We start from the raw sequence: 57,252 nt of genomic DNA, 5'->3' as shown, positions 1-57,252 counted from the left end.
TCCTGTTCAATTATGACGGTAAAGTCTACGGTAGTGATGAAAGTCGTATGCTTCAGAAAGTAAACCCGGAAGCAGATTTCAGTGCAGGAGAGTTTGCCTCACTCTCATTCAGTAGCAACGAATACTACCGTTCCGCCCTCTCATCTTCATTTAACTTCGCCATGCCAGGTTGTGACACCTGTGCATACCAGCCTTTCTGTGGAGCAGATCCTTGCCAGAACATTAGTGTTCATGGCGAACCTGTTGGTGACAAGAGTCGTTCTACTTTCTGCCAGTATCACAAAGGCATGTTCCGCTTCCTTCTGAATGAAATCTCTCAGGATGGACCGATGGCAAAGATGCTTAAAGGGTGGGCTTATGTCTGAGGTGCTGAGAAACGACATTTTCAGATTTACGGCAGTTCTGCCAGTTCAGCAAGGTTTCTATCGCTTGTGCAAATCTAAGCCCGAAAATCCTCAATTCTATCTGCCAAATTTACTGGTCAGTGAAACTCAACTTGATTCCAGACTTCCTGCATATTTTGCAGACTTCGTTGTGAGCACTGATCTTTTCAATTCCATAGAAGATGGTGATATAGGGATTGTTAACAATGGCAACATGATTAGGGTGATTTTGTCACGGAGAGCAAACCATAACACTGTTCTGGTAACTGAAAGGTGCAACAACCGTTGCCTTTTTTGTTCTCAGCCTCCTAAGACAGGAAACGATGACTGGCTTCTTAACCAGTCAGCACTTGCCATCGCCTCTTTCTCCCTGAATGGTGTAGTAGGAGTGAGTGGGGGAGAACCTCTACTGTATGGCGAAGATTTCTTGCAATTTCTGGACTTCATAATCGAAAACTCACCTGAGACAGCTTTGCATGTTTTGACCAATGGACGAAAGTTTGCAGATGTCAGTTTTATTCAACAGATGAAAGAGCGAAGCGAAAAGCTCAAAATAACTTTCGGTATTCCGCTTTATTCTTCAAGGTCGTCAGTTCATGACTATCTGGTTGGAAGCGAAGGGGCATTTGATGAGACAGTTATGGGGCTTATCAATGCCGGTAACTCAGGGATCAACATTGAGTTAAGAATCATTCCGACACTGGCTAACTATATGGAACTGGACAAAATCATAGAGTTCGCTGGTCGCGTGTTTTCCAATATCAACCAGATTTCTCTTATGGGGTTAGAATCTATCGGCTGGGCACGTAAAAACTGGTCATCAATCTTCATTGAGCATGATAGCTATAGTGAGAAAATTCTCTCTGCCATAGGAACAGCACAAAGGTCAGGCATCACCCTAACAATCTTCAATTACCCATTGTGCCATCTTCCTGAAAGAGCTTGGGGATTTGCTACTCAGTCAATTTCTGACTGGAAAAATTACTACCCCAAAGAATGTGATGAATGTACTCAGAAGTCTTCCTGTGCTGGTTATTTCAGTTCATCAAAAGGCCGTTTTCATCAACCACCGAGACCAATTTTATGAAAAAATTTAATTTCGCTGCTCTGCTTCCGGGATTTTTAGCACTCAATAATTCTGTATGGGCAAGTGATTCCTCCACTGGTGCAAGTGATTTGCCTGGAATGACTCTTAATGAGCATGATTTAGTTATAGCTCCACTTAACACGGAAGTACCTTTCTACATTGCAGGGCATCGTAGTCATAGCTCCCATCGAAGCCATAGTTCTCATAGATCTTCGTCTGGTGGTGGGTACTATGGTGGAAGCACTCCTTATTATCCTAAAACATACAGTTCACCAAGCTCATCAGGCTCATCCACTTCAGGTACAAATTCGCCATCGTCTTCTTCATCTGTTCGTTCGCTTCGCTCTAATGACACCGATGCCTCTACGACCACAAACTCTGCTGGAATGAATGGAACTACTCGTGCAAGTAGTGGGCTGGCTTCTGATACTGAAAAGCGTAAGCGTTTGATCATGCGAGTGCAGTTCGCATTACTGGATAAAGGGTTTTATAACGGCAATATAGACGGAAGTATGGGGCCTGCGACACGAACTGCTATCAAAAATTACAGAGTTGCATATGGGCTTCCTACTCCAGTAAGAGAAACATTAGATGCTCAGTTATTGAACTCTTTGAATATACTGGCTCGTTAAAATATTAGGTAAAATAGAATGAAGATAAAACTCTCTATTTATAAAACAAAAAGGTTTAGCGATGATATTGATCAGGTTTTGAATTTGGAAAGGGTCAAAAGACCTGTTGAATTCGAGATGGAGGATGCACGAGCATATCTATATGTAAAGGAGTACATGGACCCAAAACCTCCTGAATGGACCACCTTTTTTATGGACCAAAATCCTGGCATAGAACCTGATTTCTTCGGTATGAATAGTAGCACAGGAGCAGTATTAGTTATTGAAGCTAACAATTCCAGATATCTTATTCCCTTTGGAACCGGTCATCACTTAATCAATGATGGCAGCATTGTCAAAGGATTTGGGCTTAAAACAACTCTTAATAGTATAGAACATAAAAAAATTCGCAGTTTAGATAAAGGCAGTCACAACGAAACGAACCTGTTAACTCGCAGTCAGAGCAGTAAAGAAGTCGATATATACAACCTAAAAATAGATTCTGAGATGGATATTCTCACAACTCTCACAGGCACTTCGACAGAAGATATTTTAGGAAGTAAAATTACTGGCAAAGATGCTTTTGTGATCATGCCGGATATTGAATTGAAGGCTATTCCAGCACTATTGACCAAAATAGACTCTATTTACTTATTACCTCTTCCTGAAGAATTCGAATGGGTTAACAATATCAAGGAGGCTGATGAACAAGAAGTTGAGATATTGGATTCGCTTTTGATTGATCGGATAAAGGAAAAAGACTTCAATGATTTATGGCTTGGAGAGCCAGAAATAGTAGACTGGGAAAATCAAATAGGCTATTGCTTTGATAAGAGACAAAGATTCATTCATGAAACCTTATCAATATACCATGTTTGTGATTATTTTGATGGTAAGAAAACTGAAGTCACTGTTGATGAACTCAAAAAAAATTACCTGCATGTTTTGAATGCCGATTTTGAATCGATAAAAAAATGGTCTTTATATAGGTGCCTCTATGCCGAGATAAAAGAAGGTGATCAGAACTATATTCTTCGATGACCTGCCCCCACGATTAGATACAACACTCAGTTAGTAACGTCGGAATCTTCATTCTCAGAATGACCCTTTCTCCAGCCCGCTGCAAATTCAGACGGTGTCTGATAATTCAGCGTGGAGTGCGGGCGGCATTCGTTATAATCCTGCCGCCAGTCATTAATAATTTTCCTGGCATGAACGATATCGCTGAACCAGTGCTCATTCAAACATTCATCGCGAAATCGTCCGTTAAAGCTCTCAATAAATCCGTTCTGCGTTGGCTTGCCCGGCTGGATTAAGCGCAACTCAACACCATGCTCAAAGGCCCATTGATCCAGTGCACGGCAAGTGAACTCCGGCCCCTGGTCAGTTCTTATCGTCGCCGGATAGCCTCGAAACAGTGCAATGCTGTCCAGAATACGCGTGACCTGAACGCCTGAAATCCCAAAGGCAACAGTGACCGTCAGGCATTCCTTTGTGAAATCATCGACGCAGGTAAGACACTTGATCCTGCGACCGGTGGAAAGTGCGTCCATGACGAAATCCATCGACCAGGTCAGATTGGGCGCCGCCGGACGGAGCAGCGGCAGACGTTCTGTTGCCAGCCCTTTACGACGTCTTCTGCGTTTTACGCCCAGGCCACTGAGGTGATAAAGCCGGTACACGCGCTTATGATTAACATGAAGCCCTTCACGGCGCAGCAACTGCCAAATACGACGGTAGCCAAAACGCCTGCGCTCCAGTGCCAGCTCAGTGATGCGCCCTGATAAATGCGCATCAGCAGCCGGACGGTGAGCCTCATAGCGGCAGGTCGACAGGGATAAACCTGTAAGCCTGCAGGCACGACGTTGCGACAGACCGGTCGCATCACACATCAACATCACGGCTTCCCGCTTCTGGTCTGTCGTCAGTACTTTCGCCCAAGAGCCACCTGAAGCGCCTCTTTATCCAGCATGGCTTCGGCAAGCAGCTTCTTGAGTCTGGCGTTCTCTTCCTCAAGCGACTTCAGGCGCTTAACTTCAGGCACCTCCATACCGCCATACTTCTTACGCCAGATGTAAAACGTGGCATCGGAAATGGCATGCTTGCGGCAGAGTTCACGGGCGGGTACCCCAGCTTCGGCTTCGCGGAGAATACTGATGATCTGTTCGTCGGAAAAACGCTTCTTCATGGGGATGTCCTCATGTGGCTTATGAAGACATTACTAACATCGGGGTGTACTAATCAACGGGGAGCAGGTCATCGAGACTCTATATGGTATGTTGCAGATAGGAATTTTGTATCGACTATTGATGATGAAATGAAAAAAATAATTCATTATGAGGAGTCGGATAAATTCCCTGTATATTCATATAAACGAGAGGAGGATTATAATAAAAAACTTTGCCAAAATGATAATTCCTTTACACACATGGATCAGAAATTCATTCATCATGGTGGTGGTAAAAGTAAGATTGAATTTTGTGATCTTATCAGAGGTCAATCAGATTTTATCCATGTAAAATATTATACTGGTTCGCAAAGTATGAGCCATCTTTTTTCACAAGGATTTATAGGTTCTGAACTTTTTATAAGTGACTCTGAATTTCGAGGCAAACTTAATGAGAAACTACCTGCTCATATAAAATTAGCCGATCATATAAATAGACCAGATGCTAAAAAATATAAACTAGTTTTCGCCATAGCTTCTAATAAAAATCTTCCCGAAGATTTACCTTTGTTTTCTAAAGTAAACTTGAAAAATTTCCACAAGAGTATTACCAATTTTGGGTATGAGGTCAGGATCTGCAAAATTGCTGTGGACCCAGATATTTATAAAAAGAAGCTATGTAAACCACAAAAGAACAAGCTTTAAATAAATTTTTCAATGCCAGAGACGTTTGCCAGTTCATGCAGAAAATCGCTTTTGTAAGTTACAGCCCATGTATCTTGGTTTAGAACAAAGTGGTGTCAAAAAAGGTTTATGTCTTGGTGGATAAGGGGCTGGGAGATTTAACCCCTTATAGAGTTGTTATGCCGCAATAGCTTTAAATTTTTGAGCAATGACATAATCACTCCACCACTGCATGAGAATCACTCGTTCTGCCAGATATTCCGGGCGATTGTAAGCTGCAATTATTTCATCTTTCTTCGAGTGGGCAAGGGCCGCTTCTAAGACACCAGTCCTGAACTTACCAGATTCGTCTGTCGCCGTTCTCACAATAGATCTCATTCTGTTAACCATAAGTTCACCTCCTTAAACCGTTCGAATGATTACGGCTTATACTGCCTACTTATGCTAATATCTAAGAGAAGCCATTATGGTTGTGTAAGTATACTTCATGGTTTATTTCGGATATATAAAACCATACCTATGACTGGCTGTTTTCAGCAAGAGTCTTATCATCTAAAGAATTAATTTTCGAAATTCTTTTTAACTCATTAAGATAATCAACCTCGTTTTCCAAGAACCAATGAAGAACTTTAGAGTTACCCAGTAATTTATTAATATATGACTGGATTATCACGAATTTCAACATATCTGAACCATACTCGGTTTGAAGTTTTTTTGTTTCTTCCGAAGTTGTTGCCATTTCCTGTTCCAGACGAAGTATGGTTTTTTTTATGTCCTTTTTATAGGGAGTGTTTTTCCCTTTATTTACTATCATTGATGCCGGTGTAGCATCCAAGATGCTCATTGCAAATTTTTTACTATAATTATCAAAATTAATCATTGTACCGACTGCTTCAATTTGACGAATTGGCTTCATTTTCCTCAAAACATCAAATGTAGCCTTAGGTATAGGTTTATCAGAAAGTTTCGCAATTACACTTGGATCTATACCGTTCATCACATTAGCTTTATCTTTTATAGCATCAATAGATATTCCCAAAGCAGCACTAAGTTTTTCAATTGAAACTTTTGCCAAGGACTTGATTATCATTCTATGTTCTTCAACTACATTTATATGATTGACTTGTTTGTTAGGAGTGAACGCATCATCTATGCTCGAAAGTATACATGGAGCTTTTTGTATGCCTAAGTCTTTTAAAGCCTCAACCCTCAAATGGCCATCGAGTATCTTAATGGCATCTTTATCTTTGTCATAGAACACTATTATTGGTTCAATAATACCTAAGCTTTCAATAGAGGTAACTATTTGATGATATTTATGACTTAACTTTACATTTTCTAACAATTCCTTAGAGGGAATTAACTTGTTAGTTTCTAAATAAATAAAATTGTCGCCAAAACGTATCTGAATCATTTTGATGCCTCTTTGTTTATTGGATTGAGGATTTGAGATGGCAGTTCTGATAGATTCTCTTGTTCAAGTATATTTTGAAAGCTTTTATTCATCATTATGATGTTAAAGATCTCATTTACTATCAGCAAATTAGTTTTAATAAATTTAGAGTTGTTATAAACAGATTTATGTTCAGCGACACTATTTTCATAAAGCTCAATTAACTCTTCAGCAGTCATTCTTTTTGATGGTTTGTGATAATAAAACCCGGCTGCTTTTGCACCTTTATTCCCTATTGTTCGCTGATTTAGAATGTGTTTTATCTTTATAATGTCCCGGCTTTTTATTAATTTTTTATCATATGCTTCGGTAAGAATATCTTGTGCTTCTTCAGTTTCACATCTTGCAAATTGCACTGCGAGATATAGAGGTAAATTCCCTCGTTCGACTGCAGAGAGAAGTTTATGCTCTCCCTTATCAAGAAGCATATTTATACTGCTCACCCAGTTCGATGAATACCCAGTAATCTCACTTATTTCGGAGTCTGAAAGTCCTCTGTTTTTCATATCTTTTATTATCTGTAATAACTCATTGGAACGTGGTCTCCTCCTTGCAATGTTTTCAACCAAACTCATAACATAAGCATCTTCTTCTGATACATCTCTTATAATTGCTGGAATAATGGTTTCACCTAATGCAACGAGAGCCTCTATTCTCCCTTGGCCACAAATTAAAGCATATTTGAAGTCGTCTTCATCAATTGCTCTTACGCTTATAGGCTTGCTTAATCCTCTTTTTTTTATACTTTCCTTAATTTCTTCATGCACTACCTTATTTCTAGTTCGCGGGTTAAGAAATTTTATTTTGGCAATTTCAATTTGGATTATTGGGAATTCATTTGATTCAGGCAGCATATAGTTCCCTCACTTTCATGCGAGTAATAATTTGTAGAAGTTTATCCAGATTATCAAATCTATACAGATCTAATCGAATGTTGTTTGTTTCCGTCATACACATTTTACTATATTCGTTTTCAATCTTTGGTATGATATAAAAATCAAGTGGTGAAATATTTTGTGAATCCATTCGTATAACAATTGTTATGTCTGCTTTCTGTGAGTTATCAAACCGGACTTTCCATCTAAGTTTACCCGATTTCATAGGTGTGCATTTAGTAATAAGCACGGAAATTAAAAGCTCATCATTGATGTAAAGCATTGGTGCATATTTATATTCGTCTATATAGCAGTTGCTTTTTAAAATTTCCCCCTTAAAATCCTCAATTATGCCTGAGTAAAATGATCTTAGTGCTTCATTTATTTGGATATAGCTGTAATCATGTTCTGGCTTATAACCAATCAAAGTATATGCTCTTAAAAGACCACCAAATCGGGTTCTGTAAACAGAAGATGAAGGGCCTGTATCATCTTCATCAATGATAAAGCCAGATAGTTTTCCATTAGATTCTAATTTTTGTTTTAGCTTTTCTAAAAGCTCATCATTAGTCAAATGTACGGATCGGAGCTGAATTATTTCTTGAGCTTTATTATATTTTTTCTTTGAAATAATGGGTTTATATGCCTTGTCGCATCTAACCCATTCATTTTTGGGGTTTTTTACAAGCCTACTTTTTAGTTTAGATGAGGTTTTGTTATATATGTTATTTCCAATATATTTTTCATTTGTCAAGATTTGATGTATTTTTGCACGAGTCCATAATGTTCCATTTTCTGCAGGTATATTCTGTTCATTTAGTCTCTCAGCAATAATGAATTCTGGCATGTTATCATCTATAAAGAGATCATAGATGCTATTTACAATTTTTATCTCATTTTTTGGTCCCGGAATTAATATCACCCTATCTGTTTGAATACTCTTTCTTTTGCGAAAGCCCAATATTTCTTTAGCTATGCCATTTTCATCTACTAAAAGACGTCTCAGCCCATAACCAGCCATTCCGCCTTGATGATAACCAAGCTTTATTAAATTTACTTGCCCTATAAATACCTTTTCTGATAAATTCCTGCTGTGATATGCGGCACTAGATCTTTTTATATTCAGTATAACAGAAGACTCTAAAGGGAAATCTTTAGTGGGAATAGGTTCAGAACAGTATATAAGATCTACACCGTTTCTCTCAAATAGAAAGGAATAATATGCAGCTTCATCACTATTTTGAAAACGACCAAAACGGCTCACATCATAAAATAATACAGCCTGTATATCTATTTTCTTTTGTTCTACATCACTAAGTAACTGCTGCAAAGAATGCCGGCCTATGATACTGACTCCGCTCTTACCTGCATCATCGTAGGTATAAGCGATTTCCATATTGTTCTTTTCAGCATAATCTTTGATATATTCGGACTGATTATGTAAAGAATATTGCTGATGGTCGGTAGACATCCTCAAGTACTGTGCGACCCTAACTTTATGATTTTTATCATTTTCGCTAGCCATGCACGAAACCTCATGGATGATTCAATACAATGTAGAGGATAAAATTGATCAATTTTTAACCAAATTCAACTGTTTTATCATTGATTAGAGCGAATTTAGTAAATCTTCAAGGTGTATGATAATCGAGAAGAGATGTGAATTATTTAGCTGATATGACCGACAGCTTTCGTTATGTGGCCTCAAGGTATCGATTCGTAAATGGCTATGCTTAGTCCACATAGGTTAATAGTATGATTATTAATTCTTTAACTAAATCAAGATAGTTAACCCATCATGGAAGAGTTATGCGGCAATAATTTTGTATTTTTGAGACGAAACAAAGTCACTCCACCACTGCATGAGAACCACCCGTTTTGTGAGATACTCTGCACGATTGTAGGCTGCAATTATTTCATCTTTCTTCGAGTGGGCAAGGGCGGCTTCTAAGACATCAGTCCTAAATTTGCCAGACTCCTCCGCAGCCGTTCTGGCGATTGATCGCATACCGTGAGCTACAAGCTCACCTCCGAAACCCATACGGATTATGGCCGCATTAGCTGTTTGTTCATGCATGTGATTGAGTGGAGCTTTGATACTGGGGAAAACCCACTCTCTATGCCCACTGATGGCTTTCATTAAATCCAAAACTCGCAAAGCTTCTTTGCTCAGTGGAACTTTGTGAGGCTTCTTCATTTTCATAAACTCCGCCGGGATGTTCCACATGCCAGTTTCAATATCAATATCTGACCATCTTGTGCGAACAGCTTCACCTGGGCGAACCCATGTGAGAAGTTGCCACTCAATCAGTAGCCTTGTTTCCAAACGGATAGAAGCATTGTTTAGAGCAACCAGGAAGCGAGGGAGTTCGGAAGGGGGTAATGCTGGCATATTCTGTTTTTTTGGCTTGCTGAACCGTTGCCCCAGATTGTCTGCCGGGTTGAATTCTATGAGTTCTTCTGTTGCTGCATAGCGGAAAATTTCATTCAGGCGGGATATGATGCGGCGAAGTGTTTCAAGGACACCTCGTTTTTCTATAGGTTCTAAATGCTGTTTAAGCATTTTAGGGCGAATCTCCTTAATGGGGGTATCACCCAATGTGGGAAAGATATTTCTCTCTAGGCTTCGCCAGATGTCGTTAGCATGATCTTGGGAGATGCCTGACGTTTTGACTTTCTCATCAAGCCACTTCTTGGCTACTGCTTGAAATGTATGTTCCGTGGCTTCTTTCAGTGCATTGGTTTTTTGGGTGTTATGAACTTGGGGGTCTATACCATTTGCAAGCAACGACAAGTATTCATCACGTAAAGCTCGTGCCTTCGCAAGTGTAAGGTGAGGATAGGTTCCTAAGCTCACCTTAGTTCGCTTTTTGGTCACAGGCACTGCATATCTGAAATACCATTTTTTCTTCCCTCCCTTCGCCAAGGGAGCGATTCGCAACAGCAAACCATCGCCGTCAAAAAGGTTAACCTCTTTCTCGGCAGGTTTGGTGCTTTTGATTTCAGTGTCAGTGAGTTTCTTAGCGATTTTGGCCATGTTTGGGACCCTCAATTTTAGGACCCTTTTTCGTGGGTCCCATTCAGGGTGCCATAACTCGAAGTTCTCAGCAATTCTTACTAGACTACAATAGACGTAAAAAAGCCCGCAGAGCTTGTGCTGTGCGGGCTTAGTAGACTTTACTGAACTTCAGTACATCAATATTTGGTGGAGCTGGCGGGAGTTGAACCCGCGTCCGAAATTTCTACATCCTCGGTACTACATGCTTAGTTTGTCTTTACATTCGCACGCCAGCTGCGGACAAACACGCCACTGACGAACTAGCCTGATTAGTTTTAACGCTTCAACCCCAGGCAGGGTTTCCACGCGATCTCTTTTGGGTTTGACCTCTCTTTGATCCCCGTCTTAAGAGCGGAAGCTAGGGAGAGAGGGCTCTTAGCAGGTTATTAAGCTGCTAAAGCGTAGTTTTCGTCGTTTGCGACTATTTTTTTGCGGCTTTTAACGAGGCAAACCGCCCCTCGGCATGCACCTTGGGTTTCGCAAATCCCGTCGAATCCAGAATCAGCCCCAATAGTGTTGAACTCAGTATACCAGATTTTACTTCCTCGACACCAGCCCGAAACGCTAACTTATTGAATAGTACAATAAGTGCGCAGAATCAACGTCCTGCGTTTTTCATGATACGTGCTTTGTCGAGCTGCCACTCGCGTGCTTTCAGGTCAGTACGTTTGTCGTGCTGTTTCTTACCTTTCGCCACGCCGATTTTCACTTTGCACCAGGCGTTTTTCCAGTACAAAGAGAGCGCCACCACGGTGAAGCCTTCGCGGTTGATGCGTCCGTAGAGGGATTCCAGTTCGCGCTTGTTCAGCAGCAGCTTACGGGTGCGGGTAGGATCGCAGACGTAATGTGAAGAGGCGACGGTCAGCGGCGTAAAGTTCGCGCCGAACAGGAAGGCCTCACCGTCTTTCAGGATCACGTAGCTGTCGCCGATATTGGCTTTCCCGGCACGCAGCGATTTTACTTCCCAGCCCTGCAACGCAAGGCCGGCCTCGAATTCTTCTTCGATGAAATACTCGTGGCGAGCACGCTTGTTAAGCGCAATGGTCGCCGAACCAGGTTTATGTGCTTTTTTCTTCGTCATAAGTGTCGTAAAGCCGTCGGTAATCTGATTTTAAAAAGTCACCTCATTGCGTCCTGTGAGGTCTAACGCGCTATCTTAGCACGAGATAAGGCTTAGCGTTTTTTTAACAGGTGATAAATGTTATTATTTGTCTGTTGTGTGACCATGGAAAATGCTATGCCTCAGATTAGCCGTACCGCGCTTGTTCCCTACAGCGCGGAACAAATGTATCAGTTAGTGAACGACGTTCAGTCCTATCCGGAATTTATTCCGGGATGCACCGGTAGCCGGGTGCTGGAATCCGGCCCGACGCAGATGACTGCGGCCGTGGATGTCTCCAAAGCGGGGATCAGCAAAACGTTAACCACGCGCAATACCCTGACGAGCAATCAGAGTATTTTGATGCATCTGGTGGATGGTCCGTTTAAAAAACTGATGGGAGGGTGGAAGTTTACGCCACTGAGCGCTGACGCCTGCCGCATTGAGTTTCATCTGGATTTTGAATTTACCAATAAGCTGATCGAACTAGCGTTTGGCCGTATCTTTAAAGAGCTGGCCTCGAATATGGTTCAGGCGTTCACCACCCGCGCCAAAGAGGTTTACAGTGTCGCATAAGATTGCTGTTGAGGTGGTGTATGCGCTGCCGGAGAAGCAGTATTTGCAGCGCGTGATGCTTGAAGAGGGTGCCACCGTTGAGGCGGCTATCCGGGCCTCCGGCATCCTTGAACTTCGCCGTGATATTGACCTGGCGAAGAATAAAGTCGGCATTTATAGCCGTCCGGTAAAGCTTGCTGATGCGCTGAAGGATGGCGATCGGGTTGAGATTTATCGCCCGCTGATTGCTGACCCGAAAGAGCTGCGCCGTCAGCGAGCGGAGAAATCGGGTAAGTAACGCTTTCTCCCCCGGTGGCGCTTCGCTTACCGGGACTACGATTCTGCGTAAGAATTCAGATACAAAAAAGGTGCTCAATGAGCACCTTTTTGCGTTGCTGACGCCTGATTATTTGGTCAGGGCAGGCTTGTTGTCGATGTTGGTCAGCACGCCGGCACTGCTGAAGGTCAGCGTCAGGGTTTGCTGGGTCACATCTTCATGACCAGGCTGCTGGCGGAATACATAGAACCAGGTGTTTGTGCCGAACGGATCGGACATCATCGGGGTTCCCAGGGCATAAGCGACCTGCTGTTGTGTCATACCCACGCGGATTTTGGACACATCGTTGGGGGTAAGGTAGTTCCCCTGGTTGATGTCAGGACGGTAAACCACTTTCTCCAGAGTGGAACAGCCTGCGGTCAACATCAGAAGAACCGCTGCGGCAGCGGTCAGCGTTTTACAGCGCATAGTGATTTGATTCCTTTTCGGGCCCGAGCAGTACGCGGCTCATATGTAATATGCCGATGATAATAGACCTTGCCCCACTTTGAAACCGGTCTGGCGGCGTTTTTGTTGTTCTGTATGACCCTGAGATCCCGAAAAAGTTTATGCCGCCAGCAGTTCTTTCGCATTCGCAAGCGTATTGCGGGTGACTTCACTGCCGCCGAGCAGGCGTGCCAGCTCCTGCAAGCGTGAGCGTTTATCCAGCGGCTTCATGTGCGTTTCCGTCATTTCGCCATCGGTTTCCTTGCTGACGATAAAGTGGTGATGACCACAACCGGCGACCTGCGGCAGGTGAGTCACACACATGACCTGCGTCGATTCACCTAACTGACGCAGCAGTTTGCCGACAACGGCCGCGGTCGGGCCGCTGATACCCACATCCACTTCATCGAAAATCAACGCCGGGGTTTCCATTTTACGGGCGGTAATCACCTGAATGGCCAGGGCGATACGCGACAGTTCACCGCCGGAAGCCACTTTCGAAATCGCCTGCAAAGGCTGGCCCGGGTTGGTGGTGACGCGGAATTCTACGCGATCTGCGCCTTCCGCCGTCAGGTGATTCTCTTCAAAGCGAACATCTATGGTGAACACCCCATGCGGCATCGCCAGCGTATGCATGCTGTCGGTAATGTGCTGGCTAAGCTCCAGCGCATAGTGTTGCCGCACGTCATGCAGCCGTTTCGCCGTTTCCAGCGCCTGCTGATGATGCAGATTAACCGCCAGAGACAAGGTTTCAAGGGAATCGGCCTGATCGTCCAGCTGCTGCTGTTCCTCCAGCAGAGACTGATAGTAATTCGGCAGCTCTTCCGGGGTTACGTGATGCTTACGCGCCAGTGAAATCTGCCGGGAGATGCGTTGCTCAAGCTCGAACAGACGGTTCGGGTCGAGATCCAGACGTTCACAGTAGTGGCGCAGTTCATCCCCGGCTTCTGAAATCTGAATCGCGGCCTCTTCCAGCATTTCCAGTACGCCAGAAAGCTTATTGTCCATGCCGGTCAGTTCGGTCACAAGCTGACGCACGTTATACAGCTGGCTCTGCAAATTCACGTCTTCGCCATCCGCCAGCATATTAAGGGCAGTCTGGCTGGTGGAAAGCAGCTGACCGCTGTTGGCCAGACGCTTGTACTCTTCGTCGATTTGCTCAAATTCACCCGCCTGCGGGTTAAATTCGTTCAGCTCTTTCAGCTGATATTCCAGCAGCTCGGCGCGCGCGGTACGCTCCTGGCTTTGCTGCTGATGCTGCGCAAGTTCGCGGCAGCTTTGATGCCACTGACGATAGTGCTCCGCCATGAGTTGAGTAAGCGCGTACTCACCTGCGTAGCCATCAAGCAGGGCTTTCTGTTGTTCGGGTTTGATTAACTGCTGGTGCGCATGCTGACCATGGATCTGGATGAGCAGCTGGCCCAGCTCGCGAAGCTGGGAAAGGGGAACCGCTGTACCATTGATAAAACCGCGGGAGCGGCCATCGCTGCTGATGACGCGGCGAAGTAAACACTCACGTCCGTCTTCGAGCTGGTTCGCTTCCAGCCAGCGCAGGGCGGCAGGGGTGTCTTTCAACGAGAAGCGGGCGCAGAGATCGGCACGGGCGGCGCCTGTGCGCACCATATCCCCCTCAGCACGACCGCCGAGGCACAAGCCGAGGGCATCAATGGCAATGGATTTACCTGCACCGGTTTCACCGGTAATCGCCGTCATTCCGCTGTGGAAGTCGATCTCAAGCTCACGAACAATGGCAAAGTTGCTGATGGTCAGTTGTGCCAGCATAATTGTTTTCCTGTATGAAAAACCATAACTGTGTTTGTATACAGTATAAACTGGTTTTATATACAGTAAAGTGCTGGATGCAAAATCAGAACAATTTTTTTGACCAGCCGAGCTTGGAGCTTAATGTGTTGAAATAGCTGTAATCTTTCGGGTGAATCAGGTTCAGATGGTAATCGCAGCGGCGAATGAGGACATCTTCACCTTCCTGAATGGGGAGCGCAATCTGACTGTCGCAGCTGATCTCCAGGTCGTTACGGCGATGGGAAAAACGCAGGCGAATGGTGCTGTCGCCGTTGATCACCAGCGGACGCGCCGAGAGCGTATGCGGGAACATCGGCACCAGGGTAATGGCATCCAGCGATGGCGTCAGGATTGGGCCTCCGGCTGAAAGCGAGTAGGCAGTTGACCCCGTCGGGGTTGAAATAATCAGCCCGTCAGAACGCTGCGAGAAAGCGAATATTTCGTCGATATAGACTTCGAACTCGATCATGTGCGCCACTTTACCGGGATGGAGAACCACCTCGTTTATGGCGGTGCTGATGCGCTTCTGGCAGTCCTGCTGACACACCTGGGCTTCCAGTAAAAACCGTTTTTCACTGATATAGTGGCCTTCCAGCACGTCCGCCAGCTGCTGCTGCGCATTGTCCGGGTCGAGGTCGGTCAGGAAACCGAGATTGCCACGGTTTATACCTATAACCTTAATATCATAGCGAGCCAGCGTTCGCGCTGCGCCCAGCATATTGCCGTCGCCACCGACCACCACGGCGAGATCCGCCTGCTGGCCAATTTCCGCCAGCGTGCCGGTTCTGACGCTTTTAAGCTGCAACTCCTGGGCGATCTGCTGCTCGACCATCACTTCATAGCCTTTACCACACAGCCAGCGATACAACATTTCATGTGTCGTCAATGCGGTAGGGTGACGCGGATGGCCGACGATCCCAATACACCTGAAATGATTATTCATTTTCTGGAGGTCCTTGTGCCTGATGAATGATGACAATCTGCCTTGTTCCCTTGAATCCAGGAAACTGATCCCCATAATAAGCGAAGTTAGCGAGATGAATGCAGAAAAACGCGGAGAAATTCATGAGTAGTAAAGAACAGAAAACGCCTGAGGGGCAAGCCCCTGAAGAAATTATCACGGAACAGCACGATGAAGTTGAGGCAGTAGAGCCAGACACGTCTGCTGAGCAGGTGGACCCGCGCGATGAAAAAATTGCCAACCTGGAAGCTCAGTTGGTAGAAGCGCAGAATCGCGAACGCGATGGCGTACTGCGTATCAAAGCGGAAATGGAAAACCTGCGCCGTCGTACCGAGCTGGACGTTGAAAAGGCGCACAAATTTGCGCTGGAGAAATTCGTCAACGAACTGCTTCCGGTGATCGACAGCCTGGATCGCGCGCTGGAAGTGGCGGATAAAGCTAACCCGGATAACGCGGCGATGATTGAAGGAATTGAGCTGACGCTGAAATCCATGCTGGATGTGGTGCGTAAGTTCGGTGTTGAAGTGATTGCCGATACGGATGTACCGCTGGATCCAAACGTTCACCAGGCCATTGCGATGGTGGAATCCGAAGACGTTGCCGCGGGTAACGTGCTGGGCGTGATGCAGAAAGGGTATACCCTGAACGGTCGTACTATTCGCGCTGCGATGGTGACCGTGGCGAAAGCGAAAGCATAACGTGCTGCCTGTAGTGCCGGGTGGCGGCGTTCGCCTTACCCGGCCTACATTTTATTCGGCAATACTTTCGCGTAGAGGCTTAACGGGCAGGACCTTCACCTGCTTAATCATGTTGTCCTGAACGTCCAGAATATCAATATCATACTGTTCAATGCGCACGCGCGTGCCTGCCGCCGGGATCTCTTCCAGCGCTTCCAGGATCATACCGTTCATCGTCCGCGCTTCGTCTTCCGGCAAATGCCAGTTGAACGCTTTATTGATTTCACGAATGTTGGCGCTGCCGTCGATAAGCACTGACCCGTCGTTTTGCGGGGTGACTTCTTCCGCAAGGGAAGGTGACATCGACGTGGTAAAGTCCCCGACAATCTCTTCCAGAATATCTTCGACCGTCACCAGCCCCTGTATATCGCCGTATTCATCCACCACCAGGCCGACTTTCTTCTTGTTTCGCTGGAACTTCACCAGTTGCGTGCTGAGTGGGGTGCCTTCCGGCACGTAGTAAATTTCGTCGGCGGCGCGCAGCATCACCTCTTTGGTGAACTCGTTTTTCTCAGTCATCAGACGATAGGCCTCGCGCACGCGCAGCATGCTGATGGCATCGTCGAGGGAATCGCGATAGAGGACGATACGCCCGTGCGGGGAGTGTGTCAGCTGGCGGACAATGGCCTTCCAGTCGTCGTTGATATCAATCCCGACGATTTCATTGCGTGGCACCATTATGTCGTCAACGCTGACCTTTTCCAGATCCAGCACCGACAGGAGCATGTCCTGATTGCGGCGGGAGATCTGCGAGCGGGATTCATTCACGATGGTACGCAGTTCGTCTTTGCTGAGCGCGCTACTAATGGTGACGTCTGCCTTTATACCCACCATGCGCATCAGCACCCGTGTCACCATATTCAGCAGCCAGACCAGCGGCATCATCAGAATAAGCAGCGGTGCTAACAGGAAGCTGCTGGGGTAGGCGACTTTTTCCGGGTAAAGCGCGGCGATGGTTTTGGGCAGCACTTCCGCAAACACCAGCACCACAAACGTGAGCACACCTGTGGCAATCGCCACGCCTGCGTTGCCGTACAGACGCATCCCGACGATGGTGCCCAGTGCAGAGGCGAGAATATTGACCAGGTTGTTACCGATAAGCACCAGGCTAATCAGCCGGTCCGGCTTACGCAGAAGCTTTTCGACACGACGCGCGGCACGGTTACCCTGCTTGGCGCGATGACGTAACCGGTAGCGGTTCAGCGTCATCATGCCGGTTTCAGAGCCAGAGAAATAAGCGGAGATGACCACCATGATGACCAGAATGACGATCAGCGTGGTGGTAGAGATGTGTTCCAGGGGGAACTCCTTTTGTTACTTAGCCAGCAAATTGCTGTATGAAGCGGCTACCAAAATAGGCAAGCGTGAGAATGCCCGCACCCGCTACGTTGAACCAGACCACGCGACGACCGCGCCAGCCTTCATGATAATGGCCCCATAACAGGACAATATAGACAAACCACGCGATGATGGAGAGGACCGCTTTATCGATATTCTCCACGCTGAACAGGTTCTTCATATAAAACAAGCCCGTGCACAGCGTCAGCGTCAGCAGAACCACACCGACCTGGGTGATGTGGAACATCTTACGCTCAATCACCATCAGCGGTGGCATTTCGTGGTTAAACGCCAGCTTTTTATTTTTCAGCTGGTAGTCAATCCAGGCGAGTTGCATGGCGTAAAGGGCGGCGATGATCAGCGTCGCGTAGGAGAACAGCGACAGGCCAATATGCACCAGCATCCCCGGCGTGGCTTCCAGGTGAGTAATAAACTCATTGGGCATGAACGTGGCTAACGCCAGGTTGATCAGCGCAAAGGCGTAGACTATCGGCAGCAGCATCCAGCCACGGTTTTTAGACGCGACAATGGTCATGACCGTACAGATCATCAGGCTGACCAGCGAGCCGACGTTCAGTACGCTCAGATTTTGCACGCTGCCGTCGCCGGGAATGATGCGTGATTCCAGCGCAAACGCATGGCTAATCAGTGCGATCACTGCCGAAAGAATAGCCATGCGCCGCCAGCCGCTGTTTTTTTGCAGCAGGCCAGGAATGATCAGCGCGAGGCTGACAGAGTAGGCAACAAGGGCGATCAGTGCGAAAACAGGCATATAGGCGTCGACAGTTGTCTTAATAAGAAAGAGAAGCAGTATAACGTTACGTGACGCCTGCTCCAACCGTTGCATAACAACAAAGGCGCCTTCATGTTATACTCCGGCAAAATTCTGTGTATGTGTCGCCCAGGCGACCTAACGTTTCTACCCCAGGCGAGAGACAATGTTTGATAATTTAACCGATCGTTTGTCGCGCACGCTGCGCAACATCAGCGGCCGTGGACGCCTCACCGAAGAGAACATCAAGGAAACGCTGCGCGAAGTGCGCATGGCGCTGCTGGAAGCAGACGTCGCGTTGCCGGTCGTGCGTGATTTTATCAACCGCGTGAAAGAGAAAGCGGTTGGCCATGAAGTGAACAAGAGCCTGACTCCGGGTCAGGAGTTCGTCAAAATCGTCCGTAACGAACTGGTTTCGGCGATGGGTGAAGAGAACCAGGTGCTTAACCTGGCGGCTCAGCCGCCGGCCGTCGTACTGATGGCGGGTCTGCAAGGTGCGGGTAAAACCACCAGCGTTGGTAAGCTGGGGAAATTCCTGCGCGAAAAGCACAAGAAAAAGGTGCTGGTGGTGTCGGCGGACGTGTATCGCCCAGCGGCGATCAAACAGCTGGAAACGCTGGCCGAGCAGGTTGGCGTAGACTTCTTCCCGTCCGACGTGGCGCAGAAGCCTGTCGACATCGTTAACGCGGCGCTGAAAGAGGCGAAGCTGAAATTCTACGACGTGCTGCTGGTGGATACCGCCGGTCGTCTGCACGTTGACGAAGCGATGATGGACGAAATTAAGCAGGTGCATGCCTCTATCAATCCGGTAGAGACCCTGTTTGTTGTTGACGCCATGACCGGTCAGGATGCGGCGAACACCGCAAAAGCGTTTAACGAAGCCCTGCCGTTAACCGGCGTGGTGCTGACCAAAGTCGACGGCGATGCCCGCGGCGGTGCGGCGCTCTCTATTCGTCATATCACCGGTAAGCCAATCAAGTTCCTCGGCGTGGGCGAGAAAACCGAAGCGCTGGAGCCGTTCCATCCGGATCGTATTGCCTCCCGTATCCTCGGCATGGGCGACGTGCTGTCGCTGATCGAAGATATTGAAAGCAAGGTTGACCGCGCGCAGGCGGAAAAACTCGCCAGCAAGCTGAAAAAGGGCGACGGTTTCGATCTGACCGACTTCCTTGAGCAGCTGCGTCAGATGAAAAACATGGGCGGCATGGCAAGCCTGATGGGCAAACTGCCAGGCATGGGCCAGATCCCGGACAACGTCAAATCCCAGATGGATGACAAAGTGCTGGTGCGTATGGAGGCCATCATCAACTCGATGACGCTGAAAGAGCGCGCGAAGCCAGAAATCATCAAAGGTTCCCGTAAACGCCGTATCGCAGCCGGTTGCGGCATGCAGGTGCAGGACGTTAACCGCCTTCTGAAACAGTTCGACGACATGCAGCGCATGATGAAGAAAATGAAGAAAGGCGGCATGGCGAAGATGATGCGCGGCATGAAAGGCATGATGCCTCCCGGTTTTCCTGGGCGTTAATCGCTTTTGAGATTGCTTTTTGCCCGAAAATGAGTAAAATTTTCGGGCTTTTAATATGACACCCGGGCTCCGTTCCTCGATGGGGCCCGGTTGTTTTATTCACACAAGAGGATGTTATGGTAACTATTCGTTTAGCTCGTCACGGCGCTAAAAAGCGTCCGTTCTACCAGGTTGTTGTGACTGACAGCCGTAATGCACGCAACGGTCGCTTCATCGAGCGCGTTGGTTTCTTCAACCCACTGGCCGCTGGCGCAGAAGAAGAAACCCGTCTGGATCTGGATCGTATCGCTCACTGGGTTGGCCAGGGCGCTACTGTTTCCGATCGCGTTGCTACGCTGATCAAAGCAGCAAACAAAGCAGCTTAATCTGTCACGGTGGTCATGATGAGCAATAAAGCACCTGTTGAACCGATCGTATTGGGAAAAATGGGTTCTTGCTACGGTATCCGTGGTTGGCTCAGAGTGTTTTCCTCCACTGAAGACGCTGATAGCATTTTTAATTACCAGCCCTGGTTTATCCAGAAAGGCGGTAAGTGGGAAGAGGTCGAGCTGGAAAGCTGGCGTCACCACAATCAGGACATCATCATCAAGCTGAAAGGCATTGACGATCGTGATGCCGCGAATGCGCTGACTAATTGTGAAATTGTCGTGGATTCGTCGCAGTTGCCACAGCTGGAAGAGGGTGACTACTACTGGAAAGACCTTATGGGTTGCCAGGTAGTGACCACTGAAGGCTACAGCCTGGGGAAAGTCATCGACATGATGGAAACCGGGTCAAATGACGTTCTCGTCATTAAGGCAAACCTGAAAGATGCATTTGGCATCAAGGAGCGGTTGGTTCCGTTCCTCGATGGACAGGTTATCAAGAAAGTCGATCTCACTACTCAAACCATTGAAGTAGATTGGGATCCTGGTTTTTAAATTCTCCGGATAAACGGTAAAAGACGGCGCTATGTGGATTGGCATAATTAGCCTGTTTCCTGAAATGTTCCGCGCGATTACCGATTACGGGGTAACTGGCCGGGCAGTAAAGAATGGCCTGCTGAGCATCCAGAGCTGGAGTCCTCGTGACTTCACGCACGACCGGCACCGTACCGTGGACGATCGTCCTTACGGCGGCGGACCGGGGATGTTGATGATGGTGCAACCCTTACGGGACGCCATTCACACAGCAAAAGCCGCGGCAGGTGAAGGCGCGAAGGTGATTTATCTGTCACCTCAGGGACGCAAGCTTGATCAAGCGGGCGTGAGCGAACTGGCGACGAATCAAAAGCTGATTCTGGTCTGTGGTCGCTACGAAGGGATAGATGAGCGTGTAATTCAAACCGAGATTGACGAAGAATGGTCTATCGGCGATTACGTTCTCAGCGGTGGTGAGTTACCAGCAATGACGCTGATTGACTCCGTTGCCCGGTTCATTCCGGGTGTACTGGGCCATGAAGCTTCGGCGACAGAAGATTCGTTTGCCGATGGATTGCTGGACTGTCCACACTATACTCGTCCTGAAGTGTTAGAAGGGATGGAAGTCCCGGCAGTATTACTGTCTGGAAACCATGCCGAGATACGTCGCTGGCGTTTGAAGCAGTCGCTGGGCCGAACCTGGCTTAGAAGACCTGAACTTCTGGAAAACCTGGCTCTGACTGAAGAGCAAGCAAAGTTGCTGGCCGAGTTCAAAACTGAACACGCACACCAGCAGCATGAACATGATGGGAATGCGTAATACGCTCCCGAATATCAGTTTACCCAGGATAAGAGATTAAATTATGAGCAACATTATTAAGCAACTTGAACAAGAGCAGATGAAGCAGGACGTACCTTCCTTCCGTCCAGGTGACACCGTGGAAGTGAAAGTATGGGTTGTTGAAGGTTCCAAAAAACGTCTGCAGGCATTCGAGGGCGTGGTTATCGCTATTCGTAACCGCGGTCTGCACTCTGCATTCACTGTTCGTAAAATTTCCAACGGCGAAGGCGTTGAGCGTGTCTTCCAGACTCACTCTCCGGTAGTTGACAGCATTGCTGTTAAACGTCGTGGTGCTGTACGTAAAGCTAAACTGTACTACCTGCGTGAGCGTACTGGTAAGTCTGCTCGTATTAAAGAGCGTCTGAACTAAGATTCGCTTAAGCGACATCCTGTTAGAAAGGGCTGGCCGAAAGGCTGGCCCTTTTTTTATCCCATCGCACCTCTCGCGTTAACCCTTCCGTCATAAATCATTTACAATGTTCGCCTCTTGGGTGGAGGGTAAGTGGATAACGTACTGCATCAGCATAGCTGGAAACGCGCAGCGGCATTGACCGCGCTGTTTGCGATCCTGCTGATCGTCGTGGCGCCGCTGATCTCCGTCTCGCTGCAAAAAGATCCCATGAGCGCCATGCCGGGCATGCACCACGACATGAGCATGATGTCGATGGACGAGCATCATGGTGATATGCCGCATTCTATGCCAGTTGACCATGCGGAAGCATGCGGCTACTGCGTGCTGTTAGCGCATGTGCCGGGCGTGATGCTGGCGCTTATCGTTCTGCTCAGCGTGGTGTTGCAGCGGCTGCGCGTGAAACCGCCTCGTCAGGCGGTCAGCCACTGGCACTTTTTCCCCTGGCTTTACCCCGATACCCGCGCGCCGCCGCGTCGGTCTGCTTTCTCCCTTTAAAACAAAATCACTCACTTTTTGCCTTAAAAAGGAAAAGTATGACTACCTGCACTCCGCGCGCGGCATGGGGAAACCTGCTGCGTCGCCTCCATTTCTATATCGGGCTGTTTGTCGGTCCGTTTATCTTCTTCGCAGCGCTGACCGGAACGCTGTATGTCGCCACGCCGCAGCTTGAAAAGGCGCTGTACCATCATGCACTCCACACGGATGCCGTGGGTAAGGCGCAGCCTCTTGCTGAACAAATTGCCGTGGCGGAAAAGGCCGTGGGTTCAGCGCTGCGTTTACATGCTGTACGTCCGGGGCTGGAAGAGGGCGAAACGACCCGCGTGATGTTTGCCGACCCGGCGCTGGGTCCCTCCGAGCATCGGGCTATTTTTATTGATCCCACCAGCCTTGAGATTCGAGGGGATATGACCGTGTACGGCACCAGCGGGATTTTACCGCTGCGTCAGACTATCGATTATCTGCATACCTCGCTGATGCTGGGCAACATCGGGCGCCTCTATAGCGAGTTAGCCGCCTCGTGGATGTGGGTTGCTGCCCTGGGCGGGATCGCGCTGTGGTTCTACACCCGACCGAAGCGCCGTATTAACAATCGTTTCCAGAATCGTCGTCGCCTGCATGTGATCTTAGGCTGGACGTTACTGGCGGGAATGCTGCTGTTCTCAGTCACCGGGTTAACCTGGTCACAATGGGCCGGTGGCAACGTCGATAAGCTGCGTGCAGAGATGAACTGGCTGACGCCGCAGGTAAATACCACCCTTTCCGGTGCGCCGGAAATGAGGGATGAACACGCCGAACATCGTGGTCATCACGGGGAAATGACGATGCCTGAAATGCCAGTCAAACTGTCGCTTTTTGACAACGTATTGCAGGTCGCCCGCCAGTCAGGGATTGATGCGAACAACGTTGAGATCCGTCCGGCAAGCAGGGTCGACCAGGCCTGGACGGTGACGGAAATCGATCGCCGCTGGCCAACGCAGGTTGATGCCGTTGCCGTGGATCCCCACTCACTGAAGGTGCTGGACAGCACTCGCTTCGGGGATTTCCCGCTGATGGCTAAACTCACCCGCTGGGGCGTGGATTTCCATATGGGGATCCTGTTTGGTCTGGCAAATCAGCTGCTGCTCATCGCGTTTGGCGTTGCGCTGTGTGTGTTAATTATCTGGGGATACCGGATGTGGTGGATGCGTCGCCCTGCAACGTCAGCCGCGAATCCGGTACAGACGCTCTGCCAAAGCTGGCTGGCATTGCCGCTGTGGGGAAGGGGAATGACGTTCCTGATAAGCCTCCTGCTGGGGCTGGCGTTGCCGGTAATGGGCGTCAGTCTGGCGGTCTTTATTGTGATTGACTGGCTGCGCTGGCGAGCAGGTTCAGGCGTGTCGCTCGCCGGAACAGCCGTTAAATAGCCTTAAGGCGTGCTGATGACTACCGCAACCCGGCGGTTTTCAGCGCGCCCCTGCGCAGTGCGGTTGCTGCTGACAGGGTATTTTTTGCCTAAGCCCCGCGTAGTGAGATTGCTGCGCGGGATGTTCGCGCCCTTCGCCCAGGCATCCGCCACAACATTGGCACGTTTTAACGAAAGCGCTTCGTTGTAGCTCTCTTCGCCATAGTTATCCGTATGGCCATCCATCCTGGCGTGGTTCAGACCGGTTGCCGCCAGGCGTGAGGCCATAGTCTGGATCTGCGTTTCACTTTCCGGGCGCAGCCTGGCGTCATTTTTATCAAACAGGATCTTATCCGACAGGCCCAGAGACCAGTCGCCATTCAGTTCGTTAAAGCCGTAGGATTTCATGGCCGCAATTTGCTCTGGCGTGAATTTTCCTTCAGGGGATGACTGGCATCCGGACATTACCAGTGATGCCAGTATTAACGGCGCAAAGTATCGCTTTAACATATCGTCTTCCTTTCAGGATATTGTTTTCGAACGCTGGTTTTTGACCAGATACATATTGCGATCGGCTTGCTCCAGTAATGCTTCAACGGAGGCATTTTCCCACGCCAGAGCAAAGCCAATGCTGAGGGACATTGATGCTGTGTGCCCGTTATGCAGATCAAACGGACGGATAAATTGCTGCGACAGCGCAGCGCAAATAAATTCGACCTCACGTGCGGTGTGGACGCCGTAAAGGATCATGGCAAATTCATCGCCGCCAAGACGGTAAGACTGATGACGTTTTTCGCCAAACTCGACCATCCTTTTGGCGGCTTCGATCAGTACGCAGTCACCCGCGGCATGACCCCAGGTGTCATTGATAACCTTGAAGTTATCACCGTCCAGGAAGAGCAGGGCAGAATTGGTTTTTGCTGAAGCGTCGTTCATTAATGCCGCAATGTTGTTGCGAAACGCGGCGCGGTTTGCAAGCCCCGTGAGCGGATCGTGCATGGCGGTACGCAACAGTTGAGCGTTTTTCGCCTGTAGCTTGAGCTGCCACTCTTCCATTTCATCCAGCAGGCTGTTGAAGTCTTCACCAAACTGGTGGAACTCTTCAATGCGGCCTTCCGTTACCCGGCGAGAGAAGTTGCGGTTAGTGCGAACGTCATGCACAACATCAGTGATGTTTTGCATTTCAACAACCATGCCATGATGTAGCGAGCGGGTGATGGTCAATGCGACGGCAGAGGCAAAAAGAATGCAGCCGGTGAGGACCGCAAATGAGAGCCAGATAAAGTGGCTAATCAGGCTGTCTCGCGCGGTCAGACGAATTTCGCCAATCACATTGCCGTTATGTATGATGGGCTGTGCGACAGGAACAGGGAACAACCACCGGTTGACCAGCGCGCCCAGCGTGTCGGTATTATCCGCCGGGTTCCATGACCACCAGGCAAACCGTTTATGATGTGCGTTAAGCACTTCCGCCACGGCAAACTGTCCCTGCTTGCCGAGGGTCGCCAGCGTTTCATTTGCCGCCACGGCATCGTTGAACACCAGAGAGGCTTCAAGGCTGTGGCTCATGGTGGCGCCGGTAAGTTCGAGGTTTTTTTGCGCGTATTGCTTTAATGTCACCACGGAAGCGAAACACAGCAGCAACCATATAAACGTCATCGTTATAATGACGCTTATCATGCTGATTCGTCGCAACGTTCTTTTAAACGTCGGACGCGGTGTTGGTGCGACTTCCTTATTCATGCTTCTTATTCCGTGCGAGCATTAATACATCCGGATTGACTCTTACGCCACTGCGCGCCAGCGCATCCAGATTTACGGAAAACCTGACGAGGTTGTGCTCTATTATCAGACAAAATGCGCTGCCAATAACGCATTCAGGATTTTGTTCTGACATTAATAGCAACGCCTGGCCCTGATATTGATTTATTATTTCCTGTTGTTTTGCCGGCGACTCGCTCCCGAAATAGAGGGCATCACACCTTGCTGCGAGTGCTTCCCGATCGCTATGCACAATGACAGGACTATAGGGCAACGGGTTGTGTTCATCTTCACTGCTGAGCGCCTGTCTGTAATGGGAAGAGGCATAAATACAGAGCTTAGGCTGGCCGGACAGTGCTGGCCATCGGGTGTAGCTCACAATGCCAGAAACAATCGAACGTACTGATTTATCCGTTTCCGTGTACGAGCCTGCCGTTGCAGGGGCTACTAAAATGAACAGTATTAGCGCCAGGGGGAGTCGGAGCAAAGCGATCAAGATTGCATTTCTCATCAGAATCCGCCAAACCGCCCCGGAAATAGATGTCCTTAAGAATTGTCGGCAGAATACCATTGTTTATCAAAGCCGTCATTATGTCAGAAATATCCCTGTTTTGACCTAAGCTAAATCTTACAGTGAGCTATATTCAGAGGAATTAAGGCAGGCTCAATTAAGCCTGCTGGAACGCATACTTTCATCCAATCCTTGTTGCCAGGATTCATGCAGTTTTACTGCATTTTCAGTTGCATCGCAGCTGGCAGGAAATGATTTGCCCGCTAATCCCCAGGCGTGAATAAAGCCCTCTTCGCATATTTTTTTCTGTCCGTCAGCGTAGCCACGAAGATATTCCGCTCGATCAACCTGAGGGTCATTAAAACTATCGGCCAGAGCCTGGTTATCTTTAACCGGAACACCATTCATAGCGTCTTCTTTACCGGCCGTGAACCAGTCCGGGCTGGTCCAGTCAGGCTGAAAAGTATAAGGATTGATCTGGCAACCCGACAAAATCAGCGACAACAACATAAAAATAATTGAACGCATGGCTATTCTCCTTTTTGTGAGCATAGCCTGACTTACAGGCGTGCGTGTGTAATTTTAACTTTACGAATTTAGGCCATGATTTTTGCAATTAAAGGGTTGATGTAAAGTAATGTGTACGTATTTTGGATTGAAATCTTTACTTAATGTGATATCGTTGTGTCACCTCTTCGAGGAAAACCACTATCGCAAACGAGTTTGACAGGATCGCAATCATGCAAAAAGACGCGCTGAACAACGTACATATCACTGACGAACAGGTGTTAATCACCCCGGATCAACTGAAGGCGGAATTCCCGCTGAGCGTCGCGCAGGAAGCTCAGATTGAGCACTCGCGCCAGACCATTTCTGACATTATCGCTGGCCGCGATCCGCGCCTGCTGGTGGTATGTGGTCCTTGCTCTATTCACGATCCTGAAACCGCCATTGAGTACGCTCGTCGATTTAAAGCATTAGCGGAGGAGGTCAGCGATAGCCTCTATCTGGTGATGCGCGTCTATTTTGAGAAGCCACGTACGACCGTTGGCTGGAAAGGGTTGATCAACGATCCGCACATGGATGGCTCGTTTGATGTGGAAGCAGGACTGAAAATTGCGCGTCGCCTGCTGGTGGAACTGGTGAGCATGGGGCTGCCGCTGGCTACCGAAGCGCTGGATCCGAACAGCCCGCAGTACCTGGGCGATCTCTTCAGCTGGTCTGCGATTGGGGCGCGCACCACCGAGTCACAAACCCACCGCGAGATGGCGTCTGGCCTGTCTATGCCGGTTGGTTTTAAAAACGGTACCGACGGCAGCCTGGCGACGGCGATTAACGCCATGCGCGCCGCCGCCATGCCCCATCGTTTTGTCGGGATCAACCAGGCGGGCCAGGTATGCCTGCTGCAAACGCAGGGCAACCCGGACGGGCATGTGATCCTTCGCGGTGGTAAAGCGCCAAACTACAGCCCGGCGGATGTCGCGCAGTGTGAAAAAGAGATGGAACAGGCGGGACTGCGTCCGGCGCTGATGGTAGATTGCAGTCATGGTAATTCGAATAAAGATTACCGTCGCCAGCCTGCGGTTGCAGAATCTGTGATTGCTCAGATTAAAGATGGCAACCGTTCAATTATCGGCCTGATGATTGAAAGTAATATTCATGAAGGCAATCAGTCATCGGAACAGCCGCGTAGCGCGATGAAGCCCGGCGTCTCGGTCACCGATGCCTGCATTAGCTGGGAAACCACCGATGCGCTGCTGCGTGAGATCCACAAAGATTTGAACGGCCAGCTGGCGACGCGTCTGGCATAAGAGGGTAGTTATGGTTGCTGAATTGACCGCATTACGCGATCAAATTGATGAAGTGGATAAGGCGTTGCTGGATCTTCTGGCGCGCCGCATGGCACTGGTTGCTGAGGTCGGCGAGGTTAAAAGTAAATACGGACTGCCGATTTACGTTCCGGAGCGTGAGGCCTCTATGCTCGCCTCCCGCCGTAAAGAGGCGCAGGCCCTGGGCGTATCACCTGATTTGATTGAGGACGTCCTGCGTCGCGTGATGCGCGAGTCTTATTCCAGCGAAAACGACAAGGGCTTCAAAACCCTCTGTCCGTCGCTGCGCCCGGTGGTTATCGTCGGTGGTGGCGGGCAGATGGGGCGTCTGTTTGAGAAAATGCTGACGCTTTCTGGCTATCAGGTGCGTATTCTGGAGAAAGAGGACTGGTCGCACGCGCCGGAGCTGATGAAAGACGCCGGAATGGTTATCGTCAGCGTGCCGATCCATGTGACGGAGCAAATAATCGCGAAACTTCCTCCGCTGCCGGAAGATTGCATACTGGTGGACCTGGCCTCCGTTAAAAATGGTCCGCTACAGGCAATGCTGGCGGCGCACACTGGCCCCGTGCTTGGGTTACACCCGATGTTTGGCCCGGACAGCGGAAGCCTGGCGAAGCAGGTAGTGGTTTACTGTGACGGACGGCAGCCGGAAGCCTACCAGTGGTTCCTGGAACAGATCCAGGTCTGGGGAGCACGTTTGCACCGCATTAGCGCGGTAGAGCATGACCAGAACATGGCGTTTATTCAGGCGCTGCGCCACTTTGCAACCTTCGCCTATGGGCTGCACCTGGCGGAAGAGAACGTTCAGCTTGAACAATTGCTGGCGCTTTCCTCGCCAATCTATCGTCTGGAGCTGGCGATGGTCGGGCGACTGTTTGCCCAGGATCCGCAGCTTTACGCCGACATCATCATGTCGTCTGAAAATAATCTGGCGCTGATCAAGCGCTATTATCAGCGTTTTGGCGAAGCGATCACCTTGCTGGAACACGGCGATAAACAAGCCTTTATCGACAGTTTCCGTAAAGTGGAGCACTGGTTCGGTGATTACGCCACGCGATTCCAGAGTGAAAGCCGCACGCTGTTGCGCCAGGCAAATGACAGTCGCCAGTAATGCGATGATGTATATACTGAAAGCCAGCATTGCTGGCTTTTTTCATTTTGGGGAACTGTCATGGCTGAACCGCAGCTGCTGTTGAACTATACCGGGCATCTGCCCGAATGCCCGACGTGGAGTGCAGAAGAGAAGGCGCTCTACTGGGCGGATATCCTGGAAGGGGAGATCCATCGGTACCATCTGCCCACCGCGGAACACTCGGTGCTCTCATTCCATGAAGAAGTTGGGTGTTTTGCCCTGCGTGAACGCGGCGGATTTATCGTCGCGATGCGAAACGCCATCTGGCTGACCGATAAGCACGGCCTGCTACAGCGTAAAGTTTGCGATAACCCATCCAACCCGCAGCTTGCACGCTTTAACGATGGCGGTACCGATCATCAGGGACGGTTTTATGCGGGCACCTTCTGGGGGCCGGGAGATTATAACGGCGCCATGCTGATGCGTATCGACAACGACCTGACGCCGAAAGTGATCCAGTGCGATATTCACGGGCATAACGGTTTAGCGTTTAGTCCTGACAAACGATGGATGTTTACTTCTGATACGCCGAACGGTGTGATCTACCGTACGCCGCTTGATGAGCAGGGGGAACCCGGTAAGCGCGAAGAGTTTCGCCGGTTTAGCGAGGGAGAAGGTATGCCCGACGGAGCGGCAATGGACGAGGAAGGCTGCTACTGGAGCGCACTGTTTGACGGCTGGCGTATCGCACGGTTTTCACCGCAAGGCGAACAGCTGGAAGAGTACCGGCTGCCGGTACGCTGCCCGACAATGGTCTGCTTTGGCGGCGACGATATGAAAACGCTGTTTATCACCACCACGCGGGAAAATATGGAGGCGGAGGAGCTGCGGAAATATCCGCTTTCCGGTGCCATCTTCACCCTGCCTGTAAATGTGGCAGGGATGAAGAAAAGCCGCTTTATCGAACGTTAAGCCGGATCGACCGGGACCACGTTTTCGCTCGGATAGCAGCCCAGCACTTTCATGGAGCGTGTGATCTCGCCCAGTTCGCGCAGGGCTTTCTGCATGGACGCAGACTCCAGGTTGGCCTGAACGTCGAGATAAAACATTTCTTCCCACGGGTTGCCATGTATTGGGCGGGATTCCAGCTTCGTCATGATCAGGTTGTGATTACGCAGCACCAGCAGCGCTTCAACCAGCGCACCCGCCTGCTGGCCGGTCGCCATCAGCAGGGTGGTTTTCGCCGGGACCTGGTCCGACACGTTGATGGCCTTGCGGGCCAGAACCACGAAACGGGTGATATTCTGCGTCTGGTTGGCCAGATTGCGTTCCAGCACCTGTAAGCCATACAGCGCGCCGCCCGCTTCGCTACCGAGAGCCGCGACGGCAGAAGAGTTTGCCTGCGCCACTTTTTCCATCGCCGCCGAGGTGCTTTCGGTGTATTCAATTTTCCAGTGCGGATAACGGTTCAGGAACTGGCTGCACTGCTGGAACGGCTGCGGGTGGCTGTACACCGTTTCGATCTGACTCAGATCGGTTGAGCCAGAGACCAGCACGCAGTGATCGATAGGGATAGTCAACTCGCCGACTAACGACAGGCTGGTGTGCTGGAGCAGATCGTAAACATCGTTGATGGCACCGGAACTGGTGTTCTCAATAGGCACTACGGCGTAATCTGCCTGGCCGGTTTCGACCTGGTTGAAAATGTCTGCAAATTTCGCGCAGCCGCTCTCAATAAACTCTTCGAAATGGCGGGCTGCGTACTGGCGAGCTGCCAGGTGAGAATAGGACCCTTTCGGGCCGAGGAAAGCGATACGAGCAGAGTGCGGGTTGGTTTTGTTCAGATGCTGCTGGAGCAGGGCTTGTTGCGTCAGAACGGAGTCTTCGATGATGAGCTGGAACAGGCGGGTGATGTAGTGCGCATCCAGATGATGCGCTTTGCCGAGTTGAATCAACCGTTCCAGTAAATCACGTTCGCGATCGATATCGCGCACCGGCCGATGGGACTCGAGCTTGGCTTTGCCCACTTCAACGGCGAGCGCGCGGCGTTCTGCCAGCAGGGCCAGTAATTTTTCGTCGAGTGCACTGATTTTTACGCGTAAATCCAGGAGCGGGTTTTCCGGTGTCATAGTGTTGTCTGTCTCATTTTATCGTTATCAATAAAAAAGGCCTCCCGGTGTGGGAGGCCTTGTTGTTCGTCTTCGCATTCTTTATCACACGACGAAACGCCTCCCGGTCAGGGGAAGGTAAAAAAGAATGCGAAGAAAAACGGCGTCTGTTTCATAAGGTCATCCTGAAATTGATAGGTTAAAGTACCTGCACTGTTTTGATCCTGTCAATAAAAAACGCGCCCGAAGGCGCGTTGTCGGTACACTCAATTTTAGAGGATTACTCTTCTTCAACTTCTTCCGCGAAGCTGGCGTCTTTCACCGAGGTTGCGGCGCGACGTGCTTCACCTTTGTGTTGCACTTTATTGAGCTGCCGTTCCAGCTTGTTGATCAAATCGTTAATTGCGGTGTACATATCCTCGTGTTTTGCGCTGGCGACCAGATGGCCGTTTGGAGTATTGATAGTTGCATCAGCGATGAAACCCTGCGGCTCCTTGGACAGGATGATATGTGGATTAATCAAATGTGTTTGCCATTTATCCAGTTTGGCGAGACGGTCTGCGACGTGCTGGCGGATTGCCGGAGTAATTTCCATTTGTTTACTGGTAATGTTCATTGTCATAAATTTTACCTCTTGTCTTTCCGTCTTGGTGATTCCAGCATACCCGACCTAATGTCAAAATGTGTGATTTAGATCACGTTATTTTGTCGGTTTTTGTCAGGGAATCTTTTTTGTGAGGCAGGGCAGGAAGAGGTGAGATTTACCTTGTCGAAGCCAACAATTGCGGTCATAGTTGAATGGATGTGTTGAAGCTAAACCGCTTCAGCGTAAGTGTGAAAGAATAAAAAAACGGCAGCCCGCGGGCTGCCGTTATGCGTTGTAGCGGTATCAGGTGTTGCTGCTGTTCGCGGCGATGATTTTCGCCACTTTGTCAGCCTGAGCCGTCATCTGCATCTGGCGATACGCATTTTCCATCAGCTTCAGGCCATCACGCGTGGCCTGGGTATCCGGATAATCACGCAGCATGCCTTCTACACGGTTAACCACGGCAACCCATGCGCCACGGCGGGTGTAGTATTCCGCAACGGAGTACTCATATTTCGCCAGACGATCTTTCAGGAATACCAGACGCTTAGTGGCATCGGTAATGTACTGGCTGTTCGGGTAGCTACGCACCAGTTTGGAGAAGTCATTGAAAGCATCACGCGCATGTTGCGGGTCACGGTCGGAACGATCCACCCCGAAGAAGCCCTGCAATGCACTATCATCCAGCGCCATGTTAGTCAGGCCGCGCATGTACATCACGTAATCGATGTTAGGATGGGTAGGGTTCAGACGCATGAAACGATCGATGGTTGCCTGAGCCAGCGGCAGATCGGCATTTTTGTAGTAGGCGTAGATAAGATCTAACTGTACCTGCTGCGAATACGGGCCAAACGGATAGCGATTATCCAACGCTTCCAGTTGCGTTATCGCCTGTTTCCAGTTACCGTCCTGCAACTTTTGTTGTGCAGTCGCATAGATTTCATTCGGCGGATTGTCAGGGACCTGTTCATTCGAACCGGAGCAGCCCACCAAAGCCAGGCTCAACGTGGCCGCTGCCACCAGATATTTCATGCGCGTCATGACGTTTTGACTTTCCTCAAATGTTTGTCCGGGAGAAACTCAGTTCCTGCTCCCGATTAAGACCAGCTACAATAGCACACTATATTAAACGGCAAAGCCGTAAAACCCAACGTTAAACGAAGAAGCAGTTTATGGCACAACGAGTAGAACTCACCGCAACAGTCTCCGAAAATCAGCTCGGTCAACGCTTAGATCAGGCTTTGGCCGAATTGTTCCCTGATTATTCGCGTTCACGCATAAAAGAATGGATCCTTGACCAGCGCGTGCTGGTAAACGGCAAGATCTGGGACAAACCAAAAGAGAAAGTGTTTGGTGGGGAAGCTGTCGCCATCAATGCTGAAATCGAAGAGGAAGTCCGCTTCGAGCCGCAGGATATCCCGCTGGATATCGTCTACGAAGATGACGACATTCTGGTCATCAACAAGCCGCGCGACTTTGTTGTTCACCCGGGCGCGGGCAATCCTGACGGTACGGTACTTAACGCTCTCCTTCATTATTATCCGCCGATTGCCGATGTACCGCGTGCCGGTATCGTTCACCGTCTGGATAAAGACACCACGGGTCTGATGGTGGTGGCGAAGACGGTTCCCGCCCAGACTCGCCTGGTGGAATCGTTGCAACTGCGCGAAATCACCCGTGAGTATGAAGCGGTGGCGATTGGTCATATGACCTCTGGCGGCACGGTGGAAGAGCCTATCAGCCGTCACCCAACCAAGCGTACGCATATGTCCGTACACCCGATGGGCAAACCGGCGGTAACCCACTACCGCATCATGGAACATTTCCGTATTCATACGCGCCTGCGTCTGCGTCTGGAAACCGGGCGTACTCACCAGATCCGCGTGCACATGGCGCATATTACCCATCCGCTGGTGGGGGACCCTGTTTACGGCGGTCGTCCGCGTCCACCAAAGGGCGCATCGGATGAATTCATCTCCGTGCTGCGTAAATTCGATCGCCAGGCGCTGCATGCGACGATGCTACGTCTTTACCACCCAATCACCGGAATTCAGATGGAATGGCATGCGCCGATCCCACAGGATATGGTGGAACTTATCGACGCGATGCGCGCAGATTTCGAAGAACATAAGGATCACGTGGACTGGTTATGACCAAACTGATTGTCCCGGAATGGCCACTGCCTGAAGGCGTGGCCGCCTGTAGTTCAACCCGTATCGGTGGCGTGAGCCAGGGCGCGTGGGAGTCACTGAACCTCGGTGCGCACTGTGGTGATAACCTGGAGCACGTTGAAGAGAACCGTAAACGCCTCTTTGCTGCGGGAAACCTTCCTTCAAAACCGGTCTGGCTTGAGCAGGTGCATGGTAAAGCGGTGCTGAAGCTGACGGGGGAGCCCTATGCGTCTAAGCGCGCCGATGCTTCGTACAGCAATACGCCGGGAACGGTTTGCGCGGTGATGACTGCTGATTGCCTGCCGGTGTTGTTCTGCAATCAGGCAGGGACTGAAGTGGCTGCTGCCCACGCCGGATGGCGAGGCCTGTGCGAAGGCGTGCTGGAAGAGACCGTTGCCTGCTTCCATGACGATTCTGCAAATCTCATCGCCTGGCTTGGCCCGGCGATTGGCCCGCAGGCGTTTGAGGTAGGGCCCGAAGTGCGGGATGCCTTTATGGAAAAAGATCCGCAAGCGGTCGAAGCGTTTGTGGCTTCCGGAGATAAATATCTGGCCGATATTTATCAGCTTGCCCGCCAGCGCCTGAATAACGTCGGCGTGACCCAAATCTTCGGCGGAGATCGCTGTACCTTCACCGAAAAGGGTGATTTTTTCTCCTATCGCCGCGACAAGACGACAGGTCGTATGGCAAGTTTCATTTGGCTGATATAACCTAAAGAATCAAGACGATCCGGTACGCGCCGTTTTCTTTTCACATAATTCAGGTTATTAACCTTGAATAATTGAGGGATGACCTCATTTAATCTCCAGTAGCAAATTTGACCTGTTATGGGAGGAGTTATGCGTCTGGATCGTCTTACTAATAAATTCCAGCTTGCTCTCGCCGATGCCCAGTCCCTTGCACTGGGGCACGACAACCAATTTATCGAACCTCTTCATTTAATGAGCGCCTTGCTGAATCAGGAAGGGGGATCGGTACGTCCTTTATTAACGTCCGCTGGCATTAATGCCGGCCAGTTACGCACCGCCATCGATCAGGCGCTGAGCCGTTTACCGCAGGTAGAAGGTACCGGCGGCGACGTGCAGCCGTCGCAGGATCTGGTGCGCGTGCTGAACCTTTGCGACAAGCTGGCGCAAAAACGTGGGGACAACTTTATTTCGTCAGAGCTGTTTGTTCTGGCGGCGCTTGAATCACGCGGTACCTTAACCGACCTGCTGAAATCCGCCGGTGCAACCACCGCTAATGTGACCCAGGCGATTGAGAAAATGCGCGGAGGTGAAAGCGTGAACGACCAGGGAGCCGAAGACCAACGTCAGGCTTTGAAGAAATTTACGGTCGACCTGACCGAACGTGCCGAGCAGGGCAAACTTGACCCGGTGATCGGCCGTGACGAAGAAATTCGTCGGACTATCCAGGTACTGCAACGTCGTACCAAAAACAACCCGGTGCTGATTGGTGAGCCTGGCGTCGGTAAAACCGCCATCGTTGAAGGGCTGGCGCAGCGTATCGTTAATGGCGAAGTGCCCGAAGGGCTGAAAGGCCGTCGCGTACTGGCGCTGGATATGGGCGCGCTGGTGGCCGGGGCGAAATACCGCGGTGAATTTGAAGAGCGTCTGAAAGGCGTGCTGAACGATCTGGCGAAACAGGAAGGTAACGTCATTCTGTTTATCGACGAACTGCACACCATGGTGGGGGCGGGTAAAGCTGACGGCGCAATGGATGCCGGGAACATGCTGAAACCTGCGCTGGCGCGTGGTGAACTTCACTGCGTCGGCGCCACTACGCTGGACGAGTATCGTCAGTACATTGAAAAAGATGCCGCGCTGGAGCGTCGCTTCCAGAAGGTGTTTGTCGCTGAACCAAGCGTTGAAGATACCATCGCCATTTTGCGAGGACTGAAAGAGCGTTATGAGCTGCACCATCACGTGCAGATCACTGACCCGGCCATCGTTGCGGCGGCGACGCTTTCGCATCGTTACATTGCCGACCGTCAGTTGCCGGATAAAGCCATCGACCTTATCGATGAAGCGGCGTCCAGCATCCGTATGCAGATTGACTCGAAACCGGAAGAGCTGGACCGACTCGATCGCCGCATTATCCAGCTCAAGCTGGAACAGCAGGCGCTGAACAAAGAGTCTGATGAAGCGAGTAAGAAACGCCTCGATATGCTCAACGAAGAACTGGACGAGAAAGAGCGTCAGTATTCTGAGCTGGAAGAAGAGTGGAAAGCTGAGAAAGCCTCCCTCTCTGGCACCCAGACAATCAAGGCGGAGCTGGAGCAGGCGAAAATTGCCATTGAGCAGGCGCGTCGCGTGGGGGATCTGGCACGGATGTCCGAGCTACAGTACGGCAAGATCCCTGAGCTGGAAAAACAGCTAGAGATTGCCACGCAGTCGGAAGGCAAAACCATGCGTCTGTTGCGTAATAAAGTGACGGATGCCGAGATTGCCGAAGTGCTGGCGCGCTGGACGGGTATTCCTGTGGCTCGCATGATGGAAAGCGAACGTGAGAAACTGCTGCGTATGGAGCAGGATCTGCATCAGCGCGTCATTGGACAGAACGAAGCGGTCGAAGCGGTATCTAACGCCATTCGTCGTAGCCGTGCGGGGCTGTCCGATCCGAATCGTCCAATCGGCTCGTTCCTTTTCCTGGGGCCAACCGGTGTCGGTAAAACTGAGCTGTGTAAAGCGCTGGCTAACTTTATGTTCGACAGCGATGACGCGATGGTGCGTATCGATATGTCCGAGTTTATGGAGAAACACTCCGTCTCGCGTCTGGTCGGTGCGCCTCCGGGATATGTCGGTTATGAAGAGGGCGGTTACCTGACGGAAGCGGTTCGTCGTCGTCCTTATTCCGTCATCCTGCTGGATGAAGTGGAAAAGGCTCATCCTGACGTGTTTAACATTCTGTTGCAGGTGCTGGATGATGGGCGTCTGACGGACGGGCAGGGAAGAACGGTCGACTTCCGTAACACGGTGGTGATCATGACCTCGAACCTGGGTTCCGATTTGATTCAGGAACGCTTCGGTGAGCTGGATTACAGCCATATGAAAGATCTTGTGCTGGGTGTGGTCAGTCAAAACTTCCGTCCGGAGTTCATCAACCGTATTGATGAAGTGGTCGTGTTCCATCCGCTGGGCGAGAAACACATCGCGTCGATTGCGCAGATCCAGTTGCAGCGTCTGTACAAACGTCTGGAAGAGCGTGGGTATGAAATCCACATTTCCGACGATGCGCTGAAACTGCTGAGCGAGAATGGTTACGATCCTGTTTATGGTGCGCGTCCGTTAAAACGTGCTATCCAGCAGCAGATCGAAAACCCGCTGGCACAGCAAATCCTCTCTGGGGAGCTGGTTCCGGGCAAAGTTATTCGTCTGGAAGCCAACGACGATCGCATTGTGGCAGTGCAGTAAGTCACAAAACGCAAAAACGGGCCGCTTGCGGCTCGTTTTTGTTTAAAAACCAGGCGAAAATTGAGGTCTGGGATGTGATTTGCCTGGAAAATGAGCGGTCAGGAAATAATTTTCACTTTATCCTTGCAGGTTCGGAATTACTCCCTATAATGTGCCTCCACTGACACGGAACAACGGCACGCAAGCCGCCGGGTCAGCAGAGAAAAGCAAAACAAACGCTTGACTCTGAAGCGGGAAAGCGTAATATGCACACCCCGCGCCGCAGCGAAAACGAAGCGGCACTGCTCTTTAAGAATTTATCAGACAATCTGTGTGGGCACTCAAAGTGACATGGATTCTTAATGTCCTCGGACACTAAATGAATACCAAGTCTCAACGAGTGAACACGTAATTCATTACGAAGTTTAATTCATTGAGCATCAAACTTTTAAATTGAAGAGTTTGATCATGGCTCAGATTGAACGCTGGCGGCAGGCCTAACACATGCAAGTCGAACGGTAACAGGAAGCAGCTTGCTGCTTCGCTGACGAGTGGCGGACGGGTGAGTAATGTCTGGGAAACTGCCTGATGGAGGGGGATAACTACTGGAAACGGTAGCTAATACCGCATAACGTCGCAAGACCAAAGAGGGGGACCTTCGGGCCTCTTGCCATCGGATGTGCCCAGATGGGATTAGCTAGTAGGTGGGGTAACGGCTCACCTAGGCGACGATCCCTAGCTGGTCTGAGAGGATGACCAGCCACACTGGAACTGAGACACGGTCCAGACTCCTACGGGAGGCAGCAGTGGGGAATATTGCACAATGGGCGCAAGCCTGATGCAGCCATGCCGCGTGTATGAAGAAGGCCTTCGGGTTGTAAAGTACTTTCAGCGGGGAGGAAGGCGATAAGGTTAATAACCTTGTCGATTGACGTTACCCGCAGAAGAAGCACCGGCTAACTCCGTGCCAGCAGCCGCGGTAATACGGAGGGTGCAAGCGTTAATCGGAATTACTGGGCGTAAAGCGCACGCAGGCGGTCTGTCAAGTCGGATGTGAAATCCCCGGGCTCAACCTGGGAACTGCATTCGAAACTGGCAGGCTAGAGTCTTGTAGAGGGGGGTAGAATTCCAGGTGTAGCGGTGAAATGCGTAGAGATCTGGAGGAATACCGGTGGCGAAGGCGGCCCCCTGGACAAAGACTGACGCTCAGGTGCGAAAGCGTGGGGAGCAAACAGGATTAGATACCCTGGTAGTCCACGCCGTAAACGATGTCGACTTGGAGGTTGTGCCCTTGAGGCGTGGCTTCCGGAGCTAACGCGTTAAGTCGACCGCCTGGGGAGTACGGCCGCAAGGTTAAAACTCAAATGAATTGACGGGGGCCCGCACAAGCGGTGGAGCATGTGGTTTAATTCGATGCAACGCGAAGAACCTTACCTACTCTTGACATCCAGAGAACTTAGCAGAGATGCTTTGGTGCCTTCGGGAACTCTGAGACAGGTGCTGCATGGCTGTCGTCAGCTCGTGTTGTGAAATGTTGGGTTAAGTCCCGCAACGAGCGCAACCCTTATCCTTTGTTGCCAGCGGTTAGGCCGGGAACTCAAAGGAGACTGCCAGTGATAAACTGGAGGAAGGTGGGGATGACGTCAAGTCATCATGGCCCTTACGAGTAGGGCTACACACGTGCTACAATGGCGCATACAAAGAGAAGCGACCTCGCGAGAGCAAGCGGACCTCATAAAGTGCGTCGTAGTCCGGATTGGAGTCTGCAACTCGACTCCATGAAGTCGGAATCGCTAGTAATCGTGGATCAGAATGCCACGGTGAATACGTTCCCGGGCCTTGTACACACCGCCCGTCACACCATGGGAGTGGGTTGCAAAAGAAGTAGGTAGCTTAACCTTCGGGAGGGCGCTTACCACTTTGTGATTCATGACTGGGGTGAAGTCGTAACAAGGTAACCGTAGGGGAACCTGCGGTTGGATCACCTCCTTACCTTAAAGAACCTGCCTTTGCAGTGCTCACACAGATTGTCTGATGAAAAGTAAATAGCAAGGCGTCTTGCGATTGAGACTGTACGTCCCCTTCGTCTAGAGGCCCAGGACACCGCCCTTTCACGGCGGTAACAGGGGTTCGAATCCCCTAGGGGACGCCACTTGCTGGTTCGTGAGTGAAAGTCACCTGCCGTCATATCTCAAAACTGACTTGCGAGTCATGTTTGAGATATTTGCTCTTTAAAAATCTGGATCAAGCTGAAAATTGAAACGACACACAGCTCATGTGTGTTCGAGTCTCTCAAATTTTCGCAATCAGAAGTGAAACATCTTCGGGTTGTGAGGTTAAGCGACTAAGCGTACACGGTGGATGCCCTGGCAGTCAGAGGCGATGAAGGACGTGCTAATCTGCGAAAAGCGCCGGCGAGGTGATATGAACCTTTGACCCGGCGATGTCCGAATGGGGAAACCCAGTGCAATCCGTTGCACTATCGTTAACTGAATACATAGGTTAACGAGGCGAACCGGGGGAACTGAAACATCTAAGTACCCCGAGGAAAAGAAATCAACCGAGATTCCCCCAGTAGCGGCGAGCGAACGGGGAGCAGCCCGGAGTCTGAATCAGCTTGTGTGTTAGTGGAACGGTCTGGAAAGTCCGACGGTACAGGGTGATAGTCCCGTACACGAAAATGCACATGCTGTGAACTCGAAGAGTAGGGCGGGACACGTGGTATCCTGTCTGAATATGGGGGGACCATCCTCCAAGGCTAAATACTCCTGACTGACCGATAGTGAACCAGTACCGTGAGGGAAAGGCGAAAAGAACCCCGGCGAGGGGAGTGAAAAAGAACCTGAAACCGTGTACGTACAAGCAGTGGGAGCCTCTTTATGGGGTGACTGCGTACCTTTTGTATAATGGGTCAGCGACTTATATTCTGTAGCAAGGTTAACCGTATAGGGGAGCCAAAGGGAAACCGAGTCTTAACTGGGCGTTAAGTTGCAGGGTATAGACCCGAAACCCGGTGATCTAGCCATGGGCAGGTTGAAGGTTGGGTAACACTAACTGGAGGACCGAACCGACTAATGTTGAAAAATTAGCGGATGACCTGTGGCTGGGGGTGAAAGGCCAATCAAACCGGGAGATAGCTGGTTCTCCCCGAAAGCTATTTAGGTAGCGCCTCGTGAACTCATCTTCGGGGGTAGAGCACTGTTTCGGCTAGGGGGCCATCCCGGCTTACCAACCCGATGCAAACTACGAATACCGAAGAATGTTATCACGGGAGACACACGGCGGGTGCTAACGTCCGTCGTGAAGAGGGAAACAACCCAGACCGCCAGCTAAGGTCCCAAAGTCATGGTTAAGTGGGAAACGATGTGGGAAGGCACAGACAGCCAGGATGTTGGCTTAGAAGCAGCCATCATTTAAAGAAAGCGTAATAGCTCACTGGTCGAGTCGGCCTGCGCGGAAGATGTAACGGGGCTAAACCATGCACCGAAGCTGCGGCAGCGACACTATGTGTTGTTGGGTAGGGGAGCGTTCTGTAAGCCGTTGAAGGTGTGCTGTGAGGCATGCTGGAGGTATCAGAAGTGCGAATGCTGACATAAGTAACGATAAAGCGGGTGAAAAGCCCGCTCGCCGGAAGACCAAGGGTTCCTGTCCAACGTTAATCGGGGCAGGGTGAGTCGACCCCTAAGGCGAGGCCGAAAGGCGTAGTCGATGGGAAACAGGTTAATATTCCTGTACTTGGTGTTACTGCGAAGGGGGGACGGAGAAGGCTATGTCAGCCGGGCGACGGTTGTCCCGGTTTAAGCATGTAGGCGGAGGTTCCAGGTAAATCCGGTACCTTATTAACGCTGAGGTGTGATGACGAGGCACTACGGTGCTGAAGTGATAAATGCCCTGCTTCCAGGAAAAGCCTCTAAGCATCAGGTAACATCAAATCGTACCCCAAACCGACACAGGTGGTCAGGTAGAGAATACCAAGGCGCTTGAGAGAACTCGGGTGAAGGAACTAGGCAAAATGGTGCCGTAACTTCGGGAGAAGGCACGCTGATGTGTAGGTGAAGCCCCTGCGGGTGGAGCTGAAATCAGTCGAAGATACCAGCTGGCTGCAACTGTTTATTAAAAACACAGCACTGTGCAAACACGAAAGTGGACGTATACGGTGTGACGCCTGCCCGGTGCCGGAAGGTTAATTGATGGGGTTAGCGGCAACGCGAAGCTCTTGATCGAAGCCCCGGTAAACGGCGGCCGTAACTATAACGGTCCTAAGGTAGCGAAATTCCTTGTCGGGTAAGTTCCGACCTGCACGAATGGCGTAATGATGGCCAGGCTGTCTCCACCCGAGACTCAGTGAAATTGAACTCGCTGTGAAGATGCAGTGTACCCGCGGCAAGACGGAAAGACCCCGTGAACCTTTACTATAGCTTGACACTGAACACTGGTCCTTGATGTGTAGGATAGGTGGGAGGCTTTGAAGCGTGGACGCCAGTCTGCGTGGAGCCAACCTTGAAATACCACCCTTTAATGGCTGGTGTTCTAACGTAGACCCGTAATCCGGGTTGCGGACAGTGTCTGGTGGGTAGTTTGACTGGGGCGGTCTCCTCCCAAAGAGTAACGGAGGAGCACGAAGGTTGGCTAATCCTGGTCGGACATCAGGAGGTTAGTGCAATGGCATAAGCCAGCTTGACTGCGAGCGTGACGGCGCGAGCAGGTGCGAAAGCAGGTCATAGTGATCCGGTGGTTCTGAATGGAAGGGCCATCGCTCAACGGATAAAAGGTACTCCGGGGATAACAGGCTGATACCGCCCAAGAGTTCATATCGACGGCGGTGTTTGGCACCTCGATGTCGGCTCATCACATCCTGGGGCTGAAGTAGGTCCCAAGGGTATGGCTGTTCGCCATTTAAAGTGGTACGCGAGCTGGGTTTAGAACGTCGTGAGACAGTTCGGTCCCTATCTGCCGTGGGCGCTGGAGAATTGAGGGGGGCTGCTCCTAGTACGAGAGGACCGGAGTGGACGCATCACTGGTGTTCGGGTTGTCATGCCAATGGCACTGCCCGGTAGCTAAATGCGGAAGAGATAAGTGCTGAAAGCATCTAAGCACGAAACTTGCCCCGAGATGAGTTCTCCCTGAGACCTTGAGTCTCCTGAAGGAACGTTAAAGACGATGACGTTGATAGGTCGGGTGTGTAAGCGCAGCGATGCGTTGAGCTAACCGATACTAATGAACCGTGAGGCTTAACCTTACAACGCCGAAGGTGTTTCGGCGAAGAGACGAAATTTTCAGCCTGATACAGATTAACAGAATTTGCCTGGCGGCTTTAGCGCGGTGGTCCCACCTGACCCCATGCCGAACTCAGAAGTGAAACGCCGTAGCGCCGATGGTAGTGTGGGGTCTCCCCATGTGAGAGTAGGGAACTGCCAGGCATCAATTAAGAAGAACCCCGTACCGTAAGGTGCGGGGTTTTTTGCTTTGTACGTAGAAAACATGCCGGATGGCGGCTTCCCCTTATCCGGCCTACAATTGTTAAAACAATTTTAACAATGGTGCCGCTTTGACTCGTCCCTTTGATTATCAACAAGATTTTGCCAATATTAATTTTCGCGAGCATCCCGAACGGTATCAGGTGGGCCGGGGTGAGCAGGGCGTATTGATGGTCGAGCCTTATAAAAGCGAAATCCTGCCGCACTGGCGTTATAAAAATGCTGAAGTCGCAGCGCGTTCGGCAGAAGAGATCTACGCCCTTTTTGAAGAATACCGCAGGAAAAACGATTTTGTCGGCATGGATATGGCGCGTAAATTCATACAGATGGGATACACCCGTGCCCGGCGATACGCCAATCATAAAGGCGGTAAAAAGTATGATGAGAAGCGCCAGGTCAAACCCCTCGATCACGATCCAGTAAAAGCAGAAGCCGCTGCGGTGTTCAAAACGTGGTGGGATAAAATTCGTGCTGATGAAGATTATTTGCAGCGAAAAAAGGCTCACCAGCAAGCGTGGGGATAATTACTACGTCCGCTAATAATTCGATACCTGATCGAGTTCACAAAATCCAATGAAACATATTGGAAACATTTTATTTACCTAACGATTCGTTTTAAATCCGGTTTTACTGTTTGTGGGCAATGGCCCGCAATGTGAGACAGGGGATTTTAAAATGACAGAAACCGTAGCCAGTGCAGATACGGATAACACAAGTTTAGCAGGCAAGGATACTCGCCGTCGGGTTTGGGCAATCGTTGGAGCTTCATCGGGGAACCTTGTAGAGTGGTTTGATTTTTACGTTTATTCATTTTGTTCACTCTACTTTGCACATATCTTCTTCCCGTCAGGGAACACTACAACGCAGCTTCTGCAAACCGCAGGCGTTTTTGCCGCCGGGTTCCTGATGCGTCCCATTGGCGGATGGCTGTTCGGCAGGATCGCGGACAGGAAAGGGCGCAAGACATCCATGCTCATCTCCGTGTGCATGATGTGCGTCGGCTCGCTGGTGATTGCCTGCCTGCCCGGATATGACACTATCGGAACATGGGCACCGGCGTTGTTGCTGCTGGCACGCCTGTTCCAGGGGCTGTCAGTGGGTGGCGAATACGGCACCAGCGCGACATACATGAGCGAAGTAGCTGTTGAAGGGCGCAAAGGTTTCTATGCATCATTCCAGTATGTAACCCTCATTGGCGGTCAGCTGCTGGCGTTACTGGTTGTGGTGATCCTTCAACAAATCCTTAGCGATGAAGATTTACGCGCCTGGGGCTGGCGCATCCCGTTTGCCCTGGGGGCTGCCCTGGCGGTTGTGGCGCTGTGGTTACGCCGTCAGCTTGATGAAACCTCCCAGCAGGAGGTCAGGGCGCTGAAAGAAGCCGGTTCGATGAAAGGGCTGTGGCGAAACCGCAAAGCGTTTTTGATGGTATTAGGCTTTACCGCCGCAGGCTCGCTAAGCTTCTATACCTTCACCACCTATATGCAAAAATATCTGGTCAACACCACGGGCATGCATGCTAACGTTGCGAGTGTCGTCATGACGGTGGCGTTACTGGTCTTTATGCTCATCCAGCCGATTGTTGGCGCGCTGTCGGACAAAATAGGTCGCCGCACCTCCATGCTGATCTTTGGTGGCATGCTCACCCTGGGGACTGTTCCGCTTTTGACGGCGCTACAGCATACAACCTCTCCCTATGCCGCTTTCGCTTTGATTATGGTGGCACTTATTATTATTAGTTTTTACACGGCAATCAGTGGCATTTTGAAAGCGGAAATGTTTCCCGCACAGGTGAGGGCGCTGGGCGTAGGCCTCTCTTATGCGGTCGCTAACGCCCTGTTCGGCGGTTCGGCAGAGTATGTCGCGCTATCCCTTAAGTCATGGGGCAGTGAATCGACCTTTTTCTGGTATGTCACCATCATGGGGGCGCTGGCGTTTATTGTCTCCCTGATGCTGCATCGTAAAGGAAAAGGTATCCGCCTTTAATAATGCGCCATCTGCCAGACGGCGTAGCCGGTTGTTGCCCCGGCTACGTCCCAGGCAAAATCTTTCCAGCTCCAGCCGCTTCCCGAGGGGCGGCTATCCCAAAGTTCTTTTGATGCCCCCAGGCTGATGGAGAACATCAGCCCCATTGTGGCACTTCGATCCCGGCTATAACCCTGGTGCAGCGCATATTCATTACCCGCAGCGGACAACATTGCAGACGCCAGAAAGTGTTGAGCTTTATCCTGACCCGACCAGTTATCATTAGCCATATGGCTGCAACCGGTCAGGAAAAGAGGGATTATCAGGAAAGGCGTACGCATTAACAGACTCCATAAAAAAGCCCCGTCGATGACAGGGCTCGTGTATTACAGAATGCGGCTGATGAGGCGGTCGATACGGATCCGACGTAGACGGCGAATCAGCTTGCGAACTTTCACCGGATAATCAGCGATGCTTTGCAGATCGCGATAATGACGAACCACTGTAGTATGCGTGCGTATAAGCTCCAGCTCACGATCGCGTTTCGCGGCTAACGCATGCTGAGGATCGTGAATAAGGATGGCGTTTTCCAGATCCAGACGCCAGGCGCGTGGGTTGAGATTATTACCGGTCAGCAGCATCCACTCATCATCCACCCACATTCCTTTGAGGTGATAGCTGTTGTCTTCATCTTTCCAGAGACGCACAACCAGCTGGTCCGTGTTCACATAGTACTGTAAACGGCTCAGGAAGCGGCGCAGGTTAATCTCATAGAGATAAGGCAGTGCGCCGATGATCTTGAAAGGTTGATCTTCCGGAATGAAAAAGTCATTTGCCGTTTTATCCCCGACAATAATTTCCACCTTTTTACCATCACGCAGCAGCTGAATGATATTACGCACCAGAACGGCTGGAAGGTTGAAGTACGGGGTGCAGATGGTGAGCTTATGCTCCGCGCACGGCATCAAATGGAAGATGGTCTTGTTCAGCAGGCTGGATTTTCCCAGGCCTACCAGAGGCGTAACGGACAGTTCTTCATTACTGGCATCCCCCTGAAAACGATAAACCGCATCGCGCAGTTCCTGGCGGAAGGAGCGAACGTCGTTTTTGATTTCCGGGCTTTTCGGACGATGAGGATCGTCAAGACGGTGCACACCCCGGCCATGAACCAGGTTTTTATCAACCCAGTTGAACATGATGTCGGCCATCTGCGGATTGCGGATCAGATGGTAGCGATCGTAGCGGTATTTATCGAGCTGATGGAGATACACATCATTCAGGCTGGCACCGCTATAAAGGACGCTGTCATCAATGATAAATCCTTTAAAATGAAGAACGCCAAGCGCTTCACGGGTATTCACCGGTACGCCATACACCGGGATATCAATACCCGGATTTTCCTGGGCCGTGTGGCAATACCAGTCAGCATTGGTATTCGAGGCAGCCGCTCCAATACGGCCGCGCTGAGCACGGTGCCAGTCAACCAGCACGCGAACATCCAGTTCTGGACGCTGACGTTTCGCTTCATAGAGCGCGTTCAGGATCGCACGCCCACCTTCATCTTGTTCAAGATAGAGCGCCACAATACAAATACGTCGCGTAGCGCTGGCAATCTTTTCAAGAAGCGTCTCCCGGAAATGAGCGGGAGCATAAAAGAACTCTACATCATCAACTGACTGAGAAATCTTCGGTAGTTGAGCAAGGTGTTGTTGATGTTTATTACGCTTAAATTTTGACAACATCACAGTGCGTTTCTTCTCTGTTCATTGAAGGGTTGTCTGTACCAGGCAAACAACATAAGCGGACAATGATACCCCAGTGCCTCGAAAAGTGGGTAACATTTCCAGCAGCTTACTCTTGTTTATCCGTCGAAATCAGGCTGAGGGACAGAGAGACAATGCCTTCATCCAGCTGGATATCAACGTCAAAACCGAGCTTCCGCGCCAGGGTCACCATACCCCGATTGTTTGGCATAGTAATGCCATTCAGGCGTGACAATCCGTGATCGCGCGTATAACCAATGAGTTTTTCGAGCAGCCGTCTGCCCAACCCCAAACCCTTAAGATCGGAACGCACCAGTACGGCAAACTCCGCATCCACGTTATCCGGGTCGGAAATGGCACGCGTCACGCCGAGGATCTCCTCTCCCGCTCCGGAACGGCGGACCGCCACAATCGCCATTTCTCGATCGTAGTCGATCTGGGTCATATTGGCTAAATCGTCGTGGGTAAATTCATTGATTTCGCTGAAATAGCGATAGTACAAATCTTCCTTCGTCACCTGCGAGATGAACGCCCGCAGCAGCGGCTCGTCTTCCGGCAGGATAGGGCGAAACAGCGCCCGTTCCCCATTTTTCATCTCCACCCACTCTTCCAGATGAAGAGGATAAGGACGAATGGCTAGACGGCTTTCCCGATCACCGATAAAGGGCGCAATATCCAGCGTCACGTCCAGCGCGGTAAATTCATTTCCGGAGGCAAGAAGGGGGTGGATATCCAGGCGCTGGATCTCCGCACAGTCAACAATGAGGTTGGAGACCTTCACCAGAAACTGGCTTAACCCGGCGATATCAAGCGGCCGCAGAGCGCTTCTCCCGCGGATTTTTTTGCTTTTGATGGCCTGAATAATCAAATAACGCGCCAGGTTCATGTTTAGAGGAGGAAGCGCGACAACCGCCTGTTCTTCTGGCCGCCACTCAACGCCGCCTTCACCCAGCATAATGAGCGGACCAAAAACCGGATCGTGTTCGACAACCACGCGTAGCTCCTGCGCACCTGCACGGTTGGCCATGCTCTGCACCAGCAGGCCGTGGATCCGGGCCTGTGGCCACGTCATTTTTACGCGATCGATAATGGCATCCGCGGCCTGTTGTACTTCTGTCGCGGTGCGCAGATACAGCATGACGCCCTGCACATCCGATTTGTGCGGAATATCGGGAGAGCGCAGCTTCAGCGCAACCGGATAACCAATCTGCTCAGCGATATGTACCGCCTCAGCGCTGTCGCCGGCAATCCAGGTGGGCAGGGTTTGCATTCCATAACTGCCAAGAATGGGTTGCACCTCATGTGTGTCAAGAGAAGCGGCGCCCTCTTCGATGGCCTGCTGCAAAAGCCTGTGCACATCCACCGAATTTGCGGTGAGATTGCCCGGCAGGGCAGGCGTTTCACGCAGCTGCTTCTGGTTGCGGCGGTATTCAACCATATGCATAAACGCGGTAATGGTGCCCTCCGGGGTACGGTAGGTTGGCAACCCGGCTTCACTAAACAGACGCCGTGCCTCCTGGGAGGAGAACTCGCCGCACCAGTTGGTCAGCAGGGTAACGTATTTGCCGCGGGGATGTTTTCGGACTGCCTCAATCAGCGCACGCGCACTTTCGCTGCCTGGCGCAACCGCGCTGGGCGAATGGATAATCATCAGCGCATCAAAGTCCTGGCTATCGAGCAAAATCGTGATCGCCTTAATGTAACGATCGCTGCTGGCATCATCGCGCAAATCGAGGGGATTATCGGGAACAACGCTTCCCGGTAACGCGTCCCGCAGGCGCTGAAGCGTCTCTTCACCCAGCGTGGACAGCTTGCCGTTGCGTAGCCAGAGCTCGTCCAGCGCCAGGGCGGCGGGAGCGGCACCGTTGCTGACAATCATCAGTTTTTCACCGCGCAGGGGGCGCATGTGGCTTAACGTTTCAACGGCGGAAAAAAGCTCGTGCGTATCCTGTACCCGCAGTAAACCGGCGCGCTGGATCGCTGCATCCCATGCGGGATCCATCCCTGAACGGGAATGTAGCAGGCGCTGAGCCGCAGGGCTGCGCCCGCTTTTGATGACCAGTATCGGTTTATTTCGCGATGCGCTACGTGACGCCGACACAAAACGACGGGCGTCGCTCAGGTGTTCAAGGTAGAGCAGGATAGCGCTGGTTTTGCTGTCACGCGCCAGGAAATCCAGCAGCTCATCGACGTCAATGTCCAGGCTGTCGCCGAGGGCGATGAAGTAGGAAAAGCCCATCTCACGCTGCTGCGCCCAGTCGAGGATGGTATTGGATACCGCAGCCGACTGCGAAATAAAGGCCAGTTTGCCTTTGCGGATCGGAACCGGGGAAAAACTGGCATTCAGCCCTTGCCATGGTGCAAGCAGACCGAGGCTGTTTGGACCAAGAATGCGCATCTGGTAGCGGCTGGCGCAGGCCAGCAGTTCGGGCTGCTGTTCAGGAGGCGAGGAAAGAATAATGCAGGTTTTACAGCCTTTCTGACCGAGCGACTCAAGTAGTTCGAGGTTTCGTTTCGCATGTGTACAGAGCACGGCGAGGTCGGGAACGAAAGGCAGACTCTGCACATCCGGCCACGCCAGTACCCCCTGTACCGCCTTATAAGCGGGCGTAACGGGCATGACCGGGCCGTTAAACCCGCCAGCCAGCAGGTTACGCATCATCAGATACCCTGCGCGGTCCGGTTTCATCGAGGCGCCAATAACGGCAATGGATTTCGGACGGAGTAGCGCTTCTAACCCTCTCTGGCTCATGCAGGCCTCCCGTGAATGCAAGCGACCTGATGATTTTAAACGCTTTCTGTCTCTGTTGCTGTGACGCTACCCTTATGAACGGTTTTTCCCGCAAGATAACGTTCACGGAAGCAGGAGAAGTGGGAGCCCAGCGCGCCGGCCGCCTGGGTATCGCCCGCCAGATCCAGTAGCGCAATAGCGACTTCAGCGGTGCAATATTGACCGTCGGCATGCGCTTCACGCAAGCGATAGGCCGAAACGCGCGACAGATCGACGGAAATCACCGGCAGCGCATCAAGGTAAGGGCTTTTGCGAAACATCTTTCTCGCTTCGGTCCAGGTGCCGTCGAGCATAATAAACAGCGGCGGCTTACCGGATGGTGGCGCCGTAAGCACCTGACGTTGTTCGCCTGCATATGATGCCGGGAAAACGACTATGGGCTGATAGTCCGGGCTTGCCACCAGGTCGAGCAGAGCCTGAGGTGGCTCAGTGCGCGACCACTGAAACGCTGCGGTGTTGGGCAGAATATCGGCGATCAAACGCCCCGTGTTGCTGGGCTTCATCGGTTCGGTATCGAACATGACCAGACAAAAGCGGCTTTTCGCCTCGCTCGGTGCAAGCGTTTCGCACAGACACACTTTCAGCGGTAAAAGGCAGCGCTGGCAGCGGCGAATACGATTGCCTCGGGCCAGAAAAGGGCGGGTGGCGCGCGCAAGGCGCTCGGCGCGTAATTGAAGTACAGCGTTATCAGTCATGGGCGAAAAGGCAGGAAAAACCCCATTTTCGCAGAGGAGAGAACGGGGCACAAGCTATGCCCCGCGAATGTTACAGGGATTCGTTTAACCAGCTGTCGAAAGGCGCTTTCGGTACTGCGCCATTGAGCATGTCGATCACTTCACCATTTTTGAAAATCATAATGGTTGGAATGCTGCGAATGCGAAAACGGGCGCTGAGTTCACGTTCCGCTTCGGTATTCACTTTGACAAAACGCATTTTCCCGCTGCGCTCTTCAGCCACGTCTTCGAAGATGGGCGCAAAGTTACGGCAGGGGCCGCACCACGGCGCCCAGAAATCGACCACAACAGGCAGATCGTCCTTGAGGAGTTTGTCCAGCGTAGCACCCGTCGCGTTAATGACATCGCCATCAAATAATTCGTGGCCACAACGCCCGCATTTCGCACCGTCATCCATCCGATCGTCCGGAATGCGGTTTACAGCCTGACAGTTGGCACATACGGTATTCATAACTAACCTCTGATAGAGCCGTGGAACAACGGCAGAACGCCGATAATGTTTCTGATATGTTACATATTATCAGTGAGCCTGTATGAAACGACAACGCGTTTTATTCAATGGGAACAATAGTCACAGGCTTTTGTACGAAATTATGGCTATGAGCTTGCACATCGGGTAATCTGCGCGCTTCGCGCAGCGCTGGTGGAGAAAAGCATGAACGACGAAATGAAAAACAAAAGCGGCAAGGTCAAAGTGATGTATGTCCGCAGTGATGATGACTCTGATAAACGCACCCAAAATCCGCGTACCGGAAAAGGTGGCGGGCGTCCGGCGTCTTCTCGTGCAGACGGTGGCCGTCGCCCCGCCCGCGATGACAGAAATAACCGCGGCGATGACCGCAAACGTGATGACCGTAAGCGTGACGATCGCAAACGCGATGATGTTGTCCGTGACGGTGGATCGCCATGGCGTACCGTTTCGCGCGCGCCCGGTGAAGAGGCGACCGAAAAAGCCGATCACGGCGGTATCAGCGGAAAAAGCTTTATCGATCCGGAAGTGCTGCGTCGTCAGCGTGCGGAAGAGACCCGTGTCTACGGTGAGAACGCCTGTCAGGCCCTGTTCCAGAGCCGCCCGGAGTGTATCGTTCGTGCATGGTTTATTCAGAGCGTGACCCCGCGCTTCAAAGAAGCGCTGCGCTGGATGGCGGCGAACCGCAAAGCCTATCACGTGGTTGACGATGCCGAGCTGACAAAAGCGTCCGGGACTGAACACCACGGCGGCGTCTGCTTCCTGATCAAAAAACGTAACGGCACTACCGTGCAGCAGTGGGTTAGCCAGGCGGATGCCGATGACTGCGTGCTGGCGCTGGAAGATGTGGGTAACCCGCATAACCTGGGCGCTATGATGCGTAGCTGCGCGCACTTTGGCGTGAAAGGCGTTCTGTTGCAGGATGCCGCGCTGCTGGAATCCGGTGCGGCGATTCGTACCGCGGAAGGCGGTGCAGAGCATGTTCAGCCGATCACCGGCGACAGCGTGCTGGAGGCCCTGGAGCAATTCCGTAAAGCGGGCTACACCATTGTCACCACCTCAAGCCGTGCCGCTACGCCGCTGTTTAAAGCGACGCTGCCGCGCAAAATGGTGCTGGTGTTAGGTCAGGAGCGTGATGGTCTGTCTGATGCGGCACTCTCCAGCGCTGACCTGAGCGTCTCTATCGACGGCACTGGCAACGTTGAAAGCCTGAACGTATCCGTTGCGACCGGCGTGCTGCTGGCGGAATGGTGGCGTCAGAACAAGGCATAAGCCTTTTATGTGCCGGGCCTGACCCGGCACATTCAAACCCTACTCGCTCTCTGCCGGTAACACAGGCATCCAGTCAATCGGCTTTTCGCCGCGCTTTTCCAGCCACTCATTCGTCAGAACAAAATGATTACTGCCAAAGAAACCGCGATGCGCAGACAGCGGCGACGGGTGCGGTGCCTTCAGCACGTGATGACGCTGACGATCGATAATCGCCCCTTTCTTTTGTGCGTGCGATCCCCAGAGTAAAAACACGACGCCTTCACGATGCTCATTGATCAGGCTGATAACCTTATCGGTAAAGGTTTCCCATCCCAGACTGGCGTGGGAGTGTGCCTGACCCGCCCGGACGGTTAATACGGTATTCAGCAACAGCACGCCCTGGCGCGCCCAGCTTTCCAGATAACCGTGATTAGGGCGGGTAAAACCCGGAATCGTTCCTTCCAGCTCTTTATACATATTCAGCAGAGAAGGGGGGATGGCTACGCCCGGACGCACGGAAAATGCCAGTCCGTGAGCCTGCCCGGGGCCGTGGTATGGATCCTGCCCCAGGATAACCACCTTTACATCGCTCAGTTCGGTGTAGCGGAAGGCGTTAAACACATCTTTCTGCGGCGGATAAATTGTCTGGCCGGCCTGCCGTTCAGCCGCAACGGTACTGAGGGTGTTAATAAAATAGGGCTGCTGCTTCTCTTCTGCCAGCACGTCATGCCAGGTTAAAGGTGTTGTCATCTCGCTCTCCTGCGAATCTCATTCTGTGTCTAGCTTACCTGTTAAACCCCAATGAGCAAAATTACCCGCGGAAAACCAGGCTAAGTGACTCAATTTATGTTGAAAACCAGGCAGGATAAGTCGAATTGGTAAACCTTTAAAATTGATCTAAAACAAAAAATACAGACCACACTCTTTGTGTGGTTGGTGGTTTTGTTGATTTAAATCAATAAATCACCCGGGTCTGAATGTTATATATACACACAACAAACAATGGTTTTACCAATTGGCCGCAAAAGGCCAGCATCAGTTAATGTAGCCTAAGGGAGGCAACACATGATTACAGGTATCCAGATTACTAAAGCTGCAAATGACGATCTGCTGAACTCTTTCTGGCTGCTGGACAGCGAGAAAAACGAAGCGCGCTGTGTAGTAGCGAAAGCAGGTTTTGCGGAAGACGAAATCGTTCCGGTGAGCAAACTGGGCGAAATTGAATACCGTGAAATTCCAATGCAAGTGCAACCAGAAGTACGCGTGGAAGGCGGTCAGCACCTGAACGTTAACGTCCTGCGTCGCGAAACGCTGATGGATGCCGTTGAGCACCCGGAAAAATACCCGCAGCTGACCATCCGTGTGTCTGGCTATGCGGTGCGTTTCAACTCTCTGACCCCGGAACAGCAGCGCGACGTTATCGCGCGTACCTTTACTGAAAGCCTGTAAAGTTCAGCTTCGGGGGTGGAATAAAAAAGCCGGGAATGTCCCGGCTTTTTTTTTACTCTTCAGTTTTTGTCTCTGGCGCAGCAGAACTTGGCTTACGGCGCTTACCAATATTTTTGGTATCGCGGTGGCGCTGTTTAACGCGCGGCTTCTCTTTTTCTTTCTCTTTTCTCTCAGCACGTTTCGCGAGCGCTTTCTTGGACGGTTTACCCGTCATTTTTTCACTCGGCGCACGTGTGGTCGGACGAAGCCCGTCAATCACGCGAGCTTTCAGCGGCTCCTCAACGTAGCGGCCAATTTTCTGTAGCAGCAGATGGTCGTGCGCTTCTACCAGAGAGATAGCAATACCTTTGCGGCCCGCACGGCCGGTACGACCAATACGGTGCAGGTAAGTATCACCGCTGCGCGGCATATCAAAGTTGATTACGTGGCTCACGTCCGGGATGTCGATCCCACGCGCGGCAACATCGGTGGCAACCAGCACATTCACGCGGCCATCGGTCAGGCGCTTAATCCCTTCGGTTCGCTTAACCTGCGCCATTTCACCTTCGAGATAGCAGTTGTTAATGCCGGCGTTGCGCAGCATTTCTGCCAGCTCATGCACGCGCTCACGTTTGCGTACGAAGACGATGGTACGGGTTGCCTCTTCCTGCTTCAGCAGGTGTTTCAACAACTCAACCTTATGCTCAAGGTTATCTGCGCGGTAGTACCACTGGTGGATCTTCTTACGCTCACGGGTCGATGGCGTAGCGGACACTTCCACCGGATCTTCCAGCAGACGTTCGGCGAAATCTTTAATGGCATCCCCTTCAAGGGTTGCCGAGAACAGCATTGTCTGATTACGCCAGCGCGTTTCACCCGCGATGTGTTCGATATCCTGGGCAAAGCCCATGTCCAGCATGCGGTCAGCTTCATCGAGAATCAGCGTTTCCACCGCGCGGCAGTCGAAGTTCTCTTCTTTTATGTATTGCAGCAGACGGCCTGTCGTCGCGACAACGATATCCTGGTTTTCGCTGAACACTTCGGCGTGGTTCATATACGCTACGCCACCGGTGATGGTCGCGATATCCAGATGGGTGTTCGCCGCCAGCTCACGCGCGTGTTCGGCAACCTGCATCGCCAGTTCACGGGTCGGGGTCAGGATCAAAATGCGCGGCGGGCCTGATTTTTTACGCGGAAAGTCGAGCAAATGCTGCAACACAGGCAGCAAGTAGGCTGCTGTCTTCCCCGTGCCGGTTGGCGCAGAACCGAGCACATCGCGGCCCTCAAGCGCAGGCGGAATGGCCGCGGCCTGAATGGCGGTCGGGCGTGTAAAGCCTTTGCTCTCAAGGGCATTGAGCAGGCTTTCATCGAGTTCAAGTTCGGAAAAAGTCGTTACAGTCATGTTCTACCTCTGTGTGGGGCGCTGATTATAGACGTTACGGCTGTAATCTTCATCTGTTTGTATGGATATCGCTTTTCGACCACTTCGCTTTCCCCTATGCTACTCCAGTTTCACTCAGAAGGTTGCCCTGACATGTCTCAACTCAAAGCGCAGTTGCGCCGCGATGGTTTTACGTTTAAACAGTTTTTTGTGGCGCACGATCGTTGTGCGATGAAAGTCGGTACAGACGGTATTTTACTGGGTGCATGGGCGCCTGTCGCAGGTGTAAAACGCATTCTGGATATTGGTACGGGCAGCGGACTTCAGGCGCTGATGCTGGCGCAGCGAACGGAAGAACACGTCACGATCGACGCCGTTGAGCTTGATCCTCAGGCGTCCCGGCAGGCAAGTGAAAACGCTGCCGACTCTCCGTGGGCAGATCGCATCAGGGTAGAATGCGCCGATGTCCTGACCTGGGCGTCGGAGCAAACCGCGCGTTACGATTTGATTGTCAGCAATCCGCCGTATTTCACGCCAGGCGTGGAATGTGGAACGCCAGAACGCGAGCAGGCACGTTACACCGGCTCGCTCGATCACAAGGCGCTACTGACCAGTGCGGCGGAGCTCATCTCGGAAGAGGGATTTTTCTGCGTGGTCTTGCCTGAAAGCACGGGTAATACCTTCATTGAGATCGCACGGGGGATCGGCTGGAATCTGCGTCTTCGTACCGATATTTCGGATACGGAAGGACGCTTACCGCACCGCGTGTTGCTGGCGCTCTCGCCGAAAGAGGGGGAATGCTTTATCGACAGGTTGGTCATTCGTGGGCCAGACCAGCGTTATTCCGAAGATTACACTGCCCTGACCCAGGCCTTTTATCTGTTTATGTGAACCTGCGGCGTCAACACCGACGGGCCGGACATTTCAAGCGGTTCGGGATAGTCCAGCGTATAATGCAGGCCACGGCTCTCTTTGCGCATCATCGCACAGCGCACAATCAGCTCGGCAACCTGCACAAGGTTGCGCAGCTCCAGCAGATTATTAGAAACGCGGAAGTTGGCGTAATATTCATCAATTTCCTGCTGCAACATCATGATGCGGCGTAACGCGCGTTCCAGACGCTTCGTTGTGCGTACAATCCCGACATAATCCCACATGAAAAGCCGCAGCTCGTGCCAGTTATGCTGGATAACCACCAGTTCGTCCGGGTTTTCTACCCGACTTTCATCCCATGCCGGCAAGTGTGTTGTCGGACGTGCATAGGGCATGCGTTTGGTAATATCTTCCGCAGCCGACCACCCATACACCAGACACTCCAGCAGCGAGTTTGAGGCCATGCGATTCGCACCATGCAGGCCGGTGTAGCTGACCTCGCCGATCGCATACAAACCATCCACGTCGGTACGACCATGATCGTCAACCATCACCCCGCCACAGGTATAGTGTGCGGCAGGTACAATCGGCACCGGATCGCGGGTTAAATCAATACCCAGACTCAGCAGCTTTTCATAAATCATCGGGAAGTGCTGGCGAATAAAGTCTTCCGGTTTATGGCTAATGTCCAGATACATACAGTCGACGCCAAGCCGCTTCATCTCGTGGTCAATGGCGCGGGCCACGATATCCCGCGGGGCAAGTTCACCTCGGGGGTCGAAGTCCGGCATAAACCGGGAACCGTCCGGACGCTTCAGATACGCGCCTTCGCCGCGCAACGCTTCAGTTAACAGGAAGTTACGTGCCTGCGGGTGGAACAGGGCGGTAGGATGGAATTGATTAAACTCCATATTCGCCACGCGGCAGCCTGCGCGCCAGGCCATGGCGATACCGTCTCCGGAGGCGATATCCGGGTTAGTCGTGTACTGGTAAACCTTGGAGGCGCCGCCAGTCGCCAGCACAACGGCTTTTGCCTGGCAGGTTTCCACCTTCTCTTTATTCCGATTCCACACCCATGCGCCGACAACACGGCGCGTGCCGGGCAGGCCAATCTTATCGGAAATAATCAGGTCGACGGCGTTGCTGCGCTCCAGCACCCGAATATTAGGATGGCTGAGGGCTTTGCTGACCAGCGTGGTTTCAACCGCTTTTCCGGTTGCATCAGCAGCGTGCAGAATACGGCGGTGGCTGTGCCCGCCTTCACGGGTCAGGTGATAGCTCTCTTCACCATTAGGCTGAACATGCGTATCAAACAGCACGCCCTGATCGATAAGCCATTGCACGCAGTGGCGGGCATTGCTGGCGACGAACTCTGCCGCATGCTCATCCACGATCCCGGCGCCGGCAATCAGGGTGTCTTCTACGTGCGAGGCTATACTATCCGTTTCATCAAACACGGCGGCAATACCGCCTTGTGCATAGAAGGTGGAACCTTCGCTCATCGGCCCTTTACTCAGCACGATTACGTTCTGATGTTCCGCCAGGCGCAGCGCGAGGGAGAGGCCAGCAGCACCGCTGCCGATGATCAGTACATCACAATGAAGTTCAGGCGTCGTGTTCATGATGTTTGTTTAATTTACTAAACATGGTGTGGAGAGAATAGCATTGCGATGCGAGATATCGCACGTTTTTTTTGTTGTGTGTTGCAATGACTAAACGGAAGGCCAGAAGATAAATCTGCGCTAAATGGCCGGAAATATTTTGCGAAGCAGATCGTTAGCT

The 57,252-nt window shown here is 51.1% G+C and carries 51 protein-coding genes, 1 tRNA gene, 3 rRNA genes, 1 other RNA gene, 3 pseudogenes and 1 other annotated feature (1 of these 60 running past the window's edge); of the genes and pseudogenes, 30 read left to right on the top strand and 29 right to left on the bottom strand.

The window, feature by feature from the left end; all coding sequences use genetic code 11:
* From hxsB to AC4OVU_RS16705, 4 genes and pseudogenes are all read left to right on the top strand, one after another.
* Window positions 1-365 carry the final stretch of a His-Xaa-Ser system radical SAM maturase HxsB gene (gene hxsB, locus AC4OVU_RS16720; protein WP_032718095.1) on the top strand. 1,024 nt of this gene lie to the left of the window's left edge, so only the last 365 of its 1,389 coding nucleotides appear in the window; the start codon falls outside the window, past its left edge; its stop codon occupies window positions 363-365.
* Window positions 358-1,470, top strand: coding sequence for a His-Xaa-Ser system radical SAM maturase HxsC (gene hxsC, locus AC4OVU_RS16715; RefSeq protein ID WP_491928754.1), 1,113 nt, complete (start codon window positions 358-360; stop codon window positions 1,468-1,470). Before hxsB ends, hxsC begins: the two co-directional genes overlap by 8 nt.
* Window positions 1,467-2,102: a His-Xaa-Ser repeat protein HxsA gene (gene hxsA, locus AC4OVU_RS16710; protein WP_001624497.1), complete on the top strand. Its 636-nt coding sequence runs from the start codon at window positions 1,467-1,469 to the stop codon at window positions 2,100-2,102. Before hxsC ends, hxsA begins: the two co-directional genes overlap by 4 nt.
* 18 nt (window positions 2,103-2,120) lie before the next feature.
* Window positions 2,121-3,119 (top strand): annotated as a pseudogene (locus AC4OVU_RS16705) (TIGR04141 family sporadically distributed protein); the annotation flags it as partial.
* Window positions 3,120-3,148: 29 nt separating this feature from the next.
* On the opposite strand, the gene AC4OVU_RS16700 reads toward AC4OVU_RS16705, so the two are convergent.
* Window positions 3,149-4,269 (bottom strand): IS3-like element ISSen4 family transposase gene (locus AC4OVU_RS16700; protein ID WP_096147877.1). Its coding sequence is split into 2 segments (ribosomal slippage): window positions 3,149-4,011 and window positions 4,011-4,269, totalling 1,122 coding nucleotides; the frame shifts between segments, so codons are not numbered across the junction.
* A gap of 72 nt (window positions 4,270-4,341) precedes the next feature.
* Here AC4OVU_RS16700 and AC4OVU_RS16695 point away from each other — a divergent pair.
* Window positions 4,342-4,953: pseudogene (locus tag AC4OVU_RS16695) on the top strand (TIGR04141 family sporadically distributed protein); the annotation flags it as partial.
* A gap of 156 nt (window positions 4,954-5,109) precedes the next feature.
* On the opposite strand, the pseudogene AC4OVU_RS16690 reads toward AC4OVU_RS16695, so the two are convergent.
* The 7 genes and pseudogenes from AC4OVU_RS16690 to smpB all read right to left on the bottom strand — a co-directional run.
* Window positions 5,110-5,334, bottom strand: a pseudogene (locus AC4OVU_RS16690) (integrase); the annotation flags it as partial.
* Window positions 5,335-5,449: 115 nt separating this feature from the next.
* On the bottom strand, window positions 5,450-6,346 hold the full coding sequence (locus AC4OVU_RS16685; RefSeq protein WP_250304634.1) for a ParB/RepB/Spo0J family partition protein: 897 nt from the start codon (window positions 6,344-6,346) through the stop codon (window positions 5,450-5,452).
* Window positions 6,343-7,239: a ParB/RepB/Spo0J family partition protein gene (locus tag AC4OVU_RS16680; RefSeq protein ID WP_491928753.1), complete on the bottom strand. Its 897-nt coding sequence runs from the start codon at window positions 7,237-7,239 to the stop codon at window positions 6,343-6,345. Before AC4OVU_RS16680 ends, AC4OVU_RS16685 begins: the two co-directional genes overlap by 4 nt.
* Window positions 7,229-8,785: a recombinase family protein gene (locus tag AC4OVU_RS16675; RefSeq protein WP_042100368.1), complete on the bottom strand. Its 1,557-nt coding sequence runs from the start codon at window positions 8,783-8,785 to the stop codon at window positions 7,229-7,231. The genes AC4OVU_RS16680 and AC4OVU_RS16675 overlap by 11 nt, the downstream gene beginning before the upstream one ends.
* Window positions 8,786-9,067: 282 nt before the next feature.
* A complete protein-coding gene (locus AC4OVU_RS16670) occupies window positions 9,068-10,297 on the bottom strand; it encodes an integrase domain-containing protein (RefSeq protein WP_110292975.1) in 1,230 nt (409 codons plus the stop codon).
* 166 nt (window positions 10,298-10,463) lie between these two features.
* Window positions 10,464-10,827: a transfer-messenger RNA gene (gene ssrA, locus AC4OVU_RS16665) on the bottom strand.
* Window positions 10,828-10,916: 89 nt separating this feature from the next.
* Window positions 10,917-11,399: an SsrA-binding protein SmpB gene (smpB, locus tag AC4OVU_RS16660; protein ID WP_003863115.1), complete on the bottom strand. Its 483-nt coding sequence runs from the start codon at window positions 11,397-11,399 to the stop codon at window positions 10,917-10,919.
* A gap of 156 nt (window positions 11,400-11,555) precedes the next feature.
* On the opposite strand from smpB, the gene AC4OVU_RS16655 reads away from it, so the two are divergent.
* Together AC4OVU_RS16655 and AC4OVU_RS16650 are read left to right on the top strand one after the other, a co-directional pair.
* Window positions 11,556-11,993 carry a type II toxin-antitoxin system RatA family toxin gene (locus AC4OVU_RS16655; protein WP_220018927.1) on the top strand — a complete coding sequence of 146 codons (438 nt, stop codon included), beginning with the start codon at window positions 11,556-11,558 and terminating at the stop codon, window positions 11,991-11,993.
* Complete coding sequence (locus tag AC4OVU_RS16650) at window positions 11,983-12,270, top strand: RnfH family protein (protein ID WP_017383006.1); 288 nt, start codon at window positions 11,983-11,985, stop codon at window positions 12,268-12,270. Before AC4OVU_RS16655 ends, AC4OVU_RS16650 begins: the two co-directional genes overlap by 11 nt.
* Before the next feature lie 108 nt (window positions 12,271-12,378).
* Here AC4OVU_RS16650 and bamE read toward each other — a convergent pair whose 3' ends face one another.
* The 3 genes from bamE to nadK all read right to left on the bottom strand — a co-directional run bounded on the left by bamE (window position 12,379) and on the right by nadK (window position 15,481).
* A complete protein-coding gene (bamE, locus tag AC4OVU_RS16645) occupies window positions 12,379-12,717 on the bottom strand; it encodes an outer membrane protein assembly factor BamE (protein ID WP_003863121.1) in 339 nt (112 codons plus the stop codon).
* Window positions 12,718-12,855: 138 nt separating this feature from the next.
* Window positions 12,856-14,517 (bottom strand): DNA repair protein RecN, encoded by a 1,662-nt coding sequence (gene recN, locus AC4OVU_RS16640; RefSeq protein ID WP_015571579.1) that lies wholly within the window; start codon window positions 14,515-14,517, stop codon window positions 12,856-12,858.
* 85 nt (window positions 14,518-14,602) lie between these two features.
* On the bottom strand, window positions 14,603-15,481 hold the full coding sequence (nadK, locus tag AC4OVU_RS16635; protein WP_017383004.1) for an NAD(+) kinase: 879 nt from the start codon (window positions 15,479-15,481) through the stop codon (window positions 14,603-14,605).
* Window positions 15,482-15,603: 122 nt separating this feature from the next.
* On the opposite strand from nadK, the gene grpE reads away from it, so the two are divergent.
* Entirely contained in the window at window positions 15,604-16,197 is a 594-nt protein-coding gene (gene grpE, locus AC4OVU_RS16630) for a nucleotide exchange factor GrpE (RefSeq protein WP_003863126.1), read from the top strand.
* A gap of 51 nt (window positions 16,198-16,248) precedes the next feature.
* On the opposite strand, the gene AC4OVU_RS16625 is transcribed toward grpE, so the two are convergent.
* Window positions 16,249-17,535 (bottom strand): HlyC/CorC family transporter, encoded by a 1,287-nt coding sequence (locus AC4OVU_RS16625; RefSeq protein WP_026094274.1) that lies wholly within the window; start codon window positions 17,533-17,535, stop codon window positions 16,249-16,251.
* A 19-nt stretch (window positions 17,536-17,554) separates the two neighbouring features.
* Window positions 17,555-18,346 carry a cytochrome C assembly family protein gene (locus AC4OVU_RS16620; RefSeq protein ID WP_110292976.1) on the bottom strand — a complete coding sequence of 264 codons (792 nt, stop codon included), beginning with the start codon at window positions 18,344-18,346 and terminating at the stop codon, window positions 17,555-17,557.
* 166 nt (window positions 18,347-18,512) lie between these two features.
* Here AC4OVU_RS16620 and ffh point away from each other — a divergent pair, with 166 nt between their 5' ends.
* The 7 genes from ffh (at window position 18,513) to AC4OVU_RS16585 (ending at window position 23,930) form a co-directional block, all read left to right on the top strand.
* A complete protein-coding gene (gene ffh, locus AC4OVU_RS16615) occupies window positions 18,513-19,874 on the top strand; it encodes a signal recognition particle protein (RefSeq protein WP_003863132.1) in 1,362 nt (453 codons plus the stop codon).
* 116 nt (window positions 19,875-19,990) lie between these two features.
* Window positions 19,991-20,239: a 30S ribosomal protein S16 gene (rpsP, locus tag AC4OVU_RS16610; protein ID WP_003863133.1), complete on the top strand. Its 249-nt coding sequence runs from the start codon at window positions 19,991-19,993 to the stop codon at window positions 20,237-20,239.
* Between the two features lie 15 nt (window positions 20,240-20,254).
* Window positions 20,255-20,794 (top strand): ribosome maturation factor RimM, encoded by a 540-nt coding sequence (gene rimM, locus AC4OVU_RS16605; protein ID WP_032609925.1) that lies wholly within the window; start codon window positions 20,255-20,257, stop codon window positions 20,792-20,794.
* Between the two features lie 31 nt (window positions 20,795-20,825).
* Window positions 20,826-21,593 (top strand): tRNA (guanosine(37)-N1)-methyltransferase TrmD, encoded by a 768-nt coding sequence (gene trmD / locus AC4OVU_RS16600; RefSeq protein WP_014832949.1) that lies wholly within the window; start codon window positions 20,826-20,828, stop codon window positions 21,591-21,593.
* 43 nt (window positions 21,594-21,636) lie between these two features.
* Window positions 21,637-21,984 carry a 50S ribosomal protein L19 gene (gene rplS / locus AC4OVU_RS16595; protein WP_002914145.1) on the top strand — a complete coding sequence of 116 codons (348 nt, stop codon included), beginning with the start codon at window positions 21,637-21,639 and terminating at the stop codon, window positions 21,982-21,984.
* Window positions 21,985-22,116: 132 nt separating this feature from the next.
* A complete protein-coding gene (locus AC4OVU_RS16590; protein WP_017382958.1) occupies window positions 22,117-22,521 on the top strand; it encodes a DUF2946 domain-containing protein in 405 nt (134 codons plus the stop codon).
* A gap of 38 nt (window positions 22,522-22,559) precedes the next feature.
* On the top strand, window positions 22,560-23,930 hold the full coding sequence (locus AC4OVU_RS16585) for a PepSY-associated TM helix domain-containing protein (protein WP_491928752.1): 1,371 nt from the start codon (window positions 22,560-22,562) through the stop codon (window positions 23,928-23,930).
* Window positions 23,931-23,932: 2 nt separating this feature from the next.
* Here the strand turns inward: AC4OVU_RS16585 and AC4OVU_RS16580 are convergent, their stop codons facing one another.
* The 4 genes from AC4OVU_RS16580 to AC4OVU_RS16565 all read right to left on the bottom strand — a co-directional run bounded on the left by AC4OVU_RS16580 (window position 23,933) and on the right by AC4OVU_RS16565 (window position 26,708).
* Window positions 23,933-24,418 carry an OmpA family protein gene (locus tag AC4OVU_RS16580; protein WP_017382956.1) on the bottom strand — a complete coding sequence of 162 codons (486 nt, stop codon included), beginning with the start codon at window positions 24,416-24,418 and terminating at the stop codon, window positions 23,933-23,935.
* Window positions 24,419-24,430: 12 nt separating this feature from the next.
* A complete protein-coding gene (gene dgcN, locus AC4OVU_RS16575; RefSeq protein ID WP_017692859.1) occupies window positions 24,431-25,651 on the bottom strand; it encodes a diguanylate cyclase DgcN/YfiN in 1,221 nt (406 codons plus the stop codon).
* Complete coding sequence (gene yfiR / locus AC4OVU_RS16570) at window positions 25,644-26,180, bottom strand: regulatory sequestration protein YfiR (protein ID WP_032672087.1); 537 nt, start codon at window positions 26,178-26,180, stop codon at window positions 25,644-25,646. Before yfiR ends, dgcN begins: the two co-directional genes overlap by 8 nt.
* Window positions 26,181-26,333: 153 nt before the next feature.
* The gene (locus tag AC4OVU_RS16565) at window positions 26,334-26,708 is read right to left on the bottom strand and encodes a DUF2799 domain-containing protein (RefSeq protein ID WP_032669369.1); all 375 of its coding nucleotides are present in this window, start codon (window positions 26,706-26,708) and stop codon (window positions 26,334-26,336) included.
* A 212-nt stretch (window positions 26,709-26,920) separates the two neighbouring features.
* On the opposite strand from AC4OVU_RS16565, the gene aroF reads away from it, so the two are divergent.
* From aroF to AC4OVU_RS16550, 3 genes are read left to right on the top strand one after another with little or no spacing between them, the layout of a single operon-like run.
* Window positions 26,921-27,991, top strand: a complete 1,071-nt coding sequence (gene aroF, locus AC4OVU_RS16560) for a 3-deoxy-7-phosphoheptulonate synthase AroF (protein ID WP_006811632.1) — start codon at window positions 26,921-26,923, stop codon at window positions 27,989-27,991.
* A 10-nt stretch (window positions 27,992-28,001) separates the two neighbouring features.
* On the top strand, window positions 28,002-29,123 hold the full coding sequence (gene tyrA, locus AC4OVU_RS16555; protein WP_006811631.1) for a bifunctional chorismate mutase/prephenate dehydrogenase: 1,122 nt from the start codon (window positions 28,002-28,004) through the stop codon (window positions 29,121-29,123).
* 60 nt (window positions 29,124-29,183) lie between these two features.
* Window positions 29,184-30,056 (top strand): SMP-30/gluconolactonase/LRE family protein, encoded by an 873-nt coding sequence (locus AC4OVU_RS16550; RefSeq protein ID WP_110292309.1) that lies wholly within the window; start codon window positions 29,184-29,186, stop codon window positions 30,054-30,056.
* Here AC4OVU_RS16550 and pheA read toward each other — a convergent pair.
* The 4 genes from pheA to bamD all read right to left on the bottom strand — a co-directional run bounded on the left by pheA (window position 30,053) and on the right by bamD (window position 32,819).
* Window positions 30,053-31,213, bottom strand: coding sequence for a bifunctional chorismate mutase/prephenate dehydratase (gene pheA / locus AC4OVU_RS16545; RefSeq protein ID WP_015571567.1), 1,161 nt, complete (start codon window positions 31,211-31,213; stop codon window positions 30,053-30,055). The genes AC4OVU_RS16550 and pheA overlap by 4 nt on opposite strands.
* Before the next feature lie 30 nt (window positions 31,214-31,243).
* Window positions 31,244-31,369 (bottom strand) — a sequence feature (Phe leader region).
* Window positions 31,321-31,368: a pheA operon leader peptide PheL gene (gene pheL / locus AC4OVU_RS16540; protein ID WP_100229775.1), complete on the bottom strand. Its 48-nt coding sequence runs from the start codon at window positions 31,366-31,368 to the stop codon at window positions 31,321-31,323. It overlaps the preceding feature by 48 nt.
* Before the next feature lie 103 nt (window positions 31,370-31,472).
* Entirely contained in the window at window positions 31,473-31,814 is a 342-nt protein-coding gene (raiA, locus tag AC4OVU_RS16535; protein WP_003863162.1) for a ribosome-associated translation inhibitor RaiA, read from the bottom strand.
* A gap of 267 nt (window positions 31,815-32,081) precedes the next feature.
* The gene (gene bamD / locus AC4OVU_RS16530) at window positions 32,082-32,819 is read right to left on the bottom strand and encodes an outer membrane protein assembly factor BamD (RefSeq protein ID WP_003863164.1); all 738 of its coding nucleotides are present in this window, start codon (window positions 32,817-32,819) and stop codon (window positions 32,082-32,084) included.
* Window positions 32,820-32,950: 131 nt separating this feature from the next.
* Between bamD and rluD the strand changes: the two genes are divergently transcribed.
* The 9 genes from rluD to AC4OVU_RS16485 all read left to right on the top strand — a co-directional run bounded on the left by rluD (window position 32,951) and on the right by AC4OVU_RS16485 (window position 44,801).
* Window positions 32,951-33,931 (top strand): 23S rRNA pseudouridine(1911/1915/1917) synthase RluD, encoded by a 981-nt coding sequence (gene rluD, locus AC4OVU_RS16525; protein ID WP_017383977.1) that lies wholly within the window; start codon window positions 32,951-32,953, stop codon window positions 33,929-33,931.
* Window positions 33,928-34,659 carry a purine nucleoside phosphorylase YfiH gene (yfiH, locus tag AC4OVU_RS16520; protein WP_023304261.1) on the top strand — a complete coding sequence of 244 codons (732 nt, stop codon included), beginning with the start codon at window positions 33,928-33,930 and terminating at the stop codon, window positions 34,657-34,659. Before rluD ends, yfiH begins: the two co-directional genes overlap by 4 nt.
* A gap of 129 nt (window positions 34,660-34,788) precedes the next feature.
* Window positions 34,789-37,362, top strand: a complete 2,574-nt coding sequence (clpB, locus tag AC4OVU_RS16515) for an ATP-dependent chaperone ClpB (protein WP_017692862.1) — start codon at window positions 34,789-34,791, stop codon at window positions 37,360-37,362.
* A 429-nt stretch (window positions 37,363-37,791) separates the two neighbouring features.
* A 16S ribosomal RNA gene (locus AC4OVU_RS16510) occupies window positions 37,792-39,333 on the top strand.
* 84 nt (window positions 39,334-39,417) lie between these two features.
* Window positions 39,418-39,493, top strand: a tRNA-Glu gene (locus AC4OVU_RS16505).
* A gap of 182 nt (window positions 39,494-39,675) precedes the next feature.
* Window positions 39,676-42,580 (top strand): 23S ribosomal RNA (locus AC4OVU_RS16500).
* 65 nt (window positions 42,581-42,645) lie between these two features.
* Window positions 42,646-42,761, top strand: a 5S ribosomal RNA gene (gene rrf, locus AC4OVU_RS16495).
* The 16S, 23S and 5S rRNA genes sit together here with 1 tRNA gene alongside, the layout of an rRNA operon.
* Before the next feature lie 128 nt (window positions 42,762-42,889).
* On the top strand, window positions 42,890-43,342 hold the full coding sequence (locus AC4OVU_RS16490; protein ID WP_032619240.1) for a DUF4385 domain-containing protein: 453 nt from the start codon (window positions 42,890-42,892) through the stop codon (window positions 43,340-43,342).
* Between the two features lie 151 nt (window positions 43,343-43,493).
* A complete protein-coding gene (locus AC4OVU_RS16485) occupies window positions 43,494-44,801 on the top strand; it encodes an MFS family transporter (protein ID WP_017383558.1) in 1,308 nt (435 codons plus the stop codon).
* Here AC4OVU_RS16485 and AC4OVU_RS16480 read toward each other — a convergent pair.
* From AC4OVU_RS16480 to trxC, 5 genes are all read right to left on the bottom strand, one after another.
* Entirely contained in the window at window positions 44,798-45,121 is a 324-nt protein-coding gene (locus tag AC4OVU_RS16480) for a YfiM family lipoprotein (RefSeq protein WP_003860739.1), read from the bottom strand. The two genes, AC4OVU_RS16485 and AC4OVU_RS16480, sit on opposite strands and share 4 nt — an antisense overlap.
* A gap of 45 nt (window positions 45,122-45,166) precedes the next feature.
* Window positions 45,167-46,522, bottom strand: a complete 1,356-nt coding sequence (gene pssA / locus AC4OVU_RS16475) for a CDP-diacylglycerol--serine O-phosphatidyltransferase (protein WP_023304259.1) — start codon at window positions 46,520-46,522, stop codon at window positions 45,167-45,169.
* Window positions 46,523-46,631: 109 nt separating this feature from the next.
* A complete protein-coding gene (locus AC4OVU_RS16470; RefSeq protein WP_110293103.1) occupies window positions 46,632-49,295 on the bottom strand; it encodes a bifunctional acetate--CoA ligase family protein/GNAT family N-acetyltransferase in 2,664 nt (887 codons plus the stop codon).
* Between the two features lie 35 nt (window positions 49,296-49,330).
* Window positions 49,331-50,029: a tRNA-uridine aminocarboxypropyltransferase gene (gene tapT, locus AC4OVU_RS16465; protein ID WP_110293104.1), complete on the bottom strand. Its 699-nt coding sequence runs from the start codon at window positions 50,027-50,029 to the stop codon at window positions 49,331-49,333.
* 70 nt (window positions 50,030-50,099) lie between these two features.
* Window positions 50,100-50,519 (bottom strand): thioredoxin TrxC, encoded by a 420-nt coding sequence (gene trxC / locus AC4OVU_RS16460; RefSeq protein ID WP_032649129.1) that lies wholly within the window; start codon window positions 50,517-50,519, stop codon window positions 50,100-50,102.
* Between the two features lie 204 nt (window positions 50,520-50,723).
* On the opposite strand from trxC, the gene AC4OVU_RS16455 reads away from it, so the two are divergent.
* Entirely contained in the window at window positions 50,724-51,809 is a 1,086-nt protein-coding gene (locus tag AC4OVU_RS16455; protein ID WP_017383555.1) for a tRNA/rRNA methyltransferase, read from the top strand.
* 39 nt (window positions 51,810-51,848) lie between these two features.
* On the opposite strand, the gene ung is transcribed toward AC4OVU_RS16455, so the two are convergent.
* Window positions 51,849-52,538, bottom strand: a complete 690-nt coding sequence (gene ung, locus AC4OVU_RS16450) for a uracil-DNA glycosylase (RefSeq protein WP_003860729.1) — start codon at window positions 52,536-52,538, stop codon at window positions 51,849-51,851.
* Between the two features lie 315 nt (window positions 52,539-52,853).
* Here ung and grcA point away from each other — a divergent pair, with 315 nt between their 5' ends.
* The gene (gene grcA, locus AC4OVU_RS16445) at window positions 52,854-53,237 is read left to right on the top strand and encodes an autonomous glycyl radical cofactor GrcA (RefSeq protein ID WP_003860727.1); all 384 of its coding nucleotides are present in this window, start codon (window positions 52,854-52,856) and stop codon (window positions 53,235-53,237) included.
* Between the two features lie 52 nt (window positions 53,238-53,289).
* Here grcA and srmB read toward each other — a convergent pair whose 3' ends face one another.
* Entirely contained in the window at window positions 53,290-54,618 is a 1,329-nt protein-coding gene (srmB, locus tag AC4OVU_RS16440; RefSeq protein ID WP_017383554.1) for an ATP-dependent RNA helicase SrmB, read from the bottom strand.
* Between the two features lie 132 nt (window positions 54,619-54,750).
* Between srmB and trmN the strand changes: the two genes are divergently transcribed.
* Complete coding sequence (gene trmN / locus AC4OVU_RS16435; RefSeq protein WP_017383553.1) at window positions 54,751-55,488, top strand: tRNA(1)(Val) (adenine(37)-N(6))-methyltransferase TrmN; 738 nt, start codon at window positions 54,751-54,753, stop codon at window positions 55,486-55,488.
* On the opposite strand, the gene nadB is transcribed toward trmN, so the two are convergent.
* Entirely contained in the window at window positions 55,473-57,092 is a 1,620-nt protein-coding gene (gene nadB / locus AC4OVU_RS16430) for an L-aspartate oxidase (RefSeq protein WP_017692868.1), read from the bottom strand. The two genes, trmN and nadB, sit on opposite strands and share 16 nt — an antisense overlap.
* Window positions 57,093-57,252: the final 160 nt, after the last annotated feature.

The sequence above is a fragment of the Enterobacter sp. 6722112 genome (assembly GCF_058661685.1).
This window is presented reverse-complemented; position numbering and strand designations above follow the sequence as displayed.

Coding starts and splice junctions, on each gene's coding strand:
- trmN (WP_017383553.1), top strand. CDS start 54,751: ATGTCTCAACTCAAAGCGCAGTTGCGCCGCGATGGTTTTACGTTTAAA.
- grcA (WP_003860727.1), top strand. CDS start 52,854: ATGATTACAGGTATCCAGATTACTAAAGCTGCAAATGACGATCTGCTG.
- AC4OVU_RS16480 (WP_003860739.1), bottom strand. CDS start 45,121: ATGCGTACGCCTTTCCTGATAATCCCTCTTTTCCTGACCGGTTGCAGC.
- AC4OVU_RS16680 (WP_491928753.1), bottom strand. CDS start 7,239: ATGCTGCCTGAATCAAATGAATTCCCAATAATCCAAATTGAAATTGCC.
- AC4OVU_RS16655 (WP_220018927.1), top strand. CDS start 11,556: ATGCCTCAGATTAGCCGTACCGCGCTTGTTCCCTACAGCGCGGAACAA.
- grpE (WP_003863126.1), top strand. CDS start 15,604: ATGAGTAGTAAAGAACAGAAAACGCCTGAGGGGCAAGCCCCTGAAGAA.
- aroF (WP_006811632.1), top strand. CDS start 26,921: ATGCAAAAAGACGCGCTGAACAACGTACATATCACTGACGAACAGGTG.
- AC4OVU_RS16455 (WP_017383555.1), top strand. CDS start 50,724: ATGAACGACGAAATGAAAAACAAAAGCGGCAAGGTCAAAGTGATGTAT.
- AC4OVU_RS16585 (WP_491928752.1), top strand. CDS start 22,560: ATGACTACCTGCACTCCGCGCGCGGCATGGGGAAACCTGCTGCGTCGC.
- yfiR (WP_032672087.1), bottom strand. CDS start 26,180: ATGAGAAATGCAATCTTGATCGCTTTGCTCCGACTCCCCCTGGCGCTA.
- dgcN (WP_017692859.1), bottom strand. CDS start 25,651: ATGAATAAGGAAGTCGCACCAACACCGCGTCCGACGTTTAAAAGAACG.
- pssA (WP_023304259.1), bottom strand. CDS start 46,522: ATGTTGTCAAAATTTAAGCGTAATAAACATCAACAACACCTTGCTCAA.
- pheA (WP_015571567.1), bottom strand. CDS start 31,213: ATGACACCGGAAAACCCGCTCCTGGATTTACGCGTAAAAATCAGTGCA.
- hxsA (WP_001624497.1), top strand. CDS start 1,467: ATGAAAAAATTTAATTTCGCTGCTCTGCTTCCGGGATTTTTAGCACTC.
- bamE (WP_003863121.1), bottom strand. CDS start 12,717: ATGCGCTGTAAAACGCTGACCGCTGCCGCAGCGGTTCTTCTGATGTTG.
- AC4OVU_RS16675 (WP_042100368.1), bottom strand. CDS start 8,785: ATGGCTAGCGAAAATGATAAAAATCATAAAGTTAGGGTCGCACAGTAC.
- bamD (WP_003863164.1), bottom strand. CDS start 32,819: ATGACGCGCATGAAATATCTGGTGGCAGCGGCCACGTTGAGCCTGGCT.
- rimM (WP_032609925.1), top strand. CDS start 20,255: ATGATGAGCAATAAAGCACCTGTTGAACCGATCGTATTGGGAAAAATG.
- ffh (WP_003863132.1), top strand. CDS start 18,513: ATGTTTGATAATTTAACCGATCGTTTGTCGCGCACGCTGCGCAACATC.
- nadB (WP_017692868.1), bottom strand. CDS start 57,092: ATGAACACGACGCCTGAACTTCATTGTGATGTACTGATCATCGGCAGC.
- hxsC (WP_491928754.1), top strand. CDS start 358: ATGTCTGAGGTGCTGAGAAACGACATTTTCAGATTTACGGCAGTTCTG.
- rpsP (WP_003863133.1), top strand. CDS start 19,991: ATGGTAACTATTCGTTTAGCTCGTCACGGCGCTAAAAAGCGTCCGTTC.
- AC4OVU_RS16580 (WP_017382956.1), bottom strand. CDS start 24,418: ATGTTAAAGCGATACTTTGCGCCGTTAATACTGGCATCACTGGTAATG.
- yfiH (WP_023304261.1), top strand. CDS start 33,928: ATGACCAAACTGATTGTCCCGGAATGGCCACTGCCTGAAGGCGTGGCC.
- AC4OVU_RS16620 (WP_110292976.1), bottom strand. CDS start 18,346: ATGCCTGTTTTCGCACTGATCGCCCTTGTTGCCTACTCTGTCAGCCTC.
- nadK (WP_017383004.1), bottom strand. CDS start 15,481: ATGAATAATCATTTCAGGTGTATTGGGATCGTCGGCCATCCGCGTCAC.
- AC4OVU_RS16470 (WP_110293103.1), bottom strand. CDS start 49,295: ATGAGCCAGAGAGGGTTAGAAGCGCTACTCCGTCCGAAATCCATTGCC.
- rplS (WP_002914145.1), top strand. CDS start 21,637: ATGAGCAACATTATTAAGCAACTTGAACAAGAGCAGATGAAGCAGGAC.
- raiA (WP_003863162.1), bottom strand. CDS start 31,814: ATGACAATGAACATTACCAGTAAACAAATGGAAATTACTCCGGCAATC.
- trxC (WP_032649129.1), bottom strand. CDS start 50,519: ATGAATACCGTATGTGCCAACTGTCAGGCTGTAAACCGCATTCCGGAC.
- trmD (WP_014832949.1), top strand. CDS start 20,826: ATGTGGATTGGCATAATTAGCCTGTTTCCTGAAATGTTCCGCGCGATT.
- tyrA (WP_006811631.1), top strand. CDS start 28,002: ATGGTTGCTGAATTGACCGCATTACGCGATCAAATTGATGAAGTGGAT.
- smpB (WP_003863115.1), bottom strand. CDS start 11,399: ATGACGAAGAAAAAAGCACATAAACCTGGTTCGGCGACCATTGCGCTT.
- AC4OVU_RS16685 (WP_250304634.1), bottom strand. CDS start 6,346: ATGATTCAGATACGTTTTGGCGACAATTTTATTTATTTAGAAACTAAC.
- AC4OVU_RS16485 (WP_017383558.1), top strand. CDS start 43,494: ATGACAGAAACCGTAGCCAGTGCAGATACGGATAACACAAGTTTAGCA.
- srmB (WP_017383554.1), bottom strand. CDS start 54,618: ATGACTGTAACGACTTTTTCCGAACTTGAACTCGATGAAAGCCTGCTC.
- AC4OVU_RS16565 (WP_032669369.1), bottom strand. CDS start 26,708: ATGCGTTCAATTATTTTTATGTTGTTGTCGCTGATTTTGTCGGGTTGC.
- ung (WP_003860729.1), bottom strand. CDS start 52,538: ATGACAACACCTTTAACCTGGCATGACGTGCTGGCAGAAGAGAAGCAG.
- tapT (WP_110293104.1), bottom strand. CDS start 50,029: ATGACTGATAACGCTGTACTTCAATTACGCGCCGAGCGCCTTGCGCGC.
- clpB (WP_017692862.1), top strand. CDS start 34,789: ATGCGTCTGGATCGTCTTACTAATAAATTCCAGCTTGCTCTCGCCGAT.
- rluD (WP_017383977.1), top strand. CDS start 32,951: ATGGCACAACGAGTAGAACTCACCGCAACAGTCTCCGAAAATCAGCTC.
- AC4OVU_RS16550 (WP_110292309.1), top strand. CDS start 29,184: ATGGCTGAACCGCAGCTGCTGTTGAACTATACCGGGCATCTGCCCGAA.
- AC4OVU_RS16670 (WP_110292975.1), bottom strand. CDS start 10,297: ATGGCCAAAATCGCTAAGAAACTCACTGACACTGAAATCAAAAGCACC.
- recN (WP_015571579.1), bottom strand. CDS start 14,517: ATGCTGGCACAACTGACCATCAGCAACTTTGCCATTGTTCGTGAGCTT.